The 57,671-nt window shown below is 43.0% G+C and carries 46 protein-coding genes and 1 riboswitch (1 of these 47 only partly in view); of the genes, 30 read left to right on the forward strand and 16 right to left on the reverse strand.

The window, feature by feature from the left end; translation table 11 throughout:
* Positions 1 to 210, forward strand: the end of a protein-coding gene (locus FZC88_RS21815; RefSeq protein ID WP_148996439.1) for a nuclease-related domain-containing protein. The gene continues 753 nt to the left of window position 1, outside the view; the window shows 210 of its 963 coding nt (coding positions 754-963); its start codon lies off the left edge, out of view; the stop codon is at positions 208 to 210.
* A 45-nt stretch (positions 211 to 255) separates the two neighbouring features.
* Here the strand turns inward: FZC88_RS21815 and FZC88_RS21820 are convergent, their stop codons facing one another.
* Positions 256 to 1,422: a 3-phenylpropionate MFS transporter gene (locus FZC88_RS21820; protein ID WP_148996440.1), complete on the reverse strand. Its 1,167-nt coding sequence runs from the start codon at positions 1,420 to 1,422 to the stop codon at positions 256 to 258.
* 223 nt (positions 1,423 to 1,645) lie between these two features.
* On the opposite strand from FZC88_RS21820, the gene FZC88_RS21825 reads away from it, so the two are divergent.
* Positions 1,646 to 2,179, forward strand: coding sequence for a DUF6241 domain-containing protein (locus tag FZC88_RS21825; RefSeq protein WP_148996441.1), 534 nt, complete (start codon positions 1,646 to 1,648; stop codon positions 2,177 to 2,179).
* Positions 2,180 to 2,281: 102 nt separating this feature from the next.
* Here the strand turns inward: FZC88_RS21825 and FZC88_RS21830 are convergent, their stop codons facing one another.
* Positions 2,282 to 3,064: an SGNH/GDSL hydrolase family protein gene (locus tag FZC88_RS21830; RefSeq protein ID WP_148996442.1), complete on the reverse strand. Its 783-nt coding sequence runs from the start codon at positions 3,062 to 3,064 to the stop codon at positions 2,282 to 2,284.
* Between the two features lie 203 nt (positions 3,065 to 3,267).
* Here FZC88_RS21830 and FZC88_RS21835 point away from each other — a divergent pair, with 203 nt between their 5' ends.
* Positions 3,268 to 4,011 (forward strand): YveK family protein, encoded by a 744-nt coding sequence (locus tag FZC88_RS21835; protein ID WP_148996443.1) that lies wholly within the window; start codon positions 3,268 to 3,270, stop codon positions 4,009 to 4,011.
* A 25-nt stretch (positions 4,012 to 4,036) separates the two neighbouring features.
* Complete coding sequence (locus FZC88_RS21840; RefSeq protein WP_316247555.1) at positions 4,037 to 4,708, forward strand: CpsD/CapB family tyrosine-protein kinase; 672 nt, start codon at positions 4,037 to 4,039, stop codon at positions 4,706 to 4,708.
* A 243-nt stretch (positions 4,709 to 4,951) separates the two neighbouring features.
* Here the strand turns inward: FZC88_RS21840 and FZC88_RS21845 are convergent, their stop codons facing one another.
* The 3 genes from FZC88_RS21845 to FZC88_RS21855 all read right to left on the reverse strand — a co-directional run bounded on the left by FZC88_RS21845 (position 4,952) and on the right by FZC88_RS21855 (position 8,002).
* On the reverse strand, positions 4,952 to 5,590 hold the full coding sequence (locus FZC88_RS21845) for a GntR family transcriptional regulator (RefSeq protein ID WP_148996444.1): 639 nt from the start codon (positions 5,588 to 5,590) through the stop codon (positions 4,952 to 4,954).
* A gap of 219 nt (positions 5,591 to 5,809) precedes the next feature.
* A complete protein-coding gene (locus FZC88_RS21850) occupies positions 5,810 to 6,697 on the reverse strand; it encodes a helix-turn-helix domain-containing protein (protein ID WP_148996445.1) in 888 nt (295 codons plus the stop codon).
* A 489-nt stretch (positions 6,698 to 7,186) separates the two neighbouring features.
* A complete protein-coding gene (locus FZC88_RS21855; protein WP_148996446.1) occupies positions 7,187 to 8,002 on the reverse strand; it encodes an alpha/beta fold hydrolase in 816 nt (271 codons plus the stop codon).
* Positions 8,003 to 8,200: 198 nt separating this feature from the next.
* On the opposite strand from FZC88_RS21855, the gene FZC88_RS21860 reads away from it, so the two are divergent.
* Entirely contained in the window at positions 8,201 to 9,244 is a 1,044-nt protein-coding gene (locus FZC88_RS21860) for a DnaD domain-containing protein (protein WP_148996447.1), read from the forward strand.
* 750 nt (positions 9,245 to 9,994) lie between these two features.
* On the opposite strand, the gene FZC88_RS21865 is transcribed toward FZC88_RS21860, so the two are convergent.
* Positions 9,995 to 10,357: a DUF948 domain-containing protein gene (locus FZC88_RS21865; protein ID WP_148996448.1), complete on the reverse strand. Its 363-nt coding sequence runs from the start codon at positions 10,355 to 10,357 to the stop codon at positions 9,995 to 9,997.
* 190 nt (positions 10,358 to 10,547) lie between these two features.
* Here FZC88_RS21865 and FZC88_RS21870 point away from each other — a divergent pair, with 190 nt between their 5' ends.
* From FZC88_RS21870 to FZC88_RS21880, 3 genes are all read left to right on the forward strand, one after another.
* A complete protein-coding gene (locus FZC88_RS21870; protein ID WP_222928953.1) occupies positions 10,548 to 11,282 on the forward strand; it encodes a plasmid pRiA4b ORF-3 family protein in 735 nt (244 codons plus the stop codon).
* Positions 11,283 to 11,899: 617 nt separating this feature from the next.
* Positions 11,900 to 13,555 (forward strand): cell wall-binding repeat-containing protein, encoded by a 1,656-nt coding sequence (locus tag FZC88_RS21875; protein WP_148996450.1) that lies wholly within the window; start codon positions 11,900 to 11,902, stop codon positions 13,553 to 13,555.
* Positions 13,556 to 13,905: 350 nt separating this feature from the next.
* Positions 13,906 to 14,319 (forward strand): hypothetical protein, encoded by a 414-nt coding sequence (locus FZC88_RS21880; protein ID WP_148996451.1) that lies wholly within the window; start codon positions 13,906 to 13,908, stop codon positions 14,317 to 14,319.
* A gap of 511 nt (positions 14,320 to 14,830) precedes the next feature.
* Here the strand turns inward: FZC88_RS21880 and FZC88_RS21885 are convergent.
* The 4 genes from FZC88_RS21885 to pgaC all read right to left on the reverse strand — a co-directional run bounded on the left by FZC88_RS21885 (position 14,831) and on the right by pgaC (position 18,700).
* On the reverse strand, positions 14,831 to 15,709 hold the full coding sequence (locus FZC88_RS21885) for a helix-turn-helix domain-containing protein (RefSeq protein ID WP_148996452.1): 879 nt from the start codon (positions 15,707 to 15,709) through the stop codon (positions 14,831 to 14,833).
* A 436-nt stretch (positions 15,710 to 16,145) separates the two neighbouring features.
* Positions 16,146 to 17,042: a helix-turn-helix transcriptional regulator gene (locus tag FZC88_RS21890; protein WP_148996453.1), complete on the reverse strand. Its 897-nt coding sequence runs from the start codon at positions 17,040 to 17,042 to the stop codon at positions 16,146 to 16,148.
* Positions 17,043 to 17,111: 69 nt separating this feature from the next.
* The gene (gene pgaD, locus FZC88_RS21895; protein WP_148996454.1) at positions 17,112 to 17,468 is read right to left on the reverse strand and encodes a poly-beta-1,6-N-acetyl-D-glucosamine biosynthesis protein PgaD; all 357 of its coding nucleotides are present in this window, start codon (positions 17,466 to 17,468) and stop codon (positions 17,112 to 17,114) included.
* Complete coding sequence (pgaC, locus tag FZC88_RS21900; RefSeq protein ID WP_262372017.1) at positions 17,465 to 18,700, reverse strand: poly-beta-1,6-N-acetyl-D-glucosamine synthase; 1,236 nt, start codon at positions 18,698 to 18,700, stop codon at positions 17,465 to 17,467. Before pgaC ends, pgaD begins: the two co-directional genes overlap by 4 nt.
* Positions 18,701 to 19,163: 463 nt before the next feature.
* On the opposite strand from pgaC, the gene FZC88_RS21905 reads away from it, so the two are divergent.
* The 10 genes from FZC88_RS21905 (at position 19,164) to nagA (ending at position 29,561) form a co-directional block, all read left to right on the forward strand.
* Positions 19,164 to 20,414 (forward strand): ABC transporter substrate-binding protein, encoded by a 1,251-nt coding sequence (locus tag FZC88_RS21905; RefSeq protein ID WP_397541210.1) that lies wholly within the window; start codon positions 19,164 to 19,166, stop codon positions 20,412 to 20,414.
* Between the two features lie 61 nt (positions 20,415 to 20,475).
* Positions 20,476 to 21,417, forward strand: a complete 942-nt coding sequence (locus tag FZC88_RS21910) for a carbohydrate ABC transporter permease (protein ID WP_148996455.1) — start codon at positions 20,476 to 20,478, stop codon at positions 21,415 to 21,417.
* Between the two features lie 14 nt (positions 21,418 to 21,431).
* The gene (locus FZC88_RS21915; protein ID WP_148996456.1) at positions 21,432 to 22,265 is read left to right on the forward strand and encodes a carbohydrate ABC transporter permease; all 834 of its coding nucleotides are present in this window, start codon (positions 21,432 to 21,434) and stop codon (positions 22,263 to 22,265) included.
* 29 nt (positions 22,266 to 22,294) lie between these two features.
* Entirely contained in the window at positions 22,295 to 23,554 is a 1,260-nt protein-coding gene (locus FZC88_RS21920; RefSeq protein ID WP_148996457.1) for a Gfo/Idh/MocA family protein, read from the forward strand.
* A 99-nt stretch (positions 23,555 to 23,653) separates the two neighbouring features.
* On the forward strand, positions 23,654 to 24,373 hold the full coding sequence (locus FZC88_RS21925; protein ID WP_148996458.1) for a GntR family transcriptional regulator: 720 nt from the start codon (positions 23,654 to 23,656) through the stop codon (positions 24,371 to 24,373).
* 65 nt (positions 24,374 to 24,438) lie between these two features.
* On the forward strand, positions 24,439 to 25,638 hold the full coding sequence (locus FZC88_RS21930) for an SIS domain-containing protein (RefSeq protein WP_148996459.1): 1,200 nt from the start codon (positions 24,439 to 24,441) through the stop codon (positions 25,636 to 25,638).
* On the forward strand, positions 25,635 to 26,486 hold the full coding sequence (gene gatY, locus FZC88_RS21935) for a tagatose-bisphosphate aldolase subunit GatY (RefSeq protein WP_148996460.1): 852 nt from the start codon (positions 25,635 to 25,637) through the stop codon (positions 26,484 to 26,486). The genes FZC88_RS21930 and gatY overlap by 4 nt, the downstream gene beginning before the upstream one ends.
* On the forward strand, positions 26,479 to 27,450 hold the full coding sequence (gene pfkB / locus FZC88_RS21940; protein ID WP_187443726.1) for a 1-phosphofructokinase: 972 nt from the start codon (positions 26,479 to 26,481) through the stop codon (positions 27,448 to 27,450). The genes gatY and pfkB overlap by 8 nt, the downstream gene beginning before the upstream one ends.
* A complete protein-coding gene (locus FZC88_RS21945; RefSeq protein WP_148996462.1) occupies positions 27,428 to 28,345 on the forward strand; it encodes an ROK family protein in 918 nt (305 codons plus the stop codon). The genes pfkB and FZC88_RS21945 overlap by 23 nt, the downstream gene beginning before the upstream one ends.
* 61 nt (positions 28,346 to 28,406) lie before the next feature.
* Entirely contained in the window at positions 28,407 to 29,561 is a 1,155-nt protein-coding gene (gene nagA, locus FZC88_RS21950) for an N-acetylglucosamine-6-phosphate deacetylase (RefSeq protein ID WP_148996463.1), read from the forward strand.
* A gap of 176 nt (positions 29,562 to 29,737) precedes the next feature.
* Here the strand turns inward: nagA and FZC88_RS21955 are convergent, their stop codons facing one another.
* Entirely contained in the window at positions 29,738 to 31,840 is a 2,103-nt protein-coding gene (locus tag FZC88_RS21955) for a GDYXXLXY domain-containing protein (protein ID WP_148996464.1), read from the reverse strand.
* Positions 31,841 to 32,118: 278 nt separating this feature from the next.
* Here FZC88_RS21955 and FZC88_RS24775 point away from each other — a divergent pair, with 278 nt between their 5' ends.
* The 4 genes from FZC88_RS24775 (at position 32,119) to sipW (ending at position 34,890) form a co-directional block, all read left to right on the forward strand.
* Positions 32,119 to 32,421, forward strand: a complete 303-nt coding sequence (locus tag FZC88_RS24775) for a DUF5658 family protein (RefSeq protein ID WP_222928954.1) — start codon at positions 32,119 to 32,121, stop codon at positions 32,419 to 32,421.
* 289 nt (positions 32,422 to 32,710) lie between these two features.
* On the forward strand, positions 32,711 to 33,313 hold the full coding sequence (locus tag FZC88_RS21960) for a CalY family protein (protein ID WP_148996465.1): 603 nt from the start codon (positions 32,711 to 32,713) through the stop codon (positions 33,311 to 33,313).
* Between the two features lie 126 nt (positions 33,314 to 33,439).
* A complete protein-coding gene (tapA, locus tag FZC88_RS21965; protein ID WP_187443727.1) occupies positions 33,440 to 34,294 on the forward strand; it encodes an amyloid fiber anchoring/assembly protein TapA in 855 nt (284 codons plus the stop codon).
* Positions 34,295 to 34,317: 23 nt separating this feature from the next.
* Positions 34,318 to 34,890: a signal peptidase I SipW gene (sipW, locus tag FZC88_RS21970; protein WP_148996467.1), complete on the forward strand. Its 573-nt coding sequence runs from the start codon at positions 34,318 to 34,320 to the stop codon at positions 34,888 to 34,890.
* A gap of 97 nt (positions 34,891 to 34,987) precedes the next feature.
* On the opposite strand, the gene FZC88_RS21975 is transcribed toward sipW, so the two are convergent.
* Positions 34,988 to 36,460, reverse strand: coding sequence for a glycosyltransferase family protein (locus tag FZC88_RS21975; protein ID WP_148996468.1), 1,473 nt, complete (start codon positions 36,458 to 36,460; stop codon positions 34,988 to 34,990).
* Positions 36,461 to 36,643: 183 nt separating this feature from the next.
* On the opposite strand from FZC88_RS21975, the gene FZC88_RS21980 reads away from it, so the two are divergent.
* A complete protein-coding gene (locus tag FZC88_RS21980; protein ID WP_148996469.1) occupies positions 36,644 to 37,021 on the forward strand; it encodes a GtrA family protein in 378 nt (125 codons plus the stop codon).
* A 20-nt stretch (positions 37,022 to 37,041) separates the two neighbouring features.
* Complete coding sequence (locus FZC88_RS21985; RefSeq protein WP_148996470.1) at positions 37,042 to 38,013, forward strand: glycosyltransferase family 2 protein; 972 nt, start codon at positions 37,042 to 37,044, stop codon at positions 38,011 to 38,013.
* Between the two features lie 545 nt (positions 38,014 to 38,558).
* Here the strand turns inward: FZC88_RS21985 and FZC88_RS21990 are convergent.
* The 3 genes from FZC88_RS21990 to FZC88_RS22000 all read right to left on the reverse strand — a co-directional run bounded on the left by FZC88_RS21990 (position 38,559) and on the right by FZC88_RS22000 (position 42,087).
* Complete coding sequence (locus FZC88_RS21990; protein WP_148996471.1) at positions 38,559 to 39,443, reverse strand: helix-turn-helix domain-containing protein; 885 nt, start codon at positions 39,441 to 39,443, stop codon at positions 38,559 to 38,561.
* A 40-nt stretch (positions 39,444 to 39,483) separates the two neighbouring features.
* Positions 39,484 to 41,337: a diguanylate cyclase gene (locus tag FZC88_RS21995; protein WP_148996472.1), complete on the reverse strand. Its 1,854-nt coding sequence runs from the start codon at positions 41,335 to 41,337 to the stop codon at positions 39,484 to 39,486.
* Between the two features lie 177 nt (positions 41,338 to 41,514).
* Complete coding sequence (locus tag FZC88_RS22000) at positions 41,515 to 42,087, reverse strand: DUF5317 domain-containing protein (RefSeq protein ID WP_148996473.1); 573 nt, start codon at positions 42,085 to 42,087, stop codon at positions 41,515 to 41,517.
* A 355-nt stretch (positions 42,088 to 42,442) separates the two neighbouring features.
* On the opposite strand from FZC88_RS22000, the gene FZC88_RS22005 reads away from it, so the two are divergent.
* The 6 genes from FZC88_RS22005 to FZC88_RS22030 all read left to right on the forward strand — a co-directional run bounded on the left by FZC88_RS22005 (position 42,443) and on the right by FZC88_RS22030 (position 55,578).
* Positions 42,443 to 43,339 carry a DUF1672 family protein gene (locus FZC88_RS22005; RefSeq protein WP_148996474.1) on the forward strand — a complete coding sequence of 299 codons (897 nt, stop codon included), beginning with the start codon at positions 42,443 to 42,445 and terminating at the stop codon, positions 43,337 to 43,339.
* A 596-nt stretch (positions 43,340 to 43,935) separates the two neighbouring features.
* Entirely contained in the window at positions 43,936 to 44,853 is a 918-nt protein-coding gene (locus FZC88_RS22010) for a DUF1672 family protein (RefSeq protein WP_148996475.1), read from the forward strand.
* A gap of 54 nt (positions 44,854 to 44,907) precedes the next feature.
* On the forward strand, positions 44,908 to 45,834 hold the full coding sequence (locus FZC88_RS22015) for a DUF1672 family protein (RefSeq protein WP_148996476.1): 927 nt from the start codon (positions 44,908 to 44,910) through the stop codon (positions 45,832 to 45,834).
* A 341-nt stretch (positions 45,835 to 46,175) separates the two neighbouring features.
* On the forward strand, positions 46,176 to 47,120 hold the full coding sequence (locus FZC88_RS22020) for a DUF1672 family protein (protein ID WP_148996477.1): 945 nt from the start codon (positions 46,176 to 46,178) through the stop codon (positions 47,118 to 47,120).
* Positions 47,121 to 47,135: 15 nt separating this feature from the next.
* On the forward strand, positions 47,136 to 49,244 hold the full coding sequence (locus tag FZC88_RS22025; RefSeq protein ID WP_148996478.1) for an SA1320 family protein: 2,109 nt from the start codon (positions 47,136 to 47,138) through the stop codon (positions 49,242 to 49,244).
* Between the two features lie 667 nt (positions 49,245 to 49,911).
* Positions 49,912 to 55,578, forward strand: a complete 5,667-nt coding sequence (locus tag FZC88_RS22030) for a pullulanase (RefSeq protein WP_148996479.1) — start codon at positions 49,912 to 49,914, stop codon at positions 55,576 to 55,578.
* 675 nt (positions 55,579 to 56,253) lie between these two features.
* Here FZC88_RS22030 and FZC88_RS22035 read toward each other — a convergent pair.
* Complete coding sequence (locus FZC88_RS22035) at positions 56,254 to 57,150, reverse strand: N-acetylmuramoyl-L-alanine amidase (RefSeq protein WP_148996480.1); 897 nt, start codon at positions 57,148 to 57,150, stop codon at positions 56,254 to 56,256.
* A 256-nt stretch (positions 57,151 to 57,406) separates the two neighbouring features.
* Positions 57,407 to 57,492, forward strand: a riboswitch (cyclic di-GMP riboswitch).
* Positions 57,493 to 57,671 lie beyond the last annotated feature (179 nt).

Consider the following 57,671-nt stretch of genomic DNA (forward strand, 5'->3'; position numbering starts at 1 on the left):
TGTTCCAACTGCCACCACTTGTCCAAAACAGCCCACCATAAAGCCATCCAGGATTACTTCCTTCTCATCAAACCCACTATCACAAATCGGGAACTGCGAAACTTCCTGAACCTGTCATCGCCCAGGTCTGCCACACTGATCCTGCAATCTCTCAATCTCAAAACGGAGGGATCCACCAAAGGGACCGTCTATACGAAAAACTTCACATAAAAAAACCGCCCAGAATCAACATCCTGAACGGTCTCCCAACAAACTCTATTTATAACTAAGCACACCATCTGCCACTCGGTCATACTTCCAATGCATCCATCCACCAAGCACCACGCAAGGAAGCACGACAACCGCCATTCCTAGAAACGCAGAACCGGGCGAAATATCATACAAGAAACCACCGATAAACGTCAGAATCGCCGTACTCAATCCCATACCCAGCGAAGTATACACTCCCTGTGCAGCGGGGATATCCTTGCTCTCCAATTCTTCATAAATCAACCGCATAAAAGCATAATGTGTCAATCCGAAGGTTAGAGAGTGAAAGATTTGGGTAAAGATGAATACAGGGGTGCTGGGGAATAGGAACAACAAAGTCCAACGCGTCACAGCAGCCCCTGCTGATATCATAAACATGACCGATATGCTTCGCCCTTTTAACAAACGATCTGAAAACGTAAAGAACAGGATTTCAGACAACACGGCAATATTTAAAATCACGCCGATATAAACGGCGCTAACATCTAATTCCTTCAAATAGAGCACACCATAATTATAGTATGAAGCATGTGCCCCCTGAATCAAGACAACAATTACCATGGCCCAGACAAACTTACGGGATTTCAGCAATCCCCGGTATGAAAGCTTTTCCTGACCACGGGTACCACTCATGGACTGTGGCAGCTTCGCAAGAGATGACAGCAATATGACCACAATCCCACCGAACAACAGATAAATCACTGCCCCCTCGGTAAAAATCGAAGTCGAAAATCCAACTGCAAGCAACGCAACCGTATATCCAATCGATCCCCACGACCGGCTCCGCCCATAATCAATGCCATCTTCCTTCATCATCACAGCCGCCATGCTCTCCACCATCGGAAGCATCATCGGGTAAACAAGGCTGAACAACACCATGCACACCAAAATCATCCCAAAGGAATTCATAGGCAGGAACAGTAGCAATGCAACCCCGGAAATCAACACAAGCCACCGAGAAAGTCGACCCAACGAAACCGTCTGACTCAACTTTGGAAACAGGAAAAAGCTCGAAAACGACCGGGCAATCATTCCAACAGCAATCACCGTACTTGCAGCCGAAATAGAAAAGTCCTTACTCTCGACCAGCCACGCTGTCCAATAAGGGATGAAAATTCCCCATGTGAAAAAAATCGCAAAGAACTGAACGGATAACCACGTCTGATTCTTCAAATCTATCAAAACTCCTCTTATGTAGACTGGAAATCAAATTACAAACATTGAGTAATTATATAGAAATCAGATGGGGAATACAACCAACTTAGCGACCATCTCTTTAGGACCATTGAAAAGTATGGAAGGATAACAATTCATTTACAAATACTTGCAGGACATTATGCCTAACGAATAGAAGTAGTACTACAGAAAAATAGAGATTCCATACAGGGGGAGAACCATGCTGCGAAAAAAATCATTCACCATCATAGTGGGAAGCGTCCTGCTCTTGACGGCCATCGGAGTCTATATTGCAGTAAGCAGTTTAAATAATGCCGGCACAACGGATGATATCAACCAGACAGATGTGGTCTCGACAGCGGGTGTAGCCACTACTGCACCTCAAACCAAAACGGGCAAAGAAAATCCATTCGGGGAAAAAGTAAAGACACCGTTAAGTGAAGATCTGATTCAGCAATACATACATGCGATGAGTCACCAAAAGGTAGAAGCTGAAGAAAAATGGTCATTCTTTGAGATAACCGATGAACGTATCGATTACTTGTTAGGGCAATTAGAAATCAATAACTATAAAAGTGAACACACCTATAAAGAAATCTTAATGAGCTGGAAAGAGGGGGATTTCTCTGGGGCCGTCAGCGATCATAATAGGATTTGGAGAATGAGGAAAGGGAATATCGGCGTGGCAACCGGACTGTTAAGTACCAAGGAAGAGAAGAAGTATATCGAAAGCCAGAAGAAAGAGAAGCGATAATGATAGAGTAAAAGACGTGTCCAGATGGCACGTCTTTTTCTTTGGCTCTACCCCGTAATAAATAAACGAGCTTGAGGCACCAAACCCCAAGCTCATTCCCACTCACTCACTAATAAAATACTCCACCAAATAATCAGCCCACAACGCATGCCCTTCCTCACTCGGCACCTCCTGACTATCCACCAGCAACTCACCCAAGGCTTCCTCATCCCCCATCGGCCACGCACTCCAATGATCCGCATAAGGAATCCCACTCTCTTGTGCAAACTCTTTCAGTTCCTCAATCTGCATCGGGTAATACGTAGCTCCGGCGATCGGATGCGGTGGCTGCAGAATCAATACGGCCTCTTCATTCTGTTCTTTCAGCTTTCGTTCGAAGATCTGGATGCTTTCCTGGTTATTCTCACCGCCGACACCATTTGAATTGTCGTTCAGGGCAAATGGTTCGAACAGGACAAGTTGTGGTTCATATTCCAGTACCTCGTCAACATACTCACCGTTGACGAATGTCAAAGAGGTTGTGTCATATTGAAAGATTTTCACTTCGATGGTGTCTCCAAATGTATCGTGTAGTTCGGATTTGACTTGCTCACTCCAGCCATTTTCATTGGCACCTAGCGCGAGGGATCCGACGATGGCGAGTTTATAAGGAGATCCGGCAGCGACTGTTTCCTTGAAGGAGGCTTGAGCTTCCTCTGGCCAGTTTCCAGTCAGCGAGCTGAAATCCTTTTCTTCCACAGCCTCTTGCTCCTCAGTCTCTGATTCTGTAACATTTGTCGTTTTTTCTGCACTTGATACAGAGGTTCTTTCCTGCCAATGCTTGTTTCCATAAACGAGCACACCTGCACAAATGATCCCTAATAAAAATAATGAAAAGGTTTTCATACTTTAGACCCCCATTTGTCATAAATAAGAATGAAGAAATCATTTCCAATTCCCTAATACCTCTTCCAATTTGACAGTATTTGTAGTTTAATAGATAAGTATAGAAATATTACAATTCCATTAAAATTATGACAACAAAATTCCGAAAATACAACAGGAATCCACATTATTTTACATATTTTTTCTTATTTTAGGAGGAAGTTATGGAAGAAACAATCAGTTTGCGCGAGTTGATGGAGACGTTACGGAAGCGCATGAGTTTAATTATTTTGATCACCCTGACAGCCATCCTGGTGAGCGGCGCGGTCAGCTTTTTCCTCTTGACGCCGGTTTATCAGTCCACGACACAATTATTAGTCAATCAAGCGAAATCAGAGCAGCCAGCCTATAATCCTGGTGAGATCCAAACGAATCTGCAACTGATCAATACGTATAATGTCATCATTAAAAGTCCTGCCATTCTTGAAAAAGTAGCCACTGATCTGAACAACGGATATGATGCCTCTCAACTTAATGCCAAGATCACCGTAGGCAGTGAAGCAGAGTCTCAAGTCATCAACCTTTCTGTAACAGATACCGATCCACAAACCGCTGCCAGCATCGCCAATAAAACAGCAGAAGTCTTTCAAAGCGAAATCACGAAAATCATGAACGTCGATAATGTAACCGTCCTGGCTAAAGCCGAAGTCGGGGAAAAACAATCTCCCATCAAACCGAAACCATTACTGAACATCGCCATCGCAACTGTGGTAGGTCTAATGCTCGGTGTCGGTCTTGCCTTCCTGCTGGAGTTTCTTGATAACACGATCAAGACGGAACAGGAAGTTGAAAAATTACTGGGTTTACCCGTATTGGGTTCCATCGCTGTGATCGGAGAAATCAAAGAAGATAATCCAACCGGCCGAACAAACCGAAAATCACGTGAAAGAGGTGAGAAGGTTGGGTAAGAACAAGAAACTGAAGAAGCTAATGATGAATACGAAGCGTAAGTTAGTCACTCAGATCTCTCCGAAGTCACCGATTTCGGAGCAATATAAAACGATCCGTACCAATATCAACTTCTCATCCGTCGATCGCGACATGCGTTCCATCATGGTCACGTCCTCGGGGCCGGGGGAAGGGAAATCGACGACGGCTGCCAATATGGCCGTGGTATTCGCCCAGCAAGGAAAGAACGTCCTATTAGTTGACGCGGATATGCGGAAACCAACCGCTCATTATACGTTTAATGTGACGAATACGTTTGGACTCACAACCGTATTAACGAGACAAAAGACGTTGAGGGAAGTGATTCATCAGACGGATGTCGATCATTTGGATCTATTGACGTGTGGTCCTGTGCCGCCGAATCCGGCAGAGTTATTAAGCTCACGGTCGATGGAAGAGTTCCTTGTGGATGTGTATGCAGACTATGACATGGTCATTTTCGACACGCCGCCGGTCCTTGCCGTAACCGATGCACAAGTATTAGCGAATCAATGCAACGGGACGATTCTGGTGGTGAGCTCAGGTACGACTGAAATCGAAAGTGCCCAAAAAGCGAAGGAGCTCCTGCAATCAGCCAAAGGGAAGCTTCTTGGCGTCATCCTGAACAACCGAGAGGTCAAAGATACAAGCTATTATTACTATTATGGAAAAAGATAACAAATAAATATTGCTCATTCGACAAATTTCACCCGTTTACAAAAATACCTAGTGTAGTAAAATAATAGATGGGAAATAAGTCGAAAGAACTATTGAATGTGAGGAGGATGACGATGATTGATATACCCAAAACCTTTGTGAAAATTCAGATTTAATATTATATATAATATCTGTGATTATATATAATCTATAAGGGCACGTCAAGACCCCTACCATAAATAGATAGGGGTCTTCGTTTTGAGTCTATTTTTCAACCATTTTCATAATATGCTCTTTGAAGACGGTTTTTGCTTTCTCTACATCTCTTTCTTCCAGTGTTTCCACAAGGGCTTGATGATATTGATGGACTTCCTCTGGAAGGATCCGGACCTTCGGATTCAATAACGTGATATATCGTCGGATATGATTCGTTAACATTCCCCAAATGCGTAAAAATACATCTACATTGGACCATTCGATGATCGTACGATGAAACTCCATATCCAGTTGCGACTGGACCGCATAATCCTTCTCGGCGTATTTCATTTTGTCCACGATATCGTATAATTCACCAAAATGCCTTTTGGTCAGCTGGGGGAGAACCACTTCAATGGCATCTGTCTCGATCTTCGCCCTTAATGAAAACATATGATACATTTCAACGGGATTGATATCCGTTACAAACGCACCTCTATACTTAATCGTATGAATGAGCCCTTCTTCCTCCAGGCCCCTAAGTGCCTCCCTCACCGGCACCTGACTGATACCCAGCCTTTTGGCAACTTCTGTTTCGATAATGCGGTCGCCGGGCTTGAGTTTGAACATAATAATATCCTCTCTAAGTTTCTCTTTCACTTCATCTTTGAGGGAAATAAGCGTATTCACTTTTTTGGTTTTCGACATTTCATACAGTCCTTTATCGCGTTTAGATTTATGAGGTTATATATAATGAATTGTATTGTATATAATGTTGGGATGCAATCGGGAAGGGGAGGGACGTTTCGCGTGCTTTCTTTTTGGGTGTTATTTTTGAAGCACCAGAACCGTCCCCTTAGTTCTTGCATCCATTCATCCCATCAACCTTGCCTGTACTCCTGCTGAGGAAAACATCGTGGATGAATCCTATGCTTCCTGCGCCCTCATCTTCTCCATCTTCTTCCCGAGAAAGTCTATATGGACTTTATCATTACGGAGCTCAAACATATGGTATGCCCGTTGCATATAGAAAAGGGCTTTTTCCATGTCATCCATCAGCTCATAGTTGTAGCCGATTTGGTAATGCAGCTCGCCTATTCCCCAGAGAAGTTCTTCCTCGAAACACCACTTGATCGCCTTTAGGCAATAATTTGTTGACTCTTCCAGTCTGTGACATCGGGTCAGGACTCTGGCCATATTACAGAATAATTTGGTTTTGATGACCTTTTCTTGTAAATGTTCGGTCGTTTTCATGGCTGTTTCAACTTGGTGATAATAATCGAGTGCTTCCTCATGGTGATGGAGCGTAGCATGAATCGTACCAATGGTTGAAAGGATTTCCATTTCTCTTTCGGACATGGCTTTTTTAGTATGGGCGGTCAGATGGTACGCTTTATGTAAAAGGGTAAAGGCCGATTCGGTTTCTTTCTTTTCTTCATACAAGTAGATCGCTTTGTGCCAGTAGAGTAACTGAAGCTTCTCATTGTCTTTATAAAACAGGGGATTCTTTTCCTCGATTTTCACGACATCGATCATCCCTCTGTATTCCCGTGTATCTCTTAAGTATTTTAATTGCTTTTCCACTTCCCGGATATAATCCAACCTGGGTGTGGTTCCGATTTCAAAGAAATAATTGATGTCGACACCAAGTTTAACAGCAATTTGATACAGAGCCGTGGCACTTGGATAAATGTCTCCTTTTTCAATCCTGCTGATGAGTGCCTGCGTACAGATTCCTTCCGCCAGGTCTCCTTGTGTGAGCCCGACCATCTTCCTCATTTCCTTGATTTTTGTTCCTATTACTGAGTAGTCCATAGTAGCACCTCTTTGGTGGTATTCATTATTCTTAGTGTAACACGGAGAAGGGTCTCATTGAGGGGGGATACCGGCCATTTCTTTCAGGACCGGTTCAAAAGTGAGTATGTTGAAACCTTGAACTACCTCTTCATTGTTATAAGGTGAATCCATCAAAACCCCGTCTTTTTCATGGAGAAGCTGCCTTTTGTATTACGGTGAATTTGTTTATCCTCGAAACCACCTCACTCTACATTTCACATAAACATGGGGGAGGAAGGATAATTTGAGCCATTGTCCCGGGCATAGAACCTCAGATAATAAAAGGACACTGATTTTATTATTGGAGGTATTTTTTTGATCAAGCATCGTGAGTTCAAAAGTCTCAACCATCAATTAATAAATGAAATACACCGTTCACTCAATCAAATTTATCTTCAAAGAAAAGACTGCCTTCTCAGCGAAAAAGGCAGTCCCTGTTGCTCTAGTCTTCGGAAGAACAAAAAATTATTATCCATTCCCTCCCAGAAAGCTCTCAACCACACCATTAAACTTCTCACTATACTCCCAAAACATAAGGTGTCCTCCCAATACCTCCACCGACGCTTTAGGAGCAAGCTTTCTCAGACTATAGGCCGCAACTTCTGCCCAGTGCTCGGCTACAACAAATAGAGTCGGTACAGATTCACTGCTCTCTGCCGCCTCCTCACGATAATCGGAGAAAAGCCCGGAAGAAAACAAATTGGCGGCAATATAGTAAGGGGTTTTGAGTGATTGCTCGACGATCCAATTTAATTCTTCTTCCTTCAGCTCTCGTTGGACCATGACTCCGGTGGCATAAGCAGAGATGAAATCCCGTTGTCCTTTGGGATTGCGAAGGTAGTTCGTGTAGGCAGCAGCCATGTCATCAAGCTTGCCTTCCACCCAATCCTGGTCTTGGTGGAGGGATAGTGATTTAGGCGGCATATCAATGAGGACGAGGGATTTGATCCCAACCGTACCGAATTGGCGGATATATTCCCAAACCGTTAAGCACCCGAATGACCAGCCGACAAGCGTTACATTTTCAATTTTCAAGTGCTTCAATACCTTTGTGAGATCAGTTCCGTGGGTGACATAGTCATTCCCGTGGACCGTCATGGTTGACCGTCCATGGCTTCTGGGATCAATCACAATTACTCGGTGAGTTTTTGAAAAATGCTTGACCTGCTCGGTGAAGACCTCAGTGGTAAATGTAAAACCCGGAATAAATACAATAGGCTCCCCACTGCCGGTATCCTGCACGAATAATTCGATTCCCGGTTCCACTTCAATGTATGTGTTCATAGCTGTCCCCCTGAAAGTCTGTCAATTTGTTTCTACATTATATTCTTCATGACGTTGTTTCATATCGGAAATTATTTATCAATAAAGAATACGCCGTCCTAATAATGGAGCATTTTAAAAAAAATTTTTTATAGGGTGTCCTTTTTCACTCTTCCAACCTATTTAAAACATGAATAGATCAGAAGGGTGGAAGAGAAGATGAAATCAGGATGTCAGGTAGTGGATCAAATCGGTGAATTGGAGATCGTGGGGAATATCGTTCCTCATTTATGGTATAAGAACATTACGTTTTCAAGCGGGAAGGCCCATTTTGTAGCGATTGCGTTACTCGCGGATATTGTGTATTGGTACAGACCGACAATGATCAGGGATAACAGCGGGATGGTCAGTGGTGCGAGGACGAAATTCAAGGGCGATATGCTGCAGAAGAGCTATCAAGCCTTTGCCGATACATACGGATTTACGAAGCGGCAAGTGAAGGATGCCATCGATTTTCTTGTGGAACATCATTTGCTGGTCCGGGAGTTCAGGACGATTTCGTCTTCGAGTATCATTTTGAACAATGTGATGTATGTGCAGCCGATCGCTGAGAATGTTAAACGGGTGATGAATGAACGGTTTAACGTGTCTGAGCTTGTTTCCATTTGCCCGCCTGTTACGTCCAAACGTACCACGTCACCCCTTTCAAATGATGGCCTGTCCCATCAGGAGGAGGGGGCTCCTGATGTGGAAGAGGGGACGTATACAGAGAGTACTTCAAAGAATCCTTCAGAAAATCATGAACAAGAACAACAAAGCGGGGGCGAGTGTCCGCTTTCCTTTTTCAAAGACAATGGATTCGGCAGACTGGGGTCTTATTTGCAAGAGAAAATCAAAACCTGGTGTGAAAGTCTTTCCGAGAGCCTCGTCGTCGAAGCGATGAAGCGAGCGGTTGAACAAGGGAAACATTACTGGAGCTATGTGGATGCGATCCTGGTGAAGTGGGAACAGCTGAACGTGCGGGATGTGAAGGATGCGAGGGCGAAAGATATTCAGATCATGTGCGAGAAAGTGCATAAACGGAACGTACACAGAGGGGGAAGGAAGCCGGTACGTACGGAGAAGCTGCCGGATTGGTTCACTGAAGATGAGGCAGTAAAAGCATCTGAGGAGGACTGTGGCGAGGAGTTTGAAGCGGAGAAAGCAAAGTTGATGGCGGAGCTTGAAGCGTACCGGGAGCGTAGGGCCGGTGTCGTCATGTGATGTGATCATGAATGAAATAAGATAGTTCTTTGGTGTCCTTCTGGATTGGATTCAAGTATATAAAGGATGAAGAATGATAGGGTGGGTCATCAAGTGTTTCGAGAGCAGGAATTCTCTTCATAGAAAGAAACGAGAGAAAATTTATTTGTGATATATTAGTTCCAGTACTAGCTATTCTATGATTGAAAGAGGTACATATAAAAAATGAAGAAGCTCGCTTTAATTTTATTTGCCATTTCTCTTTCAGCTCCCATATCTGCTCTACTATCAGTGGGAGCTGATTACTTGTTCACTGAACCTGTTAAACTTCAAGGTTATAATTATAACCCTCCAATTTTTGGCAACGGTAGTGGTTGTAGCTTTATATGAAATTCCGGTTTATATTATCGTCGGCATACCCGTTACTTACCTTATTGACTTTCTTGTTCTAAAGATTTCGCCTCATTCACATCGTCTTAAAGAGTATGTAACCCTTTTAATTGGTTACTCAATAGCCTCTTTAATTCTCTCCTTTTACCTATTAAATAATGATTTTGAAGGGTATTTTATGGTTATCATTCCCGTTTTCACCTATTTTCATATTTTATGGTTTCTACGGGCTAGGTATGGGGATTGAGTTGAAGGTGAAACTGGGATGGTATCTAAATTTAGGAAGCGTCGAGATGGTTCTACCGTTTCTATTCTCATCTTGTTAAACAGGTGATGGAAAAAACTACAAGAAAGAGGCCCTCTGTCCCGGCCTCTTATGACTTACTTCAATTTAATCTGAACCGAATTCCTCTCCTGCGCATTAATCGTTTTGGGATTCCTCTTTTGCAATGCAGTCCTCTTAACCGAGCTGGTCACATTTTGTAACATATCACCCACATCATGTACGGACTCAAGTAAAGGGTCGACGGCTTTCATTTTTCCTTTTACGTCATCTGAAATCTGGTTGGCCGTGTGAATCAGTTCTTCTGCTTCCTCAGTCACTCCGTTCACGGCTTTCCGCGCGTCAGACAGCGTCTTTTCTGTTTCAGAAAGTGTTGTCATTACTTTTCTTAATGTCATAATTAAATAGATGACGAGAATGGTGAACGCGACGGCTGCAATGACAGCACTCCATTCAAGCATGAGACCAGCTCCCTTCGTTTACTCTAAATCTATGGGAATGGGGTCACAGTTATTCCTTTTCCCGGGTAGGTTGGGTATGAAAGGTCGGCGAGCAGTGCACAACTTCCGTGAAAAGCTTCCAGAATGTTATGACACAAGGAAACTGTCCCTTGTCCTCTCTCAATCAAAAATCAAAAGGAGTGAATTCAAATTGAAATCCTACATTGTCAAAATCGAATTAGAAGAGTCCAATCCGTTAATATGGAGAAGGGTGATCTTGCCAGCGGGAGCGACATATAGAAGGCTTCATGATATTATCCAGAACGTGACTAATTTTCTGAGTGGTTATCCTCATGAAGGATATCACCTTTTTGAATTCGACCTGACGGAGGATCATAGGATTGTCACGGATAATGAAGAAGCTTACCTGGATCATCAGCATTATAAGAAGAACAAGGCCATGTATGAAGAACGGCTGAAGTCGATACCACATGAAATGCTGGAATTTGAGAAAAATGATCAGGAAAGATTAAAGGTAGAAGTCCGCAAACCCACTGGTTTAAAGATCGATGAGTATCTGGAAAAGCATAAGGAAATCAGGTATTCCTATGATCTTGGTGATGGTTGGCATTTTACTGTAAAGCTTGAGCGGATTGTCGACGATTACTATTTTGGCTTTCCGACTCTTCTTGATGGAGCGGAAACAGCACCACCTGAAGATGTTGGTGGTATACATGGGTTCTATGAATTTCTTGATGCTTTTCGTGATGAGATGCATCCTGAGCATGAGAACATGAAGTCATGGGCTAAGTCAGTATATTTCAGGGAATATGATCTTGTGTGGATCAATCAAAAACTCAAAGGGCTTAATTATAAGAAGACTGAGTGGGATAAGATTAACCATGAAAACTATAAAATCATTGAGGATAAATATCGGAAGAGCTAGATTTTTGGGATGGGACGGGGGACAGGCACCCACAGTAAACAAATGGGCTGGATTGAGATTGAATCGATGTTCAAAGGATCCCATTCTGTCTGTTTTGTTTGAAAACCAAGGAAAAGTTTGCGTATTTTTAGCTGAGGTGGGATTTTGAGAGTTCCATGGGTACATATAGCGGCCGGAAATGATGGTGAGGGTGTCTCTGCTTAGGAATTAATCCTGATCGGACTATTTTCAAACCTGTTTTAAGATAATTGATCCTGTATTCGATTTATTAATCCTCTTTTTAAATAATTGATCCTACTTGTCGAATTTTCTTTAGGTAGTCAAATAAACTGGATTACTTTATAACTTAGATGTTATCTCTCTCAGTAACCGAAGAGTCTTTAAGGAGCCTGTGCTCTAAAACTAGCATTTTAAGTAAAAACGAGGGGGACTCATCCCCTCGTTTTTCATTTGGTTCTGCAGCCATGAGTCCCTTGTGAATTTCGTGGGGATCCTGCCCTCTGGCCACCCTAAGAATGGGTCAAAAGTTATGTTTGTAATTAAAATGTAATATTAACCCAAATACATAGTATAATAGACTTGTTGTAAAAATAACCCAAATACTAAGGAGGAAAAATGTGGGGAAAATTCTAAGCAGTCTAAGTATGATTACGATGTTGTTATTATCTGTATGTACAGGGGGAACGGTGAAAGCTGCTTCTGTACAGGGAGATACTTTGGAGAATGCGGAACCAATCAATCTTGACCATGAGTATGAAGGAACACTGGAATCGACTGAAGATGTAGACTTTTACCGTTTTACCCTCGATAAGACTGGAAATACGGTTATTCAATTTAATCGAGTGGAAGGCGCTACGTGGGGTGTGGAAATCACCGATGAAAATGGTGACCCTTATACACATTTCAGTACTAGATTTCATTCAGGGGTCACGGGTGCTGAAGAGGTGAATATCGGCTTGCCTGCGGGGGAATATTTTATCAAGGTGAGCACAGACTATCATAAATCCCCGGGGGTCCCATATACGTTCATGGTCCAGCAAACCCAAAACGATTATTTTGAAAAAGAATTCAATGACAAAATGGAAGCAGCATCTTCCATGCAATTGAACAAAACCTACAAAGGTCACATACAAACATATGATGACAAAGATTATTTTACATTTACCTTAGATCGTACCGAGAGGATTGCTTTCAGTATAGAAAGAGATAATGAAGGATCATGGAATGCCCTCCTTGTGGATGAAAATGGGAAGGAATATGTCAATCTGGACACTGACGTCCATTTTGCCGAGTATGGTCCTGATGTAGAACGGTTGGAGCTTCCTGCTGGAACGTACTATGTGAGATTGGAAAACAATTGGGGTACCCCGAACATGCCATATGCGTTTAAAGTACAGGAGTTAACAGACAGGATACAGGGAGCGAAGCGCTACGACACAGCAGTGGAGATTTCCAAGCAGGGCTTCAAAACCTCTGACACGGTTGTATTGGTCTCAGGGAATGACTTCCCCGATGCCCTTGCAGGTGGTCCTCTGGCTTATTATCACAATGCCCCGATTCTATTGACGGATAAGGAAAAACTTCCGATTGCCACCTGGAGGGAGGTTCAGCGCCTTAAAGCGAAGAACGTGATCATCCTTGGTGGTGAGGGAGCCGTTTCCAATCATGTGGTGGAAGAATTGGAGTACATGGATATTGCTGTGAAACGAATCGGTGGGGATAACCGTTACGAGACAGCTGCGTATGTGGCGAAAGAAATACCCTCCACAAAAGCTGTGATCGCAAACGGTAAAAACTTCCCTGATGCCCTGGCTGTAGCACCATACGCTTCAAAGAATAGCATCCCGATTCTATTGACTGAAAAAGCTTCGTTACCGGATGCGACGAAAAAAGCACTTGCAGGGAAGGCAAATACCATCATTGTAGGTGCGGCAGGTGCAGTCAGTGAGTCCATAGAAAATGAACTCCCAAGCCCGGTTCGCTACGGTGGAATAAATCGCTATGAAACAGCTAAGTTGATTGTTGAAAACCTGGCACTGGGGAAAAACACGGGATATGTTGCGACAGGAAAGAACTTCCCTGATGCCCTTGCAGGATCTGTCCTGGCAGCAAAAAATAACTCGCCTATTTTGTTGGTCAGCTATACCTCTATACCAAGTCCGACCAAATCCCTCTTGATGGATTATTCTCATTACATGGTATGGGGTGGACCGGGAGCAATCACCGAAAACGTTGTGAAGGAATTGGATACGAATTTGATACAAATTAAATAACATAAAAAGGAAGGACAGGGATATCCTGTGCTTCCTTTTTATCTTGCCTTTGTTTATTTCATCCCATCTGCAATCGCTCCGAAATCTTAGGTATAAGAAACAGCAAGCTCTCCTTGTGATCCCGATAAATTGTATGAGGGCCGCGAGTACGTTCGCAGAAGCAAGTTCTTAGAATCCGTTTGAGGAACTAAACTCTGTTTGCTAGTAAGATTATGATTAATCCCAAATCCATAGTATACTAGAAATATTGTAAAAATAATCCAAAATCACAAGAGGCGAAGGGTGGACCCTGATTTTTGGGCCATGGAACCTGCCCCTTATTACTCCCTCACAAGAAAGGATTGTCACTATTGACTTTGAACAAAAGGTCTTTGCTGGTTCTAACTATCATTCTAGTGGGAGGAACCATTCTCTATTTTGTTTATCATGCAGTAAATCAAACGCCCAAAAAAGTAGTAATGAATATAGTGGAAGATATCCAGGGAGAGAGGAAAGTCGAAGGGATCTCAAAAATAGAGCAAAAGAAACTTTATACCTTTTTTGAGTATCCACAAGAGCAAAATCTGGAGAAGCCGCACTTCATTATTAGTGATTACCCTGGTAGGCCAGACATTGTAAAAGTAACGTTTGAAATCATTCAAAACAATAAGAAAACCGGAATAGAAGCCATTTATGAAGGCCATGCTGACTTCTATTTAAAGAAACAAGGTCTCCGTTGGGAGGTTACGAAAATTGAAGTGACCCCTTACGAAAAAGAACGTTAACCTTCCCATATGCCTATCAGGAAGCGCATATACGGGAAGGCGAAATCATGGTAAGAGAAAAGGACGGGGTAAAAAACAGGTCCTCGCGGAGAAGCTTCCGGTTTGGTTTACGGAGGAAAACCTGAAAAAGGAAACGGTAGAAGACCATGATGAGGGCTTTGAAGCATAAATGGCTATGCGATGGCGAAGTTTGCAGAAAACAGGGAGCGGAGAACGGAAATTCACAGGTGCTAGTCGTTCCTTTTCTTCATCCGTGAGACGTGACCAGATCTCTTGAAATTGAATTGTAGTTTACAATAAATTCTGAAAGAGTGAGAAAGATAAAAAGTAAATTCATGCAGGTCTGCATGGTGATTATGGTCTGTTGCTCTATCACTTATATTCTATTTGAAGATTCCCTTAGCTGGAATTGTCTTAGGGGTGGTTTTTTACACAGGTTGCTTTCGCCATCGGCTTATTGGTAGAGGAAGAATAGTGGAACATTTACTAACACCCCTTATCCCAACTTCCATCAATTCGACATCTCCTCAATTTTAGATAAGAGAAACGTTACGTATGTCTCATCATTCCGAAGCTCGAACATATGCAAAGAATGCTTGAAATAAGGAAGAGCTTTTTCAATATCACCCGCCTGCTCATAATTGTAGCCTACCTGATAATGCAATTCTCCTAATCCCCATAGGAGCTCTTCCTGGAAACACCATTTGATGGCGTTGAGGCAGTAGGCCGTTGAATCCTCCAGTTCCCCTTTACGTGTGAGCACTCTGGCTATGCTGTAAAATAATCGGGCTTTAATGGATTTATCCTGTAACACCTCTGTTGTATGTATAGCCGTTTCGACTTGCTTGAAATAATCGAGAGCTTCTTCAAATTGCTGTATTGAAAAGTGAATGTTGCCGATGCTTGAAAGGATCTGCATTTCCCTTTCAGACATCGCTTTTTTGACGTTGGCGGTCATCTGATAAGCTTGATGTAATAGTGAAAACGAGGCAGTTGAATCCTTTCTTACTTCATATTGATATATTCCTTTGTGCCAGTAAAGAAGCTGAAGTTTTTCATTATCCCTATAGAAAAGAGGATTCTTTTCCTCTGTTTTGATCAGCTCCATCATTTCCTCGTATTGTCGGTTGATCCGTAGAAATCGTAACTGTCTTTCTACTTCTTTGCTATAATCCAGCCGCGGGGTGGTTCCGATCTCAAAGAAATAGTTTACGTCGACCCCAAGCTTAACAGAAATTTGGTACAATGCTGTGGCACTCGGGTAGATGTCTCCTTTTTCGATCCGGCTGATAAGTGCTTGGGTACAGATTCCTTCAGCGATCTCTCCTTGTGTAAGTCCGGCAGCCTTTCTCATTTCCTTTATCTTCTTTCCGATGACTGAGTAATCCACGGTGCCACCTCCTGAATGAATGGTTGTATTTTTTATAGTGTAACAGAAAAAATGCCTTTTCCAGTACAGCGATTTATTGAGAAAATTTCTGATATGGTGCCCTCCTGAATCGGATTCTTGAAATGGAGAGTGAAGGAAAATGATTTAGTGGATTCGAAAGTATTCAAGCGGGAAGAAAAAGGGATACATATTCTCCTGATTGGATCAATCGGTTCATTAAGCGATAGAAGAAGTATGGATTGATACGTGTAGTGGAGAATGGGGAAGAGCGGTCATCCACTTGAGAATCTATTTAAACAAACGTTTGATTATACGATGTGAACGTTGACATCATGGGGGCTAAGAGGGTAAACAAGTGTTTAGTTAATCATACAGACACCACATATGGAGGGCTTGAGAAGGAAGGGGCGACGTTGTCATGATGGCTGCTTCCCGTTCAATCCCCGCCTTTAATTTTGCTCACAATTTCTTGTTTCCTCCGCTCCAGGAATGCGCTATGGGTGTCATCATTCCTCAATTGGAACATTTGGATCGCCTTCTCGACATAGGGCAGTGCCTTCTCATAGTCCCCGTCCATTTCGTGATTGTATCCCACATGATAATGCAGCTCCCCGAGCCCCCAAAGATGCTCTTCATCCAGGCACCACTTGATCGCCTTCAGGCAATACTCAATGGACTCTTCATAGCGACCCAGCTGTGTCAGGACCCGGGCGATGTTATAAAATAATCGGGTCTTAATCGATTTATCCATGAGTTGCTGTGTGTGACTCATGATCGCTTCTACTTTTTGATAAAAGCGGAGCGACTCTTCGTGACGGTGTAATAGGGTTTCCCACGTCCCGATGGTCATCAGGATTTCCATCTCTCTTTCTGTAGCAGCTTTTTTTTGATGGGCCGTCAGCTGATATGCTTGTTCCAATAAGGAGAAAGCAGACTCTGCATCTTTCTCGATTTCAAATAGATAGATGGCTTTATGCCAGTAAAGGAGTTGAAGCTTATCGTTATCTTTATTGAAAAATGGATTTTTTAATTCTGTCCTGACCATTTCCATCATTTCAGTAAATCTTCGTTTCAATCGAAAACCCCTCAATTGTCTTTCTACCTCTCGAAAATAATCGATGCGAGGAGTGGTCCCGACTTCAAAGAAGTAGTTTACATCCACTCCAAGCTTTAAGGAAATTTGATATAACGCTGTTGCACTAGGGTAGATATCTCCCTTCTCCATCCGGCTGATGAGAGCCTGCGTGCAAATGTCTTCAGCCAAATCCCCCTGCGTTAACCCTACCACTTTCCTCAACTCTTTTATCTTCTTTCCAATAACTGAATAGTCCATCTCCTCACCTCCACGTACCAATCCATTCTCTTATTTTAACTGATGAAGGTCCTGTCCCCCGCCCCCAATTCACCCAATATTCGTCCATTTCTGCGATTGAAGTTCCGTAAGGGTTCCATTCCTTTCGGGGATTGCTTCTTCGAGGTCTTCCAGTGTTACTTCATCAGGCATTCTACGCCTGTTTAGCTTGCCAAAACGTTTTTTATTATAGAAGCTCCACCCAAATGATAGGATCGCGATGAAAATGATAAACATGACAGTCAAAGGGAGGGCAAATTGTAAAAAGGCAATGTGACTGAATGATGTGATAAAGTCAAAGGCTGGAGTGAAAAGGAATCCGTTTAATACTATGATGATTAACCATATCAATCCACTGATGAGATGGGCAATCACTCGCTTATTCTTCTGTTTTCTTTCGATCATCATGTCTGTTTCCCTCTATCCGGACTTTCCCAAATGGCATATTCCGATTTCTTTGATGTGAGTATTCTAAAGGCTTTCGGGATGGCTGGAACCAGTGCGAATATACTGACCATCCAGTAAACCATTGGATACCATCCTGCCCACCATACGTATTGGAGGAGTTTTTCTTCGTAATGTCTATCAATGAATAAAGCGACCATTAATTGAATTAATGAGATGAAGGCAATATAGGCACCGTAGAACAGCATAGAAGGAGAAAATCCAAAGAATACTAGATAAATGAGATAGAACATCCAAGATATTGACCATAGGATGCTGAGAGTCTGTTCGATATAAACGGGATATAATCTTCTTTGTCTGAAATCCTTAAAGATGGATCTATGCCTTATGAGCACTTCCATTCCCCCTTGCGCCCATCTGATCCTCTGATTTAATAAACCTTTTAGCGTTTCCGGGACCAGCATCCAGCACAATGCTCTTGGTTCGTACCGTACATCCCAGAACCGTTCCTGAAGTTTCCAGGTGATTCCGATATCATCCGTGATTAAATCCTTGTCCCAAAAGTTGACGTCAAGAAGGGCTTTTTTCCGAAAGGCAACGAAAACTCCTGAAACGGTCATCATCTTGCCTAAAATTCTTTGAGATCGTTTAATTAAGCCTATAATGGAAGAGTATTCCACCACCTGGATTTTTCCCAATAAGGATTGCCTGTTACGAACACGAGGATTCCCGGTAACTGCCCCTACACGTTCACTATTTCTGGGAGTTGTGAAATGAGGGATCATATAGAGTAACGCATTTCTATCCAACATGGCATCACTATCCATCGTCACTACAATTTCACCTTTCGAGGCGATGGTTCCATAATATAAGGCATTTGCTTTTCCTTTGTTTTCTATAATGTTGATTACTTTTAGCCGATCAATCGAGCGGGTCAACACGGATAAAATGTCTTGTGTTCCATCAGTGCTGCCATCGTTGATCACGATTATTTCATAATGTTTATAGTTGATGTTATTTAATTCCTTAACCGTCTTCTCAATGTGAGCTTCTTCATTGTAACAAGGCAAAAGAATGGAGACGAAAGGAAGCTCCTCCAAGTTGTCTTGTATGTCCATCGGTTTTCTTTCACGTCTAATATAGAAGAGTAGACCCGAAATGATCCAAACAAGGCTCATGAACAAAGGATAAATGAAAAGAAAGTTTCCAACGGAATGTATGATTGTACTGAGCAATTTCTGACCTCCTTCGCGGTTCAATAGATAAGTAAGCGAGGCTATGAATAGTAGAATGATAGGGTCTTTTATTATTTAACGTACATACGGGTTATGTTTTCGATGGGTTAAGAAACAGCTTCTAGATGATTGAATCATATAAAGGGGGCCAATGAAACTCTTTGAAAGGTCTTTCGTCGTTACTTGATGAAAATATTGTTGGTGTAATTGGGATATTAATGAAAAAGGAGTTTTGTAGAATCCTGTCGATATAATTTTTAGAAAATTTAAATAAAAACGTTCATCTTCTTGAATGAAGGTGATATACTTTGTTTAACTGGTAATGACATCATTACTAAGACGGGACATCCTCGGTTTCTTACCAGGTCATACAACGCCTTATACTTCAACTGGTAATAACATCATGACAATTATTAAGGCAGGTAGCTGTATAGGAATATCACTTGAAGAAAGAGGGGGAAACATGGTGAGAAAGGGTCTTATGGTTTTACTATCGTTAGTGCTTGGGGTGTTTGGGTTGCTGGCAGGTTGCAGTGACACTTCTTCAGGGGAATCGAAGGACGGAAAGGTCGAGATCAGTTATGGGTTCTGGGATAAGAAGCAAGTACCTGCGATTGAAGAGATCATTAAACAGTTTAATGAAGAACATCCGGACATTAAGGTGAAGACGGAGCTGATCCCATACGGGCAGTATTTTCAGAAGCTCGAAACTGCCGCAACAGGAGGAGCATTGCCTGATGTGTTATGGATGAATGGTCCTCATATTGTTCAATATGCGGAAGGGAAGGTGCTTCTGCCACTGAGCGACCTTGCCGAGAAAGATGATTACAGCCTGGATAATTATCCTGAGTCGCTTATTGATCTGTATACGGTAAATGATGAGGTATATGGAATACCTAAGGATTATGATACGACGGGACTGTGGTATAACAAGAAAATTTTCGACGAGGCCGGTGTCCCTTATCCTGATGATACATGGGATTGGGATATGTTAAAGGAAGCGGCGAAGAAACTGACGAACAAGGATAAAGGAGTATGGGGCTTTGCTGCAGTGATGGGGAATCAAGGTGGTTACTACGATTTGATTTGGCAGAACGGAGGACACGTAATTTCAGAGGATGGAAAATCGGTAGGGTTTGATCAGCCTGAAGCGATCGAGGCTTTGAAATACAATATTAGTTTCATCGAAGAGGGAATGTCTCCGACTCAAGCACAGATGAATGAAACGGCAGCATCGGATCTGTTCTCATCCGGAAAGATCGCCATGATGTTCGATGGTCCCTGGATGGTACCGGAATATAAGAAGAATCCTGATTTGGACGTAGCGGTTCTGCCAAAAGGAAAGCAGAGGGCTGTTTCGATTCATGGATTGTCCAATGTCATCGCAGCCAATACCAAGCATAAAGAAGCTGCGTGGGAGTTTGTGAAGTTCCTTGGTTCGAAAGAGGCAGCCGAAGTGTTTGCCGAAACAGGTACGGTCATACCTGCCTTTAACGGTACGCAGGAGGCCTGGATGAATTCTGTTCCGGAGTTGAACCTTCAAGCGTATATCGACGGAGCTGAGTATTCGAATCCGCTTCCAAGTGTGAAAAACACAGGGCCGATCTGGCAGCATGAAACGGATATCCTCAAGAAGGCTTGGGCCGGTGAAGAGAGTGTGGAGAAAGTAGTAAAGGAGCTTGCGGATAAAGCGAATAAAGAACTGGAAGAGTAGGAAAGGAAAGAAGGGAAGAGTGTTTCTTCTCTTCATTTCCTGACAAAGGAGGAGAAATGAAATGGAACCGCTTCCTCTCCAGGTTGAAACGAAACGAAAGCTTCACGTGCTTTCATATGCGAGTACGAAGAAACGTTCTGACTATTTATGGGCTTATATCATGATCGCTCCGACGATGATAGGTCTCTTTGTTTTTTATTTATGGCCGATGCTTCAGACCTTTTACTTCAGCTTTACCGAGTGGGGGGCATTTGGGACATACGAATGGATCGGGCTGAAGAATTATACAAGGATGCTTACAGATGTGAATCTTCTGCAATCATTCAAGAATACAGGGATCTATATCCTATTTACCGTTCCGTTGGGTATTTTCCTTTCGATCCTTGTCGCCGTTTTGCTCAATCAAAAGATTAAGGGGACGACGATTTATCGGACGCTGTACTTCCTGCCCGTCATTACCATGCCTGCAGCGATCGCCATGGTGTGGAAATGGTTATACAATTCGGATTTCGGCTTGTTGAATTACCTGCTGTCCTTTATCGGGATAGAAGGTCCACAATGGTTGACGAATCCAAATATCGCGTTGTATTCGATTATTGCTGTGGCGATTTGGAGCGGGATCGGGTATAACATGGTCATTTTTTTATCGGGCCTGCAGGGGATCCCGAAAACGTATTATGAAGCAGCTGAAATGGATGGGGCAGGTCCCGTTACGATGTTCTTTAAAATTACCTTGCCGCTTCTATCACCGGTCATTTTCTTCGTGTCGATCATGTCGTTGATCGGAGCATTTCAATTCTTCGACCTGATCTTTATGATGATCAGTAAAAGCAGTACGGCGCTGGAGAATACTCAATCCATTGTGTATTTGTTCTATCAGCATGCCTTTGTTTTAAATGATAAAGGATATGCAGCAGCCATTGCGGTGTTATTACTAGTGGTGATTCTCATCATCACGGTGATCCAGATGGCCCTGCAAAAGAAGTGGGTCCATTATGATTGAGGAGGGAATGACCTATGCAGAAATCGATTCAGTTTGTAAGGAGTAAGACGTTTCTCATCCATTTCATCCTGATCATGGGCTCGATTGTCATGTTGTTTCCCTTTATCTGGATGATTCTGACGTCACTGAAAACCTATGCAGAGTCCATTCAGGTTCCGCCTGTGATGATACCGGAAGACTTTCAGTGGAAGAATTATCAAGAGGTATTCACTCTGCTGCCATTCTTTAAATTTATGATGAACACATTTATCATTACGGTACTACGGACGGCGGGGCAGTTATTTCTCTGCTCACTGGCTGCCTATGCCTTTGCGCGGATCGTGTTTCCCGGAAGGAATCTCCTGTTCGTACTGGCTTTGTCCGTATTGATGGTACCAGGTCAGGTATTCCTGCTTCCTCAATACATGATCATGGTGAAGCTGGGATGGCTAAATACTCTGCAAGCCGTTGTGGTTCCCGGGTTATTTAGTGCCTTCGGAACATTTCTCTTAAGGCAATTCTTCATGGGGTTACCGAAGGAGCTTGAGGAGGCGGCCAGACTTGACGGATGCAATCATTTTCAAATCTATTGGCGCATCATGCTGCCACTCGCCAAGCCGGGTTTGATCGCCCTTGGGATCTTCACGATTCTATGGTCCTGGAATGAACTGATGTGGCCGATGATCGTGAATAGTTCACCTGAAGCCATGACACTGGCAGTGGGATTATCATCTTTACAGGGGCAGTATGGCACCAACTATCCGATCTTGATGGCAGGGTCATTCTTGGCCGTGTTACCGATGTTGATTCTATTTATCATATTACAGAAGCAATTTATAGAAGGAATTGCAATCACCGGTGGAAAATAAGTTGGTAGGCAACTAAGGGAGGAATGACAATGAAAGCAGCATTAATAGGGGCTGGGAGCAGGGGATTCTATGCGTATGGGTCCTATGCCCTCCAGTATCCTCATGAAATCGAGTTTATCGCGGTAGCAGAACCGGATAAAGAGAAGCGGGAGAAATTTGCAGAAGCACATGGAATCCCTGAGAATATGAGATTTGAAGACTGGCCGGACCTGTTGGATCAAGAAAGGGTAGGTGAAGCCCTGCTTATATGCAGCCCGGACCGGGATCATTATAAACCTGTCATGCGTGCCATGGAAAAGGGATATAGCATTCTACTGGAGAAACCGATGTCACCGAGCCCCATTGAAACGTTGGCCATCGCAGAAGCGGCCGAAAAGCATGACACGCTCCTCAGTGTATGCCATGTGATGAGATATGCTCCGTTCTATCAGTCTCTTAAAGAAGTGATTGATCGGAAGGTGATCGGGGATATTGTCTCGGTTCAATGGAATGAGAATGTCGGTTATTTCCATCAGGCTCATAGCTTTGTCCGTGGAAATTGGCGCAATTCGAAGGAATCAAGTCCGATGATTCTTCAGAAGAGCTGTCATGATATGGATATGCTCGCCTGGTTGATCGGAACGGAATGTAAGAGCGTTTCGTCCTATGGAAGTCTCACCTATTTTAAAGAGGAGAACGCTCCTGAGGGATCGACCCACCGCTGTCTGGATGGCTGTAAGGTGGAGAAAGAATGTCCGTATTCCGCTGCGAAGTGGTATCTTCATGACCGGGATGTGTGGCCGGCGAATGTTGTTTCGGCAAGTCCCAGTATCGAAAGCCGCTTGAAGGCGATCCAGGAAGGTCCTTACGGCCGCTGCGTATACCGGTGCGACAATGATGTGGTGGACCATCAAGTCGTCAATTTATTATTTGACGGGGATGTGACGGTGTCGTTCACGATGACTGCCTTTACGAAGGAAACGTATCGAAACTTCAAGATCATGGGAACAAAAGGGGAAATTACAGGTCATGACGCAGATAACGAATTAATCATCAAGCATTTTACCGGGAAAAAGGAAGTGATCCATCCTCCAACCGTGGATGGCGGTCACATGGGTGCTGATACGAGTATCATGCAGGATTTTATCAACCGGGTCCGCACGAAGGATAAAGGAACATTAACATCTGCCAGACTCTCTTCTCAAAGTCATTTGATTGCCTTTGCAGCGGAGGAATCGAGACTGTCAGGTGCGACGATCGAATTAAAAAAATATATTGAAGAATTGGAAAAGGCAAAAGAAAATGCTTAATCAAAACTTCTATCATGGCATCAAGTGATAATTGTCGCAATTTTATGTATAATGAGTATACAAATGGTTATGACAAAGATACCACTAAAGGAGTTTAACATGATAGAAAAAGATAATCGCTTACCATTATATTATCAGCTGATGGATATCCTTCTCGAAAAGATCGAGAAGGGTGAACTTGCGGAGCAGGAGCAGTTACCCTCTGAACGGGAGCTGTGTGAAACATACAAAGTGAGCCGAACGACGGTAAGGCAAACGATGCAGGAGCTTGAAAAGGGCGGCTACATCTATAAGGTTCACGGCAAGGGATCCTATGTTTCGCCGAAGACCTATAAGCAGAGCCTTGTTGAGTTCTACAGCTTCACAGAAGAAATGAAGAAAATCGGGAAACATCCTTCCACACAGGTCGTTTCATTTGAAAAAGTACCTTGTGACAGCACGATTTCGAAATCTATGAAACTGCCGGTGGAAGAAGAAGTATTCAAGATCACGAGATTGAGACTTGCTGACGAAGAACCGATGATTTATGAAACCTCATATGTTCCGGTAGGGCGTTTTACCAATCTCACGAAGGAACAATTGGAATATACGCCAATGTATGAAATCTTTCGGTCCCAATACGATGTGACGATCACTAGAGCACTGGAAAGCTTCAATGCTGTCAGCGCGGAAAGACAGGCAGCCGCCATGCTGACCATTGAAGAAAACTCACCGTGTCTCCGACTGGAGCGTATTACGTATGAAGATCAAGACGTCATTGAATATACCATCTCCATCGCAAGGGGAGATAAATTTACGTACACAGTTGAATTGAAGTAGGTGCTTTCGAGTATCTATTTCGCTTAACTGGTAATGATGACATTAACAGTTTTGGAGGAATGGGTATGGAACTTATACAATCAAATAAATGGGAACCAAATGATCCCGGTGCCATCCATACAACAAGAGAAATAGCTCAACAACCAAGACTTTGGAAAGAAACCGTTGAAATCCTGCTTGAACATAGAGATACACTGATGAAATTTCTCAAGAAATTGGAGGAAAGACATCCTCATCTTCGAGTGATTTTGACTGGAGCGGGAACGTCTGCTTTTGTCGGGGAAACCGTTCTTACGTCCATAAAGGCAATGGTCAAGAATAAGAAATGGACGGTAGAAAGCATCGCCACGACCGATATTGTCTCCAATCCATATGAGTATTTGAACAAGGATTTTCCGACCCTGATGATTTCTTTTGCCCGTTCCGGTAACAGCCCTGAAAGCGTTGGGGCGGTTGAGTTGGGGGAGCAAATCATTGATGATTTTTACGGTATCGCCATTACGTGTAATCGTGATGGTTTACTGGCTGAGAAGAAGAAGGGGAATCCGGATCACCTGGTCATCTACATGCCGAAGGAAGCGAATGATCAAGGGTTTGCGATGACGAGCAGCTTTACGACCATGCTCCTTTCGGTCCTGCTCCTTTTCCAGCCGGAGCACATTCATACTCTTGAGAAGACTGTGAAGGAAATAGGTTCGGCAGGTGAAAAAATTATCGAGACCGGAAAGACAGAGTTAGAAGCGCTTGCTTCCTCCACGTTTTCGAAGGTTGTATATTTAGGCTCAGGTGTTTTCCAGGGGCTTGCAAGGGAGTCATCTTTAAAACTGTTGGAATTAACGGGAGGTATGATTCCGGCATTCTTTGATTCACCGCTGGGATTCCGTCACGGCCCGAAATCGATCTTAGATGAAGAGACAATCGTCTTCGTTTTCTTATCCTGCCATCCGTACACGAGAAAATATGATTTGGATTTATTGAAGGAGCTATACCATGAACAAAAGCGAGGGAAGGTGGTGGCAATCTCCTCTTATCATGATGAAGTCGCTGAACGTTACAGTGACCTGTTCTTGAATACCGGCTTGGAGACGGTTCAAGAGGATATATTCCTTGCGTTTCCATATGTCATGTACGCCCAGCAGTTCGCCCTTTGTAAATCCATGCATCTGGGACTTTCCCCGGATAATCCATCTCCCTCGGGGCTCGTCAACCGGGTCGTAAAAGGTGTCACGATTTATCCTTATCGGAATGGAGGAGGAAGGGTATGATTGTTTCAAGAAGTAGGATTCTTGTGGATGCTCAGTCGAAAGGCTACGCTGTGCCTGCCTTTAATATTCACAATCTCGAAACGCTCAAAGCGGTTCTGGAAACCGCCCGGGACCTCCGTTCACCCGTCATGATCGCGGCTACGCCCGGTACCGTCCGATATATGGGGAAGGAGTTCCTGATCAAGATGATGGAAGCGGCAAGGAAGAGCTATGATATCCCGGTTTGCTTTCACCTTGATCATCATGAAAACCTGGATGATATCAAGAACCTCATTCATATGGGTGTTCCATCTGTCATGATCGATGCCTCCCATTATTCTTTCGACGAGAACATCCGGATTGTCAGGGAAATTGTAGAGTATGCTGCCCCGTTCGGTGTGACGGTTGAAGCCGAGCTTGGTCGTCTAAGTGGAATGGAAGATGATTTGGTAGTGGACGAAAGGGATCAAATCTATACCAACCCCAAACAGGCAAAGGAGTTTGTAACGAGAACAGGCATTGATTCTCTGGCTGTGGCGATCGGGACGGCTCATGGACTTTATAAAGGTGAACCTAAGCTCGATATCGACCGGTTGTCGGCGATCCAGCAGGAAGTCGATATCCCCCTTGTTCTCCACGGGGCATCGGGATTGCCCGATGAGCTTGTCCGCAAGACCATTGAGAGGGGAATTTGCAAAGTGAATGTGGCGACGGAGCTGAAGATGGCATTTGTGAAAGGGCTCCGCAGCTATCTGAAAGCAAACCCGGAAGCCGATGACCCCCGCTATTATTTCACGGATGCCGTCGCTGGGATGAAAAAGGTTGTAGCAGACAAAATCAAGCTGTGCGGCAGCTTTAATCGTGGCTAGTCCCACGATTGCGACGGTCACTTTAAATCCGGCGATAGACGTTAGATATACACTGTCCCAGTTTCAAATGGGCGGGGTCAATCGTGTTTCTTCCATTGAAAAATCGGCAGGTGGGAAAGGTCTTAACGTCACCAGGGTTCTATCCCGATTGGGGCAGAAGGCTACTTGTACCGGTTTCCTGGGTGGAAAGAGCGGGGAGTGGATTGAAAGCGAATTATCTCATTTGAAGGTACACACTTCATTTGTCCCCATTAAAGGAGAGACTAGAACGTGTCTGGCCATTCTATCAAAGGAAGGTCAGACCGAAATTCTGGAAACGGGTCCCTTTATTCCAAGCAATGAGTTAGAAATTTTTGATCGAACCTTCTCTTCGATTCTGGATACCGTAGATTTTGTCGTCGTTTCCGGCAGTTTGCCAGAAGGAGTCCCTACTGGCTTTTACAGTGAGCTCTCAAAGAAGGCCAATCAAAAAGGAGTTCGTTTGTTATTGGATACAAGTGGACCGGCACTTGCCGAAGGGATCGCAGGAAAACCTTTTTTGATCAAGCCGAACAAAGAAGAATTTGCCAGGTTGGTAGGGAAAACATTTGACTCTACCGATGATATGTTACGGCATGCCCAAGCAATTTGTCATAAAGGAATACATTATGTGCTTCTTTCTCTGGGGGAAGAAGGGGCCATTTTAGTTAGTGAAAAAAGAGTTCTGAGGGCAAAGGTTCCTAACGTTAAAGCAGTGAATCCCGTTGGTTCCGGGGACAGTATGCTCGCCGGGTTTACCTATGCGTATTCCCATGGATTCCCGATTGAAGAAGTCTTTAAATGGGCTTGTGCTTGTGGAATGTCAAACGCCATAATGGAAAAAACGGGTGAGGTTAATCTGTTGGACATTCGACGATTCGTGAAGGAAATAGATGTAGTTGAAAGAATTGGGGGGATGGAAAATGAGTCATATCGTCTGTTTTGACATAGGAGGCACGTTTATTAAATATGGCGTTTTTGATCCAAAGGGTAACCTTCTTGTTAAAAGTAAAATGGCAACCCCCACAAGCCATGAGATCCCTGACGTATTAAATAACAAAGTGAAATTGCTTCAGCAAGATTTTCATATCTCTGCCATTGGCATTTCTTCTTGCGGTCTGGTGGATCGTGAGAAAGGAATGATATTATTCTCGAATAATATTAAAGGATATAGTGGAATGAAGCTGGGAGAGATATTATTTTCCATGACCCAAATACCGGTATCGGTTGAAAACGATGTAAAAAGTGCGTGCCTTGGCGAGATGTGGCAAGGTGCTGTCAAGGGTAAGAGAAACGCGGTCTTCTTAACACTGGGTACTGGAATTGGCAGCAGCATCGTGATGGATGGGAGGATCGTCAATGGCTCTTCGGGACTTGCGGGTGAGCTGGGTCATACCGTCATTGTTGCAGGTGGGAAGCCGTGCAGCTGCGGCAGAAAAGGCTGCCTTGAACGATATGCGTCCACTTCTGCTTTTGTTCAAGACTATAAGGAGCAAAAAGGAGTGGCGGTTGAGGACGTTTCCGGCGAAACGATTATGGAGCTTGTCAAGCAGGGAGATCCAGTTGCTTTGCTCGTATATGAACGGTTTATTCATTATATTAGTATGGGATTAACGAATGTAATTCATCTTCTCAACCCTGAAAAGATCATCATTGGGGGCGGTATCACGGAAGGTGAGGGTCCTTTTATTCAAGATATAAATATACAATTAAGGAAAGAAGTAATGGATGTATATGGAAATGAGGATACGGTCATTGCTTCCTCTCTAGGAAATGACGCAGGATTATACGGAGCATGTTACTTGGCTTTAAACCGGATGAACATGAAAGAATCAGTGTAAGAAGCAGCACCCATAATGGTGTTGCTTGTTCTGTTTATTTTAATAAAAGGGGATGAGGATAATGAAAGCCGTGAAGGCCGGCCGCATTTATACACCGGAAGGAATCGTTGAAAATGGGTATCTGCTCTTGGAAGATTGGCGCATTTCAGGCATTACTAAGAAAACTCCTCCATGTGACATCATCGAATTCCCCGGTTGTTCCGCCATACCTGGCATGATTGACCTGCATATCCATGGCATAGCGGGACATGACACCATGGATGGAAGTGTCCATTCTTTACAAGAGATGTCTAACTCTCTGGTGAAATACGGAGTAACAGGATTCCTGCCCACCACACTCACTCACAATCTGGAAAGCATCCGGAAGGCGGTAGGAGCAGTGAGTACAGCGATCGGTCAAACAACTGGAGCCGAAATCCTTGGATCTTATGTGGAAGGTCCTTATATTACACCCGAACATAAAGGCGCCCATCCCGTAGAGTACATGCGAGAGCTATCAATGGAGGAGATAGAAGGGTTGATCGATGCTTCGGATAACACTATAAAAGTACTGACGATCGCCCCGGAAAAAGAACATGCCATGGAGATCATCGATTATCTCACGGGTATGGGGATCCAGGTTTCAATGGGGCATACCAACGCAGATTATGAAACAACGAATCTTGCTGTCTCTCACGGAGCAAGAATCGCAGTGCATACTTTCAACGGAATGAGAGGATTCAAGCACCGCGATCCGGGATGCGTCGGGGCCGTCCTGACCAATGATGACTGCCTTTGTGAATGCATCGCCGACCTTCATCACCTCCACCCAGGCGCCATCAAACTATTACATAAAACAAAAGGAAGCGATAAAATCCTTTTAATCAGCGATTCCATGGCTGCAGCCGACTTGCCTGACGGCCATTACACCCTCGGTACAATGAAAGTGAAAGTCGAAGATCGAGTCGCGAGGACCGTGGACACCAACTCCTTGGCAGGAAGTACAACCAACTTACTGGAATGCCTTAAAAATATGAAAGAAGTATTGAAGCTACCCCTTGAGGAGATTTTACCCATGGTTGGCCTAAACCAGGCAAAGCTGCTCAATATTGACCACGAGGTTGGCAGCTTAGAGATTGGGAAAAAGGCAAATATTGCGTTGATTGATGAAAAGTGGGACGTTCGAGCAACCTTTGTTGGTGGGGAAATGGTGTGGGGTGGGAAGCAGGGACAGTAGCTCTGTCCCTGCTTCCACGGAGATAGGCTCCTCGGTCCCTTCTTAAAGTTAAGAACTTCGAGTTTATGAAGAAGGGAAGCAAGGGGACGGTTCTCTTGCTTCTTTTTTTGTCCACGCTTTTCACAAAAATGGTGAGTGTTTGGGAGAATAAGAACCGTCCTTATGCTTCTACTCCTCTAGTCAAGCAACCGTTCCAATATCCCGTCCCCCTTATCACTCACTATCACCTCGGCAGACTTCACTTTTCCTTCCACATCCAGGCCCGTTCCTTCCGGGATGAAGAAATGTTCGATTCCGTAGACGACCTGGACCGTGTTATCCCAATAGCTTGTTACCTTACCATTTAAGAGGACATCACCCGGCTTCTTTTCGTAAGGGGTATTCCAGTTTTCATTGAATCGATATACACCGGAATATTCGTGGATTCCCTGTGTATTTTTCCTCAGCACAATGGTGATGGGGCCGTTGTCCTCGATGGAAGGTTCTTGAAGCTCGGAAATTGTGTAATTCAATTCCACATAGTCACCCTGGAGGAGAGATCTCGGATCGACAGGTTGAAGCTCTAAAAGAATCGTTTCCCCGTTTTGTAAAAGGGTTTCGTTTGAATAGACCTGATACCCGATCCATACTGCTTGAAGACAGATGATGAGGACGATACCCATCCTTTTCCCTGCAAGCAACGAGTGTGATCTTGTGTCATGCCCAACCTTCCTGTCCAGGTAAACCGCCACTATGAAGAAGAGGAGGCAAAGCACGGCAAAAAGCAGGGATTTATGAACGAGCTTCCAGGCTAAATCGTAATAGAGTTGAACGATAAGCATGAACCAGAACACAAGGGATGAAACCCAATATAAGGTGCGATCCTGTTTCTTGAAAAAATAGACGCATCCCGTAGCGGTCAGAAAGAATAGTGCGGTATAGACAATATGAAGCGTCAATGAAAGATCGATGGCAGTTAACGAGAAAAAGGCAAAGAATCCAATGAGAAACGCTCCATACTGGATGACATGTTTTTTATTCAGAAGAAGGAATACTGCAACATTCATGAGCACCATCACGACAAGGAGAGCATGAGTGCCTAAGTCCAAGGTTTGCCCTAAGAAGATCGCTGTGTTCAATTGAAACAGAACGTAGAATACAAACCTCGCGGCGAACCTTTTCTCAACATAAAACACATAGGCAAGAACGAAGAACATAACAAAGGAAAATTCATCAAACGTACTTGCGATCATCCCGATGACGATACCGGTCATCATCAGTGAATACTTTACAGGAGATGGCCAGTTGGATAGTGTACTTGGAACGACGAGGAATACCGTCGCGAATACAAATAAAGTGACCATGGAGACATCCACCATGAGAAGTGAGAGCAGTCCGAAAACAGACGCAATGATGAAAACAGAGGCAATGGTCGTGACACTTGCAACGAAGACCGCCTTTGTCCAATGGTGGGAAGAAGAATGCTTCCGTAAATAGTTAACAAGGAATACACTTCCCGCTAATAAGAGAATAGCGGCTACTAAAAGACCGACAAAGAAAAGGCTGGACATATTCTGAGCCATCAACTCGAACATTTTGATGATGATAAAGCCCGTTCCGAATATCGAAAGAATGATAAAGATGGACGTTTCTTTTTGAAAGTAACGATACACCCCAAGCGCTAGTGTTAAAAGATAAAACAGGGTGAAGAAAACGGAATACTCATTATCGAATGCAGTGACCATGAGGAGAAGATTGGCTGAGATCAGGCTCAGATAAAGCAGCGGTTTTGAATGGATGTAGCCTTTTTTTATGATCAGAAATAAGAGAGTGTTTACAATTCCGACTACGAACGCGATCCATGTATGGTTGAGTGTCCAGTGGGCAAATGGAGACGAAGGGAACAGATAAAAGTAAATAGTTAAATGGATGAGGATATGGGTTAATACGTAAAAACCGCTGTACCTTGTGTACAAGCTAAATAGGAAGGCCGGGATCGCCCAAATTAGAAATAATAAGTAGCTGTCGGCGTGGGAATTGTACAGCTGACCGAGTAAAGCGACGGATAAGCCGAAGGAGATCACCCCGCTTACCATCAACCAGTTTGAAAGGAAATGGGCACCCTTCAATACACGGTCCAACAGAAAAGCAGCACCATAAAACAATATAATGACAGATCCAGCCAAAGTCACTTTCTCCAATCGGGAAAACACCTGCCAGTTGGAAGCGAAAAAATAAAGTGCGCTGGCCAAAAGAAACACAACCCCGAATAAATACGTCAGTGAAATCATTTTTTTCATACGGTTCACCCCTTTTTCAGTTGAATCAATACTCTTATTCTAATATATGAGGAGGGGAGAGAATATAGGTATGTGAAGGAAGGGTCAGGCTCCTTATCCCGTTTCTGTAAACATAGGGAATTTAAAAGGTAATAGGGATTTCAAGAATATTTGTTCTTAATGAAGGGTTGATTGTTCTTTTCATTGTTATTTAAAGGTTAAATATATTATGATTAAGTTGATGTTCTTTAATAAGAACGAATGGTGCAGAAAATTTCTAAAAAGGAGAATAAAAGCCCATGAGACCACTACTCTTTTACATAGTCATTCTTAACCTCTTAGACGCGGCCCTCACAATGTATGGTTTACATTCAAACTATATAACAGAAAGCAACCCCCTCATGAATTATCTGTATCTCACACAACCTTGGCTATTTCTGCTCACCAAGATCCAACTTTCCATCTTATTGCTTATTCTTCTCTTCTATTTAAATACAAAGAAAAAATCTTCAAGACTATTATTGAGTGTCGCAGGAGTGGCTGCCGTTTCTTATACCTTCACGTGCCTTTTGCATGGGTATTGGATTGTGGAGATTATATAGAGGGACGGACCTTGCCCCTCATGGGCATTGGTCCAAGGGAGCTGTCCCTCTGACACTATCCGTTCATTATAATGTAAGTAATTGTTCTTAATAATAAAAAGTAAGATAAAAAGAGATAATTCGAGATAATTAACGTTTGTTGTTCTTTTTAACGAATAAACGGCCGGATTTGAAGTTTTTCAACCCGTGACATATGTCTTATACTTCAAGTGTAAGGTTCGTTAAAAAGAACAAAAAGAACTTTGAAACGAACCAAATAATAAGAGTGAAAACGAGGAGGAATTTAGAGATGGGTATTAAGCAAAAATTAGGGTTGGGCGTTGCATCAGCTGCACTAGGATTGGCATTGGTTGGAGGAGGTACATATGCGTACTTTAGTGATAGTGCAGAGGCAAATGCTACTTTTGCAGCTGGTACGTTGGATCTTAATGCTGCTCCTACTACAATAATTAATGTTGATAAAATTAAACCAGGTGATTGGATGAATAGGTCGTTCCAACTAAAGAATGATGGAAACCTCGATATTGCTGAAGTGCTATTAAAAACAGATTATACAGTTACAAACAAAGCTGGAGCGGCTCCCAATTCAGAAGACTTTGGTAAACATATTCGCGTGAATTTCTTGTGGAATGCAGATAAAGTAGGAAATTCAGTCATTTTCCAAACAACCTTGGACCAATTAAAAAATATGACACCAGATGCAATTAAGCAGAATATTTTTTACCCTTGGTTGGGAGAAAAGGGAGGAAAGCTTGCAGCTGGTACTTCAGATACTCTTGTAGTTCAATACGAATTTGTTGAAAGTGGCAGTGACCAGAATCAGTTCCAAGGTGACTCTTTACAATTAAAATGGACGTTTGAAGGAAAACAAGGAGCTGGCCAAGAGCGGTAAGCAAAAATATAAATGAGAAAGGTGGGGGTCCACCCACCTTTCTTGAATTTAATTTTCTGCAGAATTTAAAAGGGGAATTCTTTTATCTTCTGCAGAAAACTGAATTTCATCACATATCCAAAGGATGTGATCTCCATAAGATACCTAAGAACAAGAAAACATAAAACGCCCATTAAAAAGTGGAAGCTGCTCTGCCAACTTATGGCCATCTGGTTCGCAATCTCGATCACGACTTCATTCATAGACGGCAGTACCGGCGCCTACTTTAATGATCAAGACCAGGTAACCGGTGTAATCACTGTTGGTACATGGAGTACGTGGGATAAAAGCTCTTTAATGTTCCCTAATAAAGATAAAATTATTAAAATGTGTCCACCAGGAGAAATATCTACTTCCATAAAGAACACGGGCAGCAGCATGGAGGGAACGACTGAATATGAAGTCTACTATGCTGCTACAGGGAATCCTAAAAAGGGAAATAAAGTGGCACAAGGAGAAATACAGCCAATAGCTGAAGGGAAAACCGCTTTAATAAAAGCGACTATCACTAAACCCGGAAACTATAAATTCAAAGCCCTCCAACGTCCCGGCCACGGAAACAAAGAAGACACCAGACATGAATTATGGAGTGAAACGATTACTGTAAATTGCACAGAAGAAAAACCAAAAGCCCCGGATAAGGGCGGAGATGAAAGTAAGCCTGAGCAGCCGGATAAAAAAGAAGAACCGAAAGTAACCGAGCCTGATCCTGCTACTGATGGAAGTAAAGAGGACATTAAGGAAGTACCTCCGCCACAGGAAGAGGAGAAGCAAGAACCAGAAGAGCCTGCAGTCCCTGCTGAGCCAGAACCGGAAGTGGAGGAGGAACAACCCGAAACTACAGAAGCCAGTGTCCAATCTTCAGAAGCGCCTCCCGCCAAGGAAGATGAGCAGGTAGAACCACCTCCTGCATCACCTGATAAAACCAGTAATCAAGAGTAAAAGAAAGGTAAGGTTGAGAAAATATGAAGCTGGCAAAAAAAATACTAAGTACGAGTATCACGGTTGTTCTGTATGCGGTATTGTTTATGATGATATTCGTTGTCGTTTCATCCAAGGCAGCGGGTGGAGAACCCCAGTTCATGGGCTATCAAATAAAGACAGTGTTATCAGGGTCGATGGAACCTGATATCCAGACGGGTTCGATCATTGCGGTGAAACCCGGAGGAGATATGACCCGTTTTAAAGAAGGCGATGTCATTACTTTTAAAGAGAAAGAGAACATTTTGATTACTCACAGGGTTTTGGAAGTGGTGAAGAGCGGGGAACATGTGATGTATAAGACAAAAGGGGACAATAATGATGCTCCGGATCTTGAACCTGTATTATCTGAAAATGTAGTGGCGGAATACAAAGGGTTCACGATTCCCTATATTGGATACTTCATGAATTTCATGAATTCGAAAAACGGGGCATTGATGTTTATCATCCCGGGGATACTACTCCTATTTTACTCAGGCTACACAATCTGGAAAGCAATCTCCGCGATTGATCTTTCCTCCCGAAAAGAAGAATCCATTGAGAAAAATATTTCATAACCTGATTTAGACTGGGGACAAGAGGAAACATCTCTTGTCTCCTTTTTTTGTGTGGAACCAGGGGGACAGGTCCCTTGGCTCCACTATATTTGTCAGTCTATTGAGGATCTGGGTCTAGGGACCCATCCCTCCGTCCCAGATACCCCATACAGCTCAGCATGATGATGAGCGGGGTGAGGCTGACGAGGTAGCGGGAGCGGGTTTCCCACAGGATGAAGAAAAGAAAGAACCCGATGATGGACAAGGTGGCGAAGGAGATGAAGGGATGATTTCCTTTGAACCTCAATGCCAACAGTAAACCAAAGAACAATAAGAGATGCTGTACCCTCGCATAACCTTGGACGACATGTCCGGATTTATAATCCGTCAAGCGTTGGAAATTTTCAGGATGGACAGGGTATCTTCTTAGTTTATTTAACGAATAATAGGTTCCGTCTGTCCAGGTGTGACCGATCTTTTCAATGTTGAACGCGATATTTCCCGCCAGTCCCTTTTCCGTAAGGCGATTTTTTAATTCCTTCATGTGTGCCTCAGTGACTTCTTCCCTTGGATACTCCTTTAAGAGGTTGGTCGTGAAGTCCACATCCGTCTGTGCGTACTTCCCGAAGCGGTCTTTATTTTGTCCCATCACCATCCAATGGGTGACGGGCATGCTTCTCTTTTCGACGATTTCCTTATCAAGAATCCCGAGCTGATAAACTCCATTGGTGAATAAGGTTTTGACTATCAGCAGGATGATGAAGGGAATGAGCATATAAAGCTTTTTCCACTTTTTCATATAGAGAAAAAGAACGATCGTAAAGGCAATCGTGAAAATGATCAGGGAGCCTTTTAACAGCATCCCGAAAGAAAAGATGACGGATGCTGTAATGATGGCAAGCAAATCCCCTCTTAATTTCCCGTCCTTATTGATCAATATCTGTAACGGCAATAGCAGAAAGATCAATGAAATGGTATCCGTATAGACGACGGGTGCATAAAAGAAATAAGGAAAGAACAGGACGCTGACCAGTAGACTTGCCATCCCGACAGCTTTCCCGGCCACCTTTGAAGCAATTCTAAAGATGAGAAACTGGCTTATCGTGATGATCATGACGTTAAAGAGCTGGAAGACCAGAAGTGCAGGTGTTGTCAGCTTACCAATCACGGCAAGGATACAGACGAGCAGTATGTTATTGGGATAGATCGTGAAATAGTCCCCGATTTCCCCTTTTTCAACGAAAAGCTTCGCGCTATCGACGATTGCTCCAAAGTCCCAGGTAGGGTTGACGTTCAATTCTTTTATTGTGAGCAATTGCAGAACCAGGCTCACACCCAATAGTCCGATGACCGCGTATATCCAAGGGATTTTTTCGAGGAATGCCACAAGATGCCTGCGAAAGCGGAATACCAATATGGCTAATAGGACGGCGATCACCAGGGTAATGAGATTGAAATACGCCGGTGGTTCTACACTTAACGTACTATATCCTCTACTCATGTAAATGTTCAATCCTACTAAAAGTAGTATCACTGCAAAGAAGATGTAGAAGATGAATCTATGTAAAAAATGAAAGATCCGGGAACCCATGATTTGCCTCCTTTTTAAAAATACAATTTCTACTATATCAAAGCGCACAGCATTTGGGACTTCTTTTCTCCATTCTATTGTTAAAAATTTGTAAAGTTTTTCAATACAGTAGCTGCCAGGATTGATATAAACTTCAATTATTGGTATCTTTAACCGAGAATGAAAGAGTAGGAGTTCGATAGGATGAAAAGGTTCCTGAAATTCGGGACAGTCGGTGTTTTCAACACATTGATCACGTTGGGGAGCTACACGCTCTTTATCTATATAGGCATACACTATCTGCTCGCGAACGTCCTGGGATATGTGTTGGGTGTAGTGAACAGCTATTATTGGAATAAAAAATGGGTGTTCGATGCTCGCGATGCGAAGGCGGATGTATTTGTGAAGTTTGCTTCGGTAAATGTTTTTACACTGGCTTTTAATACCGTGATTCTGTATCTGCTGGTTCAATATGCCGGGTTCCATCCGGTTGTGGCGAATATCGTGGCCATTGGCTCGGGGATGGTGTTGAACTATCTGTTGAATGCGAGATGGACCTTCGCAGCGAAGGGCAGTCATTAATAAGAAAAGTGGAGGATATCATGCGGGAACTAATTTCAATTGTCATTCCTATGTATTTTGAAGAGGAAGTGGCACAGGAATGCTATAACAGGATCAAGCACGTCATGGTGGATCATCATATCCAGTATGAATTTATTTTTGTCAATGACGGGAGTACGGATAGGACCCTCGATATCTTGAATGAGATCGCACTGAAGGACAATCAGGCGAAGATTGTGAATTTCGCCCGGAACTTCGGTCATCAGACGGCAGTGACAGCGGGAATCGATTATGCTTCCGGGGATGCGATCGTCATCATCGATGCGGACCTTCAAGATCCGCCGGAGGTCATTCCGGAACTCATAGCAAAGTGGAGAGAAGGCTATGAAATCGTTTATGCGAAACGGAAAAAGCGATCCGGGGAAACGAAATTCAAGCTTTTGACAGCCAAGTATTTTTATAAGTTCCTGAACTATATGTCGGACATCGACATCCCTAAGGATACGGGAGACTTCCGGATCATCGATCGAAAGGCAGCGGATGTGTTCAAGACGATGACGGAGCGTAACCGGTTTGTCAGGGGGATGTTTTCCTGGGTAGGGTTTAACCAGACCTATATTGAATATGAACGGGACGAGCGGTTTGCCGGTGAAACGAAATATCCACTGAAGAAAATGATCAAATTTGCTTCGGACGGGATCATTGCGTTTTCGACCAAGCCGTTGAAGCTGGTGATGACCATCGGTTTCGCGTCGGTATTGATTTCCTTTTTCGTCCTTGTGTATGCGATTGCCGTCAAGCTGTTCGGACAAGGGGTGGAAACAGGCTGGGCCTCGATCATGGTGGCCATCACCTTCTTTAGCGGAGTTCAACTGTTAGGTATGGGCATTGTAGGGGAGTACATCGCGAGAATCTATGACGAAAGCAAAAATCGTCCGATTTATATTGTGAAAGAAACCGTGAATTTGAAAGGACCTGTGAAGAGTGAGCGGGAATCTGTGGAATATGTGTGAGATGGGACGGGGACAGGCATCCTGTCCCATTTTTCTTTTTGTAACCATCGTTGCTAGTCAATAGAAGAGAGTAGGGATTGATTTCCCCTTGGGTGGTGTGGCCGGTGAGTCTCACAGGCCCTAGAGGTTTCAGTTGTTGAATATGGGGGCTGAGTGTTGTGGTTGAAGAGAGGTCCTTTTGTCTGCTTTTGGACGGAAAATGACCTTAGATTGTCTTTTTTTGCTTGAGCAGACACTTGTAAGGGTCTGGGTGAGCCGATTAGGAGTGAAATTCCTGACAAGGAATCCCTTCGCGAAGGAATTGATCGGGATTGGACTATTTTCAATCCGGATATCAGATTATTAATCCTCTTTAGAATTTAATGATCCTGTTTTTCATTAATTAATCCTCTTTTGGAATAATTGATCCTCCGTGTCGAATGTTCTTTAGTTGGCCATTCTTGAGGCAGAGCCAGAGGGGGGAGGGGATGCTCGGTACACTGGGCATCCCGCTCTTATTTACTCAAAATACTGTTTTACAAAACATACGCTTCTAAAAAGGGTACCTATTGACCCCCATTCAATTTCTTCAATTTGTCTTGAAGGAATGATGAGTAGAGTTTATTCTCTCGAAGCTCGAACATGAGGAGGGCTTTTTCCATGTAAGGGATCGCTTGTTCGTAATCTTCCGTTAGTTCATAGTTAAAACCGATTTGATAATACGATTCTCCCAATCCCCAAAGCAGTTCTTCCTCTATGCACCAATGAATGGCCTTTAAGCAATAGTCAGTCGATTCCTCGTAGTTTTTGGTTCGTGTGAGAACCCGGGCTATATTATAAAGCAAACGTGTCTTGATCGATTTATCATGCAATTGCTCAGCAGGGTGGATCATCATCTCCACCTTTTGGTAATATTCAAGGGCTTTCTGATGGTTGGCCAACTGAGTTTCCCATATTCCGAACGTAATCAGGATTTCCATCTCCCGTTCCGTCATGGCTTTTTTCTGATGGCATGTCAGCTTATAGGCTTTCTGCAGCATGGAGAATGCAGCGCCCGAATCCTTTTTGATTTCGAATAAGTAGATGCTCTTGTGCCAATAAAGAAGCTGAAGCTTTTCATTGTCTTTATAGAAAAGTGGGTTTTTCTCTTCCATTTTGACGATATCCATCATTTCCTCAAATCGTTGATCCACCCTCAATTTGGTTAGCTGTCTTTCTACTTCACGAAGATAGTCGAGTCGCGGGGTGGTACCAATCTCAAAGAAATAGTTCACATCCACCCCCAGCCTGTTCGATATTTGGTAAAGGGCGGTGGCGCTTGGATAGATATCCCCTTTTTCCATGCGGCTGATCAGGGCCTGGGTACAGATACCTTCAGCCAGATCCCCTTGAGTAAGACCCACCGCCTTCCTTAATTCCCTTATCTTCTTTCCAATAACAGAGTAATCCACTGGTAGACCTCCTCAAGTGGAACCGGGGTTCAGTTAAAGTTTACCCTTGTTCCTGGTTAGGATTCGCTGGGACAAGGTGACTGTCCCCCTGTCCCACATAGTTCTCCTCGATCATTTCAATAAATGGTTCGACGTAGGTTGGATCGAATTGGTGTCCGGAGCATGCGCGGAGTTCCTCGATTCCTTCTGTAAAGGTTTTGGTTTTCTGATAGGGTCTTTCCGTTGTCATGGCATCGAAGGAATCGATGACGCAGAGGATCCGGGCAAGCTTCGGTATGTTCGTTTCCCGTAATCCATATGGATAGCCTTTGCCGTCATAGCGTTCATGATGTAATTCGATCAACGGCAGGAGCTCGTCATACTTCTTAATAGAAGAAATGATTTCCTTTCCATAGATGACGTGCTTCTTCATCATCTCCCACTCATGGGGGTCAAGTTTTCCTTTTTTGTTGATGATATCCCGTGGGATCTCAAGCTTCCCAATATCATGGATCAGTGCCCCCAGGATCAGGGTGCGCCGTTCTTCGCTGCTTAGATTCAGCCGTTCACTCATTTCTGTCGCATAGGAAAAGACACGCTTGCTATGCTGATAGGTGTAGACATCCTTGGACAGAAAGATCTGCAGTTGCTGTTCAAGTGCATCGATTTCTTTCGCAAACTGGCAGTCCTGGTGATACACATGATCCTCTTTATATATTTGGATCGCATTCTTCCCTTGAGACTTTGCGAAATAAAGGGCTTTATCTGCTTTTGATAAAAGTTCAGATGAACTGTACGTCCCACTCTCATATTCCACAATTCCTGCCGAGAATGAAATGCAGCCCTGGGGGGAATGCTCCACTCCAGTAAAATAGGTATCATTGATTTCTTTCCTGATTTTATTGAGGAAGGTGAAGGCATCCTGCTTCGATACACCAGGCAGGATGAGGCCGAATTCTTCTCCTCCATAACGGGCAGCGATGAAGGGAAGGTCTTTTGTTTTATGAAGCATGAACGTGCCAAAGAATTTTAAGAGCGCATCTCCTTGTATGTGACCGTTGGCATCATTGTATTTTTTGAAATCATCCAAGTCGATCAGGGCAACGCAGAAAGGTTCCTTTCGATTCTCCGAAAGCATCTCATCGAGGCGAAGTTTAAAGTATCCATGATTATATAAGCCCGTTAAGAAATCCCTCTTGGCTTTCGCTTCTTCCTCTTTATATAGATTAAAGAAGTTTCTGAAGGCGAAAGAAAGCATGATTGCAAGTGTCAGGAATAGAAATATACCGAATATCGGCTGCTGGCTGATTAGAATCGTCAGGACCAACGCTAGGACGAGCGTACAGAGGTAGCTGGTGAAGACCTCCTGAATGAGCTGCTTTTGAAAAGCGGTACGGATGATGGTCTTCAGGGATGGCTTTTGTGCCAGATAGAAATAGATCCACATAATCATGACATTTAAGATGAAGTAAACGGACAGGGCCAGGGCGTAGGGCATGATATTCGGAAAGTCCGTTTCACCGACAGTCCCACCCGTCAGAATGAACGTATAGTAGGTACAGATCAGCATGAGAGAATAGTTGGCAAAGTTAAAGAGGTGCTTCCACCACGCCAATTTGAAGCGGATCATGAGAAATACGATACTGCTGACGCCGAGTGCCAGCAAAGGGATCTTCAGCCCAAACAAAAAAAGACCTGCTAAGTAAATAGAGGAATCCATGGAGAGGGTATTGCCGGAAAGAGGAATGATTATATTAAAATGATTTAATAGCAAAATCGCTCCGACAAGGGTATAAATGAGCACCCAGTTTGATAAGTCTTCCACTTGGGGATTAAGGTGGTTCAAAAATAATAGAACACCAAGAAGGGAAATAAATGCAATATACACGTTTTCTGATTTCAGTTTTACTTTCATACGAATTCACGCTCTCATTAACATATTAGGGCTGACCCCGGGTCGGATGATCCGTGATCAGCCCTGTATTTTTTACCAGAACTTCCAACCAGAAGTAAGGGCAACTACAGCAGAACCAATGATGACTAGGTTAATAATAGCATTTTTTGTTCTATTTTTCATTATAATCTCACCTCCTTAAAGTGTCGTCTTGGATGCGACGAGCTTGTCCTTCTTGCGGACCATCACGGATTGGATGAATAGGAATACCCCGATATTCATCACGATATCCCCGATGCTGATTACCTGCTCACGGGGGTAGGGGGCTGACAAAGGAATGATATCTCCCAATAAAGCCAGTTTCGTAGATTCCGTCACAAGCGCATGCTTGGCATATAACGCATTTTTCGTTGCTTCCAGATAGTGAGGATCGATCACCGCAGCCGCCTCCATGGAGACCGGCATCCTTCCGCCATTGATGGCCATGACAATGAAGTTCAATAGAACCCCGACGAAAATCGCGATGAAATGGGGATGATGGCGATTCACCCATAAAAATGTGAGCCCCACGACATAAATGAACATAAATGAGAGATTGCTAACCTGTCCGACCCACTCCACCTTATTCTGAAAATAAAAAATGACAAGCTGTAACAGCAGCAATACGGGGAAGACCCATCCCATTTTAAAACGGATATCTGCAAATTTCTTAAAGCTTCCTCCACGAATGAACCCAATGATTATTGCGATTAATATCCCATCAAAAACCATATAACAGCCTCCGGTAAGCAATATAAAGTGATAACGACCGATTAAAATACCATATTTTCCATTATAACGGAAAATAATTGGAAATGTTTAGTTATTTTGAATATTAATTATTTACTTCAGCATTCTCTTCTATCAAAATAAATAAATAAATACGCAGGTTACATCGGATGAATTGGGATATTTAAACAATTATGTAATAAAAATGGTCCGGTAATGAAGGTTGGATAGAGTTATAGATATAATGGAATTATTATTAGGAGCAAGGTATGAGTGCCATAATCATTATGGTTTATAAAAAAATCCGCCTGAAATTCCCTATTAATTTGGAAGAGGAAAAGTAAAGGAATGATGAAGCTTGAAAAAGAAAACGATTATCACATATGCTACCGTGCTTCTGCTAGTAAGCGGTTGTGTTGAAAAAGAAGAAGCTCCTAAGGTGAACCCGAACACCAAATATGAACGGGCTCAGGACTATATAGGAGAAGGTTACTTCCTGAATCAGGGATCGGAAAACGACAAGATCGCAGAAGCTAATAAAGAGAAGATTGAAAAGGAAGTCAAGAAGTTCTTTCTGGAGGAGTATAAGACAAAGGTTAAAGTTCATAATCTGGTTGGGAATGTGGAAGGAGCCACAGTGTATGTTGAATCGGAAGGACCGCTCCACTTTTACACGTATGCGGTGATTCCGTTCGATGGAGAGAAAGTGAGTACGAATCGCGTTTTTTCACAGGAAGGACAGGTGGAGAGTGGGATTACGGATGGACTATACAGGATGATCTTTGATGAAGAATTTGATCGTCTTGATGAGTATCTTGATAAGATTGTTGCCGAAGAGGAGGTTGTTGGCCGTACGGGTGAGTCCCTAGGGAACTTTGGTGGGGCTGGTTATATGACCCCCTATTATTTCATCGGGTCGTCCACCACTGATGATGAAGCGATTCTGCCTGCATATGAGTTGTACATGAGGAACCCGCAAGCATCGGCAGAACAATTTAGGGGAGCTTTCAATGAAGAAAAATTTAGCGCGGATAATCTGAGAGTTTCCATCATGTTGTTTATGGAAGAGGAGAACGCTGAACCCAGCGAGGAATTATTTAATAAGATTACGGAGGATATTGAGAGGATGAGCGGAATTCCAACGGGGACCTTCAGTGTGTTCATCAATGACAATCGGGTACATAAAGAATCGTTTGAGGGTGTGAAAGACAATTCTCTTGAACGGGCGTATCCAAATGGGATTGTAAGAGATTAGGAGGGAAGCAGGCTTGGTTGAATGCAGATAAATCGTGTTAACTGGGATTACAGGGACTTTAATTCTGCTCACAATGGGGGCGGGAGATCAGGATGAAAGGGGTAGTGTCGACACGTTGGAAAGAGGATATCTCCATTATTTCGTGAATGAAAACTGATCAAGAGAAGCAGCAAATAGGAGGAATAGTAAGATGGATTGTAAGTGGATAGGGGTGAGTGGTACGTTGGTTTTTTCACTCATGTTAGGTGGTTGTATGGGAGCAAAAGAAGACGAAATGGCCAAGGTTGAAACACGCATATGAAGAGAGTTCGTTTTCTCCAGACGACCATTTGATTAATGTGCGTTTATTTATGAAAGAGAAAGACGCTCCTCCGAGTGAAGAGATTTTTCAACGCGTGGTAAATGACTTAGATGCCATGGATGGCATACCAAAAGGATCTTATAGCTTATTCCTTAATGACAACAAGGTATATCGGGATAGTTTTACTGGGGAAAAGGATAATTCATTAAGTCGTGGGCATGGGAACTACATTGTTAACAATTAAGGTGAGAGGGATATAGCATTAACACCAAATTCATAGGGGGATGAGGCACTTATGATTATAAAAAATAAAAGGATCATATACGGAACAGTACTTTCATTGTTCCTTGGTGGATGTATGAATGGGATTAAGGAAAAAGAAAATCCTGAAAAGCAGATGAAGAATCAATTTGTAAGTGTCCAGGAGTACAATGGAGAAGGATACATACTTAAAAATGGGGATGAAACAGACAAGATTGCCGAAGAGAATCGAGAGGAAGTAGAGAAAGCGGTGAAAGATTTTTTCTTGAAAGAATATAAGACAGATGTAAAGGTTCATAATATTGTTGGCAATGTGGACGGAGCTACAGTATTTGTGGAATCAACTGATCCTCTTCATTTTTACACGTATGCAGTTGTTCCAATTGATCAATCAAATGAAAAAATTTTGTCAGACAGTGTGTTTTCTCAAGAAGGACAAGTGGAGAGCGCCATAACAGAAGGCTTGTACAGGAAGGTTTTTCATGACGAATTTGTTGGTTTGGATGATTATTTAAAGAAAATTGTAAAGGAAGAACCTGTTACCGGGAGAACGATTGAGTCCCTTCAAAATGTTGGAGGTTCAGGCTATATGACACCCTATTACTTCTTGTCTTCATCTGTTGTAAATGATGAAGCGATAAAACCAGTTTATGATTTATATATGAAAGATCCCCAGGTTAGTATAGAAAAATTAAGGGCTGCTTATAATGAACAAGTGTTTAATCCGACTTATTTTGAGGTGGTCATTCATTTGTTTATGAGAGAGCAAGATGCTGATCCGGATGAGAAGGTATTTAATAGAATAGTAAACGATATCGAAAGCATGGGTGATATCCCAACCGGGACTTACAGTATCTTCGTCAACGACAATACAGTCCACAAGCAGTCCTTTGAAGCGGTGAAAGAAAATTCTCTCGAAAAAACGACTCCTGATGAGATAATTAAGGAGTAGGGTAGTGTATATCCAAGTACATAGAAATTATGAAGATCGGGGGATCAGGCATATATGAATGCTAAACAAAAATTGATTATATATGGAATCGGACTTTCATTATTCCTTGGAGGATGTATGAATATGGATAATGAAGAACATGTTGATTCAAAAGAGGCTACCGGAGAATATAAAGATACTTTGGTGAGAGTGCAAGATTATAAAGGTGACGGATATGTCCTTAGAAATGGAGAAGAGGCAGATAAGATTGCAGAGGAAAAAAGTGATGAAGTAAAAAAAGCAGCTAAGGATTTCTTTATGGAAAAGTATAAAACAGATGTCAAAGTCCATAACATAGTCGGAAATGTGGATGGTGCGACAGTATTTGTTGAGTCGACAGGGCCAGTTCATTTTTTTACAACCGCTATAGTGCCAATTGATTTGAGTCAAAAAAAGGTTGTAGGGGATGACGTCACGTCTTTGGACGGTGATATTGAGAGCGCCATCCAAGGAGGCCTGTATCACCTTATATTTGACGATGAATTTAATAACCTGGATCAGTATCTAAGTAAGATAGTGTCCCAAAATGAAGTTGTAGGGAAAAGGAAAGAATCACTCGAAAATGTAGGAGGGGCAGGTTATATGACCCCCTATTATTATCTATCCACTCCACCGGAAGACAAAGCTATCCAACCTGTGTATGAGGCTTATCTGAAAGATCCCGGCACACCCGTCAGTGAACTTAAATCCCTATTCTCAAAAGCTGATTTCGTAGCAGAAGATTATAATATTACGATTCAGTTATATATGGAGAATGAAAATGTAGAACCTGATAAAAAATTATTCAATAAGGTTCAACAGGATATTAAGTCAATGAGTTCGATACCTAAAGGAAATTACAGTGTAATCATTAATGATAATTTAATTAATGAAAAAGTAGACGATGGAATCAAAGATAATTCTTTGCAGTTAACGTTTCCGGATTCGATTTTAAAGAAGTGATGTTAAAGTGGTGAGCTGTATGACCGTATCTAACTACTCCCGATCTAGTGATCAGGTCTTATAGTTATAAATTTCAGGAGATTTATTTTCAGTACTTATAGGTTATCATTTAAATAATTGGGGTAATTATACAAATGTATGAGTCTTTAGGCGTAAGTTCAATATGCTAAATCAATAGTATAAAAGAAACGTAAAAAAGAAGTCTGCTCCCCTACTTTTTTCCTGTTTTACCTGATTGCTCTAAGTATTACCGGATTGAACTGTTAATACTTTACAGACTTTTATACAATATAAAGGTAATTCTTTAAATGAACCCATCCAATTAGGAGGATCAGACATTCATGAATACTAAAAATAAATGGATTATATGTGGAATCGGACTTTTATTATTACTTGGAGGATGTATGAATATGGATAATGCAAATGGTAATGGTGTGGATGAGAAGAAGGGTACGCAGGATGAAGTGGAAGATCAAAGCAATCGTTTAGTAAGCGTCCAGGAATATAATGGAGAAGGGTTTTCTCTGAAAAATGGTCAAGAAAATGACAAAATTGCTGAAGCAAAACGGGAAGAAGTGGAAAAAGCCGTCAAAGATTTTTTCTTAACACAATATAAAACTGATGTTGAAATTCATAATATTGTTGGTAATGTTGATGGAGCTAGCGTGTTTGTGGAGTCTGTGGGTAAGCCCCATTTCCATACCTTTGCAGTTGTGCCCATAGATTCTAATGAGGATAAAATCCTGACTGACCAGGTTTATTCATTAGAAGGAGAGGTGGAAAATGCCATCACTTCGGGTGTTTATGGATTGATATATGAAGATCAGTTTAGCAAGTTGGATAAATTATTGAAAGAAATTACAGAAAAATATCCATTCACTGGAGAAAAAATCCAGGCCATTAATAATACTAAATCATTTGGATTTGGAAATGAGTATTATTTTGTGTCATTTTTTGATATGGAAATATCAGAGAGGATCGTTGAAATTTATTTAGAAAATCCTGATATTACGAAAGAAGATTTAAAAGAGGTAAATTTAAAGAAATTAAGCCCTGAGTCAATAAATATTACTATTCAGCTTTTTAAAGATAAAAAAGATTCGAATCCAACTAACGAAGAGTTAGAGGATATTGCAAAAGTTATTGAAGATGCGGAAGGGCTTCCTTTTGGCGCGTATAATCTCCTACTACATGACAATATAATTGATAAAGTTACGGGTAGCGGGGATAAAGAAACCACTGTTGATAGAGCCGACCCCAATTATATTATAAAAAATAAACATTAGAAAGAGTTGAGTAAGGTGCCATCAGTAAATAATGTTAATCCAGTTAATGTTAATAGAGAAACCACTGATAGGGACTTGGTTGAATTAGCGGGATTACATGCTTATTCAGAAATTAATAGATTTGACATTATAAAAGTTAATGGAAAGGCATTTAAGGTATTAGATGTAAATTTCCTCGACGACACTGGACTAGACGCATTTACAGTCCGAAATGAGTCCACAAAAGAAATAACAATAGTATATGAAGGTACAGACGCAGCTGCTGAGAATGGAAAGCAAGATTTATTAACGGATGTTCAACTGCTAAGTGACCTAACTTTGCCTCAACTTGAAGCTTCCGCTGAATATTTAAATAGAATACAAAAAGAATATAAGAATGAGGGGGGAGTTAGCTCCGTTACCGGAAACTCCCTAGGGGGCCCCCTTGCAAACTACGCTGTAAGAAATCGACCTGATATAAAATCCGTTACTCTAAATCCAGCATTATTTCCAAAAGGTGTAATTGATCCCAACAAAAGCTACGACAACATCACCAACTACTTCACCAACTACGACGTCTTAACCGGAACCCTGATAGCCCTGAATCTCGATTCCCGTATCCCTGGACGGAGATACGACATCTCTACGGGAATCCCGCAAATCGGTGAGAATTTCAGTACGCTGACGAACAATCATACAGGTTATAACGACAAAGGAGCCTATGAGATCGGTCAACCAGGAGACCCTGGTTACGGCAAAATCCATGACGAAGCCGATGCCCACATCATGACAAGTATCTGGACGGGAGAACCCCTCTATGGCGGCCATTCGGATAGAATTGAAATCAATCGAGACAATTTGAACCTATTGGCTGAAGCCCTTGCGGGGGATGTCACCACAAGGTTGGGGTATGCCCAGGACTACTTGACCAATTCGCAGGAAATCGCCCAGCATGAAGGAGACCGTTACTCGGAACGGTTGAGCCGCCTGCAGATGATTTTTGAGGATTCATTTGAAAACTTGATCGGTAATCCTTTATTCATAGGAATCACGACGACGGGACATCGTCTCACCTCGGAAATCGATCATCTTATTTCTCTCTTGAATATGGCTGAAAACGCCAGTAAATCTCTCAACGGTGTGTTGAATTCCCCACCTGTCGAACTCGTGGAACATCTATTCAACCGAAGCATCAGTGTCGAAAGCATTTTCGGTCAGGCCCGGAATCAGCTGCTTGAATTCAAACAGGAGATTACCAGTCTGACAGGATTCCTGCAGAACATCCTTCATAAAGAAATCCCGGAGCTGTTTAGCGGAGGGAAGGAAACACTTGAGGACCTACTTGTGAACGAGATGCTGTCACACTATGAGATTATCAAAGCCAATGGGGTGAAAATGAATAGTCACATCGCAGAATTTCAGAGTCAGGTTGGGGACCTTGCAAAAAACTTTGGAGACCGTGATTCTTCTTTAAGTGCAAGCATCTCAGGAGGGTCTTCGGTTCAACATGAAGTAGTGATGCCGAAGAAAAACGAGTACGTGCTGGAAACGTCTAATCATATGCTCATCGGTATGAAGGTGAAAGAGATTTACCTGGACGGGTCCTTTGAAGCTTTCAAGGGAGTTTCCCACCGCTTTCTGTTTCCGCTTTTAGGCGGTTTGACGGGTCTTGCTTTTGCCATCGAGAATACATTGGAGGTCATCTCGGCTCAAATCAAGGGAGCCATGAATGTTGCCCTGAGTGGAACGGTTCCCGGAAAGCTCATCAGTATGTTCTCGGACTTCGACGACAAAATCCGGTCATACGTTTCTTCCGCACTGGAGCCGATAGACGAACTTGCTGCAACCATAGAAGGACTCCGGGACGGATTAACCAGATTGACGATCGGATTTCCAGCGTTACTTGACAGCTTCAGACCTTATATCGACTCTGCGATTTTTGATAAAACGAATTACTCCAATATCCATATATACAATGTATCGGCCATGGCCATTCATGAAGAAATGGAAATGCTCTTTGACGACATCGTCCACCAGCTCAGTCAACATAAAGGAAATTCGATTCAAGCATTGTGTGAAATTTCACAACGAGTGAAAGACAATATGATCCAACTGCGTCAACAAGTGGATCGTGTGACATTGTAGGGACAGGGTATCCGCTTGTTCCTATTTTTTTTTTGGATCTATTCGCAAAGCGTTAATATGAACCTTAGACTTGAATGATCACTGCTTCTGAGCAGCCTCTACTTGAAGAAAATTCGACACGGAGGATCAATTATTCGTAAAGAGGATCAATTATTCAAAATCTGGATTAATAATTTCCAAACAGGATTGAATATTTCATTTCCGGATTGAAAATAGTCCAATCCGGATCAATTTCTCGGGGAGAGGGTTACGTATCAGGATTTATAGCCAAACCGGACCCCCTCTAATCCGATCAGCTTTCCACCTCAGCTAAAAAATGACAATCTAAAGTCGTTCTGTGTTCAATAGCAGCCAATGAATAGCCGCGGGACCTCCAAGTCGAGCACAGTGTCGCCCCAAAAAGAGCCATTACACTATTCGAGTCATTATGATTACGATAAGAGCCATAATAAAAACTAGGAATAAAATCCCCCTTTTGTCATATAGCCCCTTTTATGAATTTATTGTAAAATAGAAAAGACAGATAATTGCAAGCGCTTGCACTAGTTCAAAATAACTACCCCTAGAATCATCTCACATTTTTTTAACTGTTTGCGCAAACGTTTTCACAACCATCAAGAGCACTTCTATTATTCTATTAATCCAATTTAAGAGGGGGAAAACATGAATGGGAAATAGGACAAAGCGTCGATTCTCAATTTTTATGACTTTGATGATGCTTATCAGTCTTTGGTCACCATTTGCACCGGCAGCTTCTGCAGTGGCGGACGGCAATGCCACGATTGAATCAGCAGAGTCCAGTGATCGCACGGTACGTTTCACGTATGATCGAGAAGACCAAACGTACGGAGACTGGAACATTTGGGCCTGGAATACAGGGGTACAGGATGATCAAATCAACTTTGACTCCTATGAAAATGGAGTGGCGGTAGCAAACATTGCTGTTGCACCTGAAACAGAGCAATTCGGCTTTGTTCTTCGCAGTACGGAAGATTGGAATACGGCGGAGAAGGAGTTTGGCGATCGTTTTATTAAAGTGAACCAAAACGACACCATCACCAAGGCATACATAACAAGCGGTGTCGAGGAAATCCGCATTGTACCGGATGGATCGGCCCCGGTGATCGATCAGGGAAATGCGACGTTCTATTATCGTGATAAAGAATTATTCGCAAATGATGCGATGGATTCAATTGAAAAAGTAGAGTTGAAGTACAACGGGGAAACGAGTGAAATGACGTATGAACCGGAGAATGAACGGTTCGTACTTGCATATGACAACATTCCTAATGGGAAAAACCCGTACTCCTTCTTAGTCACGAAAGATGGTGAAACGACAGAAGTAAGTGACCCTTACAATACAGTCGATGGGGAATCGTTTCTTGATTTCCAAAAAGCGGATCTGACAGTTACGGGTTTAGTGTCACCAACGGCTGTGGACTATAATGAGAATGCTGTCTTATCTGTTGGTGTCGATGGACTGACAGAGGATGTGAAGATCCAAAAAATCACGGCGGATGTTTCTTCATTAGGCGGATCAGAGAAACTTGAAATCGATCCTTCATTAAAAGAAGTGACAGTAGCAGTCGATGATGATGTAACGGCAGGCACGAAATCGATTCCTCTGACCGTAGTGGATTCTTACGGGAACTATTATGAGGGAACGACTGGAATCGAAGTCAAAGCAAGACAGTCGGTCGGAGATTCGGATCTCGATTGGGATGAATCCATCATTTATTTTATGCTGACAGACCGATTCTTCAATGGGGATACGTCGAATGATGATCCTTACAATCTGAATTATGATAAGAGCAAAAGAGGAACGTACCAGGGGGGAGATTTTAAAGGAATCACAGAGAAACTCGATTACCTTGATAATCTTGGTGTGAATACGATCTGGATCAGTCCGGTCGTTGAAAATATTCAATATGATGTCCGTTCCGTTGAAACGAACGGGGAATCGGATCAGCCTTATTTCGGTTATCATGGCTACTGGGCCAGTAACTTCGGTGAGTTGAATCCTCACTTTGGATCCATGGAGGAATTCCATACGTTAATTGATGAGGCACATGATCGAGGCATTAAAATCATGGTAGATGTGGTCTTGAATCATACTGGATATGGCTTGAAAGAGATTGATGGAGAGCTTGCTGAGGATAAGCGTCCTGCAGGTTATCCGACGGATGCAGAAAGAGACAAGTACAGCGACATCGTTCGTCAAGGTGCTGATGTCGGTACGGATGAAGTGGTTGGTGAACTAGCAGGATTACCAGACGTCATCACGGAAAATCCAGAAGTCCGCCAGCAAATCATCGATTGGCAAACGGATTGGATCGAAAAAGCGACAACGGCTAAAGGGAATACGATTGACTATTTCCGCGTAGACACTGTGAAGCATGTGGAAGATGCGACGTGGATGGCTTTTAAAAACGCGATTACGGAAAAAATGCCTCAGCACAAAATGATTGGTGAAGCGTGGGGAGCGAGTTCTGATAACCAATTAGGGTATCTTGATACCGGAATGATGGACTCCCTTCTGGACTTCGGCTTCAAAGGTATCGCTCATGAATTTGTTAGCGGCAACCTGAAAGCAGCCAATGATAAACTGACGGCTCGAAACGGAAAGATTGATAACACAGCAACACTTGGACAATTTTTAGGAAGTCATGACGAAGACGGCTTCTTGTATTCGTTAGGCGGAGATGAAGGCAAGCTGAAAGTGGCTGCTTCCCTTCAGGCAACGTCGAAGGGACAGCCGGTCATTTATTACGGTGAAGAGCTTGGACAAAGCGGAGCGAACAATTATCCGCAGTACGATAACCGCTATGATTTTGCCTGGGATGATGTAGAAAATAATGACGTGTTGGAGCACTATACGAAGATTTTAAACTTTAGAGGGGCGCATTCCGATGTGTTCGCTAAAGGGGAGAGAAAGACTGTCGGTGGTTCGAATAGCGATCAGTTCCTGGTATTCTCCCGTGACTATAAAGAGGATTCTGTCTACGTTGGTTTGAACGTGGCGGACGAAGCGAAAGAGATCACGTTGACTGTTGATTCTCCTGGTGCTGTCGTAACAGATACTTATTCTGGAGAAGAGTATAATGCTGACGGTGGGGATGAAATCACCCTGACTCTTCCTTCTATAGCAGACGGCGGTACCGCGTTGTTGACCGTTGAAGGCGGTAAGATTACAGGTGCTGAAGCAGGATCAGGTTCAGGGGGAGAAGATCCTGAAGTAGAGCCGGTTCCGGAAAACAACATCCGCATCCACTATAACCGTACCGATGGAAACTACGAAAACTACGGTGCATGGCTTTGGAATGATGTGGCTTCACCATCGGCAAACTGGCCGACCGGTGCTACCATGTTTGAAAAGACTGACAGCTATGGCGCCTACATTGATGTTCCCCTGGCTGAAGGAGCGAAAAATATCGGCTTCCTTGTAATGGATATTACAAAAGGGGATGCGGGTAAAGATGGTGGGGACAAAGGATTTACCATCACTTCTCCAGAGGTAAATGAGATTTGGATCCAACAAGGTTCTGATAAGGTGTATACGTATGAGCCGGTTGATCTGCCGGAGAACACGGTACGTATTCATTATGAACGTGAAGACGGGAATTATGAGAACTTCGGTGTGTGGAATTGGGGAGATGTCGCAGCACCATCAGATAACTGGCCGACAGGTGCGGCTGATTTAGAGGGTGAAGACCGTTATGGTGCTTATGTAGACATCCCGTTAAACGAGAATGCAAAAGAAATCGGCTTCATTATGCTGGATGAGTCGAAAGGCGATGCCGGTAAGGATGGCGGCAACAAAACGTTCAATCTGTTAGATAAATATGATCACTTATGGGTGAAGCAGGGCGACGATACGGTCTACATTTCTCCACACGGGGATGTGGCAACGGGACTGATTTCTTCTGAGGTCATTTCAGACGATACGATCCGTCTGAATTTCACGATGACAGATGGGTTGACAGAAGAAGCGCTATTGTCCGGTTTAGCCATCAAAGACAGCGCTGGATCAGATGTGACGGTTCAAAGTGCTGAAATCACAGGAGACAAAACAGTGGAAGTAAAAGCTGATTTCGACCTGGAAAAACTGCCACTATCGATCACTTACTCTGGCAGAACCGTTTCAGCGGCGGCTGGGTGGAGACTGATCGATAACAAATATGCTTACGATGGGGACGATCTCGGTGCCAATTACAAAAAAGGCGATGCTACCTTAAAGCTTTGGGCACCGAAAGCAAGTAAGGTCGTCGCGAACTTCTTTGATAAAAAAGATGCCGCGAAACCAATCGGCAGTGTGGAACTGACCCTTGGTGAACAAGGAGTTTGGTCAACGGAAGTAAAAGCAAAAGACTTAAAGGTAAAAGATCTGAAAGGCTACTACTATCAATATGAAGTAACCAATGACGGCGTAACGAAAAAAGTCTTGGATCCTTACGCCAAATCCATGGCTGCTTTTACCGTGAATACAGAAGGTGAAGCAGGACCAGACGGCGATAACGTCGGGAAAGCGGCGATCGTCGATTTAAAAGGAACCGATCCTAAGAAATTCAGCCATGCTTCCATTGATGGTTATGAAAAACGTGAAGATGCCGTCATTTACGAGGTTCACGTCCGTGACTTCACCTCAGACCCTTCGATTGAAAAAGATTTGAAGAAGGAAAGATGGGGTACCTATGACGCCTTTATCAAAAAACTTGATTACATTAAATCAATGGGTGTGACACACGTTCAACTGCTTCCGATCATGGCATGGTACTATGGGGATGAAACGAATATGGGCGAACGTGAGCTTGAGTATTCAGCAGGTGGCAATGAATACAACTGGGGCTACGATCCTCACAGCTACTTCTCCCCGGATGGTGCGTATTCACAGGATGCCACTGATCCACAATTACGAATTGAAGAAACGAAACGTTTGATCGACGCGATTCATGATAAGGGTATGGGTGTCGTGCTTGACGTCGTCTACACGCATATGGCCAAAACAAGCACATTGAACGATATCGTGCCAAACTACTATGCGTTCCAGGATGACAAAGGGAACTTCCTTGGAGGCTTCGGGAACAACCTGGCAACCAACCATACGATGGCTGAAAAGCTGATGGTCGACTCAGTGAAATACTGGTTCGACGAATACAAGATCGATGGTATGCGATTCGATATGATGGGTGACGCAACCTACCCATCCATCCAAAAAGCCTATGACACAGCGGCTGAAATCAACCCGGATGCCTTGTTCATCGGTGAAGGCTGGAGAACATTCGCCGGTCATTTATCAGATCCTTCATTAGAAGGAATGGGTGCCGACCAGGATTGGATGGACAAAACAGACGACGTAGGAGTCTTCTCCGACGAAATCCGTAACGAACTGAAATCCGGATTCGGTTCTGAAGGTGAGCCGCGATTCCTGACAGGCGGCGCACGCGACATCAACACGATTTTTAACAACATCAAAGGTCAGCCTGGCAACACGGCAGACGACGACCCAGGTGATATGGTCCAATACATCGCAGCACATGACAACCTCCCGTTATACGATGTCATTGCCCAATCGATCAAAAAGGACCCGGCCATTCCGGAAAACAACCTGGAGATTCATAAACGTATCCGCCTTGGTAACTCCATGATTCTCACATCGCAGGGAACGGCCTTTATCCACGCAGGTCAGGAATACGGTCGAACGAAGCAATGGTTAGGGGAAGGCGTACCGGAACAGAAATATCATGAGTTGGAAGACGAAGAGGGCAACCCATTCGGTTACTTCATCCACGACTCATACGATTCATCCGACGCCATCAATAAGTTTGACTGGGAAAAAGCAACGAATAAAAAGAAGTATGAAGTCAATACAACAACAAGAGAGTATACAGAAGGGTTGATTGAGCTGAGAAGATCAACCGATGCTTTCCGTTTAGGCGAGCAGGAGCTCGTTGATCAGAATGTATCCCTGCTTGATTTACCTGAAATCACCGATAGAGACTTGATGCTTGCTTACAAGAATGTATCCACGGATGGTACGGGTGAGTACTATGTATTTGTCAACGCGGATAGCGAAGCACGTACCCTATCGGTGGGTGACTATGACTTCTCTAAAGGGAAGGTTGTAGTAGACAATGATGAAGCGGGAACAAAGCCTGTTTCCAAGAAGTCTGGGTTCAGTCTTACAAAAGACACATTGACCTTGGACCCTTTAACCACGGTAGTGATCAAGGTGGAGAAGCGGGACGTGGGTACAGGTCCCTTGTCCCGGATTCTGAATTGGTGGTGGGAATGGGGGAGAGGTCCCTTATCCTGGATTCTGAATTGGTGGAACTAGATCCCCTGGTCTGAATTCTGAGTAAACGCTATTTCAATGCAGGTACAGTGTTATCTATGTAAGTAACGTAGCAAGTTCATGTAAAGTGAATGTTTCAAGACAATAAAACCCAAGAGTGTCGATTTTATTGCACTCTTGGGTTTTTAGTTTTCGTGCAGATTCAATAAGGTTGTTCACGATTAATGTCGTATATGATAATTCAGTAGTAAAGCTTCTATTTTTCTTCGCTTTTTTTATTAACTAATTTCCATTATCCGTTTAATTGAATAAGTATAGAAATAGAGACGCTTTTCAACATTATAGATACTGTTTAATGAAAAAGTAGAAATTTCCACACAAATGCGTATTCAAATGCTCATGAATACACGAAGAAGAATAGTAGTGTCATCGCTAAAATCAGTAAATAGATATGTATTATTCATGGTGAAGCAGAACGATGATCATTTCTTAGGAAAATCTAAAATAAGAAAGACTGATATGGAAGTAAATGTGGATAAACATCAGCATGCTACAGAAGCTATACAGGCATAATTGGAACAATCTATTAAAGAAACTAAGACAAATTGATGAAGTAAGAGGAAGGAATCGATTAAGAGTAACAGGGACCTCCAAAAGTGTGATTGACCGTACTCGATAAGGAGGACTGGGGACAGTGAGCCTGTCCCTTCGTCCCTCTTATAACTGTTTAAGATACTCTTCGATTTTTCTATACGTATCATAACGGTCGGTCCCTGAAAGAACGACAATATTATCAGCGATTAACCCATCTTTTTTACCCCCACAGACAATCAGTTCTTTTGCCACTTTTCCGCTTATTGCATTGCGGGGATAAATCGGGCATTTTAACCTGTTTGCCAATAATTCTGCTGCCGGATAATCATTGAATGTACCAATCACAATTGCCTTCTCTAGCATATCATCGTCCTCCTTCGGTTTTTCAGTCGGTTTAGGTGTATCCGGCAAATACGGTAATTTAAAGTATTCCAGTACACCTTGAGCCGATTCTCTCGCTACTTCTTTTTGGTAATCTTTATCAAGCATCAGTTTAGCTTCTTCAGGATGATCCATGAATCCATTCTCTGTCAGAATGGCAACCCCTTCGAATTCCCTGGTTATATGAAGGTCCTGCTCTATGACTCCACGCCAAACTTGTTTGGTCCCTTGCCTTAAATATTTACCTACACTGTTGGCCAATTCCCTTGCATACTTACTTCCAGGCTGGATATGAATAGAAATCCCACTTGGATTTGACCCGCTGAATGACCCATCAAATGCATTGAAATGAAAACTCACTAACACGATCTTCACGTTTGATGCACCGTATTTATTGATGTAGAAATTTAATAATCGATTTGCTTCATTTGTTCTGGCAGTTAACGGGATGTCTGCGGTCGTTGGAGAAATATCATGGACGATGATCCCATGTCGCTTTAATTCATCCCCGAAAAATTCACTCACAGGCTCATTGAACTCGTTTTCCTTAATCGACCTGCCCAGAGAGCTGATATAGGGAGTCCTCTTGCCTGGAGTCTCTAATCCATGACCAGCATCCCGTAATACTACATAAATCATATGAATTCCCCCTTTACTAGTACTATATTCACAGCTTGTCTTTTTGGTTACGGTGGTGGGAGAAGAGGGGATTCTGTGTCACTCTTATTGAAATATGGTGAAGATGTCTATGTATCATTCTTTTAGGAATATACGGTTTGTCTATTTAGAAAGTATGGTATTATTCAAAAGTAGTGAATACGACTTATGTCTCTGTATGGTTCTTTCGTTTTATACAGTGTTTTGCTCGTAATCACAAACCAATCTTTCATAATTCGTACGATAAAGGCAAACCCATTGAAAAATGGTGACGCAAAACTATAGGGGCTAATGTCATAAGGACGATGCTCGCCAGTTTTCGAAACGGACTCCTGCGACTTATGAACATGAAGGAGAAGATGAAGGTGATTCGATTCTTATCACAAATAAAGGTTAGATGGCACTCTATGAGGATCCATTACAATCTCGTATTACTTGAGGGATGTTTAGATTGCCGAATCAAAAAGAAACTGCAGGAAAAAATAATGTACCATGAGATGAAG

This window comes from Rossellomorea aquimaris (assembly GCF_008180865.1).
Classification (GTDB): domain Bacteria; phylum Bacillota; class Bacilli; order Bacillales; family Bacillaceae_B; genus Rossellomorea; species Rossellomorea yichunensis.

Excerpts from the sequence above, each read along its gene's own strand:
- FZC88_RS21825 (WP_148996441.1), top strand. The coding sequence starts at position 1,646 with ATGCTGCGAAAAAAATCATTCACCATCATAGTGGGAAGCGTCCTGCTC.
- FZC88_RS21830 (WP_148996442.1), bottom strand. The coding sequence starts at position 3,064 with ATGAAAACCTTTTCATTATTTTTATTAGGGATCATTTGTGCAGGTGTG.
- FZC88_RS21835 (WP_148996443.1), top strand. The coding sequence starts at position 3,268 with ATGGAAGAAACAATCAGTTTGCGCGAGTTGATGGAGACGTTACGGAAG.
- FZC88_RS21840 (WP_316247555.1), top strand. The coding sequence starts at position 4,037 with ATGAATACGAAGCGTAAGTTAGTCACTCAGATCTCTCCGAAGTCACCG.
- FZC88_RS21845 (WP_148996444.1), bottom strand. The coding sequence starts at position 5,590 with ATGTCGAAAACCAAAAAAGTGAATACGCTTATTTCCCTCAAAGATGAA.
- FZC88_RS21850 (WP_148996445.1), bottom strand. The coding sequence starts at position 6,697 with ATGGACTACTCAGTAATAGGAACAAAAATCAAGGAAATGAGGAAGATG.
- FZC88_RS21855 (WP_148996446.1), bottom strand. The coding sequence starts at position 8,002 with ATGAACACATACATTGAAGTGGAACCGGGAATCGAATTATTCGTGCAG.
- FZC88_RS21860 (WP_148996447.1), top strand. The coding sequence starts at position 8,201 with ATGAAATCAGGATGTCAGGTAGTGGATCAAATCGGTGAATTGGAGATC.
- FZC88_RS21865 (WP_148996448.1), bottom strand. The coding sequence starts at position 10,357 with ATGCTTGAATGGAGTGCTGTCATTGCAGCCGTCGCGTTCACCATTCTC.
- FZC88_RS21890 (WP_148996453.1), bottom strand. The coding sequence starts at position 17,042 with ATGGACTATTCAGTTATTGGAAAGAAGATAAAAGAGTTGAGGAAAGTG.
- pgaD (WP_148996454.1), bottom strand. The coding sequence starts at position 17,468 with ATGATGATCGAAAGAAAACAGAAGAATAAGCGAGTGATTGCCCATCTC.
- FZC88_RS21905 (WP_397541210.1), top strand. The coding sequence starts at position 19,164 with ATGGTGAGAAAGGGTCTTATGGTTTTACTATCGTTAGTGCTTGGGGTG.
- FZC88_RS21910 (WP_148996455.1), top strand. The coding sequence starts at position 20,476 with ATGGAACCGCTTCCTCTCCAGGTTGAAACGAAACGAAAGCTTCACGTG.
- FZC88_RS21915 (WP_148996456.1), top strand. The coding sequence starts at position 21,432 with ATGCAGAAATCGATTCAGTTTGTAAGGAGTAAGACGTTTCTCATCCAT.
- FZC88_RS21920 (WP_148996457.1), top strand. The coding sequence starts at position 22,295 with ATGAAAGCAGCATTAATAGGGGCTGGGAGCAGGGGATTCTATGCGTAT.
- FZC88_RS21925 (WP_148996458.1), top strand. The coding sequence starts at position 23,654 with ATGATAGAAAAAGATAATCGCTTACCATTATATTATCAGCTGATGGAT.
- FZC88_RS21930 (WP_148996459.1), top strand. The coding sequence starts at position 24,439 with ATGGAACTTATACAATCAAATAAATGGGAACCAAATGATCCCGGTGCC.
- gatY (WP_148996460.1), top strand. The coding sequence starts at position 25,635 with ATGATTGTTTCAAGAAGTAGGATTCTTGTGGATGCTCAGTCGAAAGGC.
- FZC88_RS21945 (WP_148996462.1), top strand. The coding sequence starts at position 27,428 with ATGAGTCATATCGTCTGTTTTGACATAGGAGGCACGTTTATTAAATAT.
- nagA (WP_148996463.1), top strand. The coding sequence starts at position 28,407 with ATGAAAGCCGTGAAGGCCGGCCGCATTTATACACCGGAAGGAATCGTT.
- FZC88_RS21955 (WP_148996464.1), bottom strand. The coding sequence starts at position 31,840 with ATGAAAAAAATGATTTCACTGACGTATTTATTCGGGGTTGTGTTTCTT.
- FZC88_RS24775 (WP_222928954.1), top strand. The coding sequence starts at position 32,119 with ATGAGACCACTACTCTTTTACATAGTCATTCTTAACCTCTTAGACGCG.
- FZC88_RS21960 (WP_148996465.1), top strand. The coding sequence starts at position 32,711 with ATGGGTATTAAGCAAAAATTAGGGTTGGGCGTTGCATCAGCTGCACTA.
- sipW (WP_148996467.1), top strand. The coding sequence starts at position 34,318 with ATGAAGCTGGCAAAAAAAATACTAAGTACGAGTATCACGGTTGTTCTG.
- FZC88_RS21975 (WP_148996468.1), bottom strand. The coding sequence starts at position 36,460 with ATGGGTTCCCGGATCTTTCATTTTTTACATAGATTCATCTTCTACATC.
- FZC88_RS21980 (WP_148996469.1), top strand. The coding sequence starts at position 36,644 with ATGAAAAGGTTCCTGAAATTCGGGACAGTCGGTGTTTTCAACACATTG.
- FZC88_RS21985 (WP_148996470.1), top strand. The coding sequence starts at position 37,042 with ATGCGGGAACTAATTTCAATTGTCATTCCTATGTATTTTGAAGAGGAA.
- FZC88_RS21995 (WP_148996472.1), bottom strand. The coding sequence starts at position 41,337 with ATGAAAGTAAAACTGAAATCAGAAAACGTGTATATTGCATTTATTTCC.
- FZC88_RS22000 (WP_148996473.1), bottom strand. The coding sequence starts at position 42,087 with ATGGTTTTTGATGGGATATTAATCGCAATAATCATTGGGTTCATTCGT.
- FZC88_RS22010 (WP_148996475.1), top strand. The coding sequence starts at position 43,936 with ATGATTATAAAAAATAAAAGGATCATATACGGAACAGTACTTTCATTG.
- FZC88_RS22015 (WP_148996476.1), top strand. The coding sequence starts at position 44,908 with ATGAATGCTAAACAAAAATTGATTATATATGGAATCGGACTTTCATTA.
- FZC88_RS22020 (WP_148996477.1), top strand. The coding sequence starts at position 46,176 with ATGAATACTAAAAATAAATGGATTATATGTGGAATCGGACTTTTATTA.
- FZC88_RS22030 (WP_148996479.1), top strand. The coding sequence starts at position 49,912 with ATGGGAAATAGGACAAAGCGTCGATTCTCAATTTTTATGACTTTGATG.
- FZC88_RS22035 (WP_148996480.1), bottom strand. The coding sequence starts at position 57,150 with ATGATTTATGTAGTATTACGGGATGCTGGTCATGGATTAGAGACTCCA.